Origin of the sequence: Nitrospirillum amazonense, assembly GCF_007828045.1 — a bacterium.
GTDB lineage: Bacteria > Pseudomonadota > Alphaproteobacteria > Azospirillales > Azospirillaceae > Nitrospirillum > Nitrospirillum amazonense_C.
In genome coordinates, this window is the sequence record NZ_VITN01000030.1 from 1 (window position 1) to 57,671 (window position 57,671).

At 68.1% G+C, this 57,671-nt stretch carries 40 protein-coding genes (1 of these 40 running past the window's edge); 16 read left to right on the top strand and 24 right to left on the bottom strand.

Annotation, left to right across the window (positions count from 1 at the left end):
- Positions 1-151 precede the first annotated feature (151 nt).
- Positions 152-1,972 carry a translational GTPase TypA gene (gene typA / locus FBZ89_RS27690; RefSeq protein WP_145754051.1) on the bottom strand — a complete coding sequence of 607 codons (1,821 nt, stop codon included), beginning with the start codon at positions 1,970-1,972 and terminating at the stop codon, positions 152-154.
- 483 nt (positions 1,973-2,455) lie between these two features.
- Here typA and FBZ89_RS27695 point away from each other — a divergent pair, with 483 nt between their 5' ends.
- Positions 2,456-4,537: an autotransporter assembly complex protein TamA gene (locus FBZ89_RS27695; RefSeq protein WP_145754053.1), complete on the top strand. Its 2,082-nt coding sequence runs from the start codon at positions 2,456-2,458 to the stop codon at positions 4,535-4,537.
- A gap of 11 nt (positions 4,538-4,548) precedes the next feature.
- The gene (locus FBZ89_RS31995; protein WP_145754054.1) at positions 4,549-9,171 is read left to right on the top strand and encodes a translocation/assembly module TamB domain-containing protein; all 4,623 of its coding nucleotides are present in this window, start codon (positions 4,549-4,551) and stop codon (positions 9,169-9,171) included.
- A 179-nt stretch (positions 9,172-9,350) separates the two neighbouring features.
- Here FBZ89_RS31995 and FBZ89_RS27705 read toward each other — a convergent pair whose 3' ends face one another.
- From FBZ89_RS27705 to pstS, 7 genes are all read right to left on the bottom strand, one after another.
- The gene (locus FBZ89_RS27705; RefSeq protein WP_145754056.1) at positions 9,351-9,758 is read right to left on the bottom strand and encodes a hemerythrin domain-containing protein; all 408 of its coding nucleotides are present in this window, start codon (positions 9,756-9,758) and stop codon (positions 9,351-9,353) included.
- Between the two features lie 405 nt (positions 9,759-10,163).
- Entirely contained in the window at positions 10,164-10,829 is a 666-nt protein-coding gene (locus tag FBZ89_RS27710; protein WP_145754058.1) for a LysE/ArgO family amino acid transporter, read from the bottom strand.
- 169 nt (positions 10,830-10,998) lie between these two features.
- On the bottom strand, positions 10,999-12,927 hold the full coding sequence (locus tag FBZ89_RS27715) for a chloride channel protein (protein ID WP_145754059.1): 1,929 nt from the start codon (positions 12,925-12,927) through the stop codon (positions 10,999-11,001).
- A 152-nt stretch (positions 12,928-13,079) separates the two neighbouring features.
- Positions 13,080-13,895: a phosphate ABC transporter ATP-binding protein PstB gene (pstB, locus tag FBZ89_RS27720; protein WP_186457620.1), complete on the bottom strand. Its 816-nt coding sequence runs from the start codon at positions 13,893-13,895 to the stop codon at positions 13,080-13,082.
- A 5-nt stretch (positions 13,896-13,900) separates the two neighbouring features.
- Positions 13,901-14,788, bottom strand: coding sequence for a phosphate ABC transporter permease PstA (gene pstA, locus FBZ89_RS27725; protein WP_145754061.1), 888 nt, complete (start codon positions 14,786-14,788; stop codon positions 13,901-13,903).
- 3 nt (positions 14,789-14,791) lie between these two features.
- Positions 14,792-15,763 carry a phosphate ABC transporter permease subunit PstC gene (gene pstC, locus FBZ89_RS27730; protein ID WP_145754102.1) on the bottom strand — a complete coding sequence of 324 codons (972 nt, stop codon included), beginning with the start codon at positions 15,761-15,763 and terminating at the stop codon, positions 14,792-14,794.
- Positions 15,764-15,944: 181 nt separating this feature from the next.
- Positions 15,945-16,997 carry a phosphate ABC transporter substrate-binding protein PstS gene (pstS, locus tag FBZ89_RS27735; RefSeq protein WP_246172762.1) on the bottom strand — a complete coding sequence of 351 codons (1,053 nt, stop codon included), beginning with the start codon at positions 16,995-16,997 and terminating at the stop codon, positions 15,945-15,947.
- A 712-nt stretch (positions 16,998-17,709) separates the two neighbouring features.
- On the opposite strand from pstS, the gene FBZ89_RS27740 reads away from it, so the two are divergent.
- The 3 genes from FBZ89_RS27740 to FBZ89_RS27750 all read left to right on the top strand — a co-directional run bounded on the left by FBZ89_RS27740 (position 17,710) and on the right by FBZ89_RS27750 (position 21,364).
- Positions 17,710-19,323 (top strand): OprO/OprP family phosphate-selective porin, encoded by a 1,614-nt coding sequence (locus FBZ89_RS27740; protein WP_145754063.1) that lies wholly within the window; start codon positions 17,710-17,712, stop codon positions 19,321-19,323.
- 259 nt (positions 19,324-19,582) lie between these two features.
- A complete protein-coding gene (locus FBZ89_RS27745; RefSeq protein WP_246172770.1) occupies positions 19,583-20,497 on the top strand; it encodes a DUF1003 domain-containing protein in 915 nt (304 codons plus the stop codon).
- 168 nt (positions 20,498-20,665) lie between these two features.
- On the top strand, positions 20,666-21,364 hold the full coding sequence (locus FBZ89_RS27750; protein ID WP_145754064.1) for a LuxR C-terminal-related transcriptional regulator: 699 nt from the start codon (positions 20,666-20,668) through the stop codon (positions 21,362-21,364).
- Between the two features lie 190 nt (positions 21,365-21,554).
- On the opposite strand, the gene FBZ89_RS27755 is transcribed toward FBZ89_RS27750, so the two are convergent.
- Positions 21,555-22,865, bottom strand: a complete 1,311-nt coding sequence (locus tag FBZ89_RS27755) for a peptide MFS transporter (protein ID WP_186457621.1) — start codon at positions 22,863-22,865, stop codon at positions 21,555-21,557.
- 522 nt (positions 22,866-23,387) lie between these two features.
- On the opposite strand from FBZ89_RS27755, the gene FBZ89_RS27760 reads away from it, so the two are divergent.
- Together FBZ89_RS27760 and FBZ89_RS27765 are read left to right on the top strand one after the other, a co-directional pair.
- Positions 23,388-24,962, top strand: a complete 1,575-nt coding sequence (locus FBZ89_RS27760) for a hypothetical protein (protein WP_145754068.1) — start codon at positions 23,388-23,390, stop codon at positions 24,960-24,962.
- 65 nt (positions 24,963-25,027) lie between these two features.
- Positions 25,028-25,783, top strand: coding sequence for a sulfite exporter TauE/SafE family protein (locus tag FBZ89_RS27765; RefSeq protein WP_145754069.1), 756 nt, complete (start codon positions 25,028-25,030; stop codon positions 25,781-25,783).
- Between the two features lie 72 nt (positions 25,784-25,855).
- On the opposite strand, the gene FBZ89_RS27770 is transcribed toward FBZ89_RS27765, so the two are convergent.
- From FBZ89_RS27770 to FBZ89_RS27790, 5 genes are all read right to left on the bottom strand, one after another.
- Positions 25,856-26,044 carry a hypothetical protein gene (locus FBZ89_RS27770; RefSeq protein WP_145754071.1) on the bottom strand — a complete coding sequence of 63 codons (189 nt, stop codon included), beginning with the start codon at positions 26,042-26,044 and terminating at the stop codon, positions 25,856-25,858.
- Between the two features lie 450 nt (positions 26,045-26,494).
- Positions 26,495-27,895, bottom strand: a complete 1,401-nt coding sequence (locus tag FBZ89_RS27775; protein WP_145754073.1) for a DNA recombination protein RmuC — start codon at positions 27,893-27,895, stop codon at positions 26,495-26,497.
- Positions 27,896-28,037: 142 nt separating this feature from the next.
- Complete coding sequence (locus FBZ89_RS27780) at positions 28,038-29,864, bottom strand: DUF885 domain-containing protein (protein WP_246172773.1); 1,827 nt, start codon at positions 29,862-29,864, stop codon at positions 28,038-28,040.
- On the bottom strand, positions 29,864-32,311 hold the full coding sequence (locus FBZ89_RS27785) for a glycoside hydrolase family 127 protein (protein WP_186457622.1): 2,448 nt from the start codon (positions 32,309-32,311) through the stop codon (positions 29,864-29,866). The genes FBZ89_RS27780 and FBZ89_RS27785 overlap by 1 nt, the downstream gene beginning before the upstream one ends.
- A gap of 221 nt (positions 32,312-32,532) precedes the next feature.
- Complete coding sequence (locus tag FBZ89_RS27790) at positions 32,533-33,843, bottom strand: NAD(P)/FAD-dependent oxidoreductase (RefSeq protein WP_145754074.1); 1,311 nt, start codon at positions 33,841-33,843, stop codon at positions 32,533-32,535.
- 98 nt (positions 33,844-33,941) lie between these two features.
- On the opposite strand from FBZ89_RS27790, the gene FBZ89_RS27795 reads away from it, so the two are divergent.
- Entirely contained in the window at positions 33,942-34,844 is a 903-nt protein-coding gene (locus FBZ89_RS27795) for a dihydrodipicolinate synthase family protein (protein ID WP_145754075.1), read from the top strand.
- Between the two features lie 204 nt (positions 34,845-35,048).
- Positions 35,049-36,095 (top strand): 4-hydroxyproline epimerase, encoded by a 1,047-nt coding sequence (locus FBZ89_RS27800; protein ID WP_145754077.1) that lies wholly within the window; start codon positions 35,049-35,051, stop codon positions 36,093-36,095.
- Positions 36,096-36,332: 237 nt separating this feature from the next.
- Here FBZ89_RS27800 and FBZ89_RS27805 read toward each other — a convergent pair whose 3' ends face one another.
- Both FBZ89_RS27805 and FBZ89_RS27810 read right to left on the bottom strand, forming a co-directional pair.
- Positions 36,333-37,550 (bottom strand): M24 family metallopeptidase, encoded by a 1,218-nt coding sequence (locus FBZ89_RS27805; RefSeq protein WP_145754079.1) that lies wholly within the window; start codon positions 37,548-37,550, stop codon positions 36,333-36,335.
- A 31-nt stretch (positions 37,551-37,581) separates the two neighbouring features.
- Complete coding sequence (locus tag FBZ89_RS27810; RefSeq protein ID WP_145754080.1) at positions 37,582-39,318, bottom strand: peptide MFS transporter; 1,737 nt, start codon at positions 39,316-39,318, stop codon at positions 37,582-37,584.
- A gap of 338 nt (positions 39,319-39,656) precedes the next feature.
- Here FBZ89_RS27810 and FBZ89_RS27815 point away from each other — a divergent pair, with 338 nt between their 5' ends.
- Together FBZ89_RS27815 and FBZ89_RS31065 are read left to right on the top strand one after the other, a co-directional pair.
- Positions 39,657-40,319, top strand: a complete 663-nt coding sequence (locus FBZ89_RS27815; protein ID WP_186457623.1) for a GntR family transcriptional regulator — start codon at positions 39,657-39,659, stop codon at positions 40,317-40,319.
- A 420-nt stretch (positions 40,320-40,739) separates the two neighbouring features.
- Complete coding sequence (locus FBZ89_RS31065; protein WP_186291171.1) at positions 40,740-40,898, top strand: hypothetical protein; 159 nt, start codon at positions 40,740-40,742, stop codon at positions 40,896-40,898.
- Between the two features lie 16 nt (positions 40,899-40,914).
- Here the strand turns inward: FBZ89_RS31065 and FBZ89_RS27820 are convergent, their stop codons facing one another.
- The gene (locus tag FBZ89_RS27820; RefSeq protein ID WP_145754084.1) at positions 40,915-41,484 is read right to left on the bottom strand and encodes a hydrolase; all 570 of its coding nucleotides are present in this window, start codon (positions 41,482-41,484) and stop codon (positions 40,915-40,917) included.
- A gap of 81 nt (positions 41,485-41,565) precedes the next feature.
- On the opposite strand from FBZ89_RS27820, the gene FBZ89_RS31265 reads away from it, so the two are divergent.
- Entirely contained in the window at positions 41,566-42,240 is a 675-nt protein-coding gene (locus FBZ89_RS31265; RefSeq protein ID WP_211115382.1) for a TetR/AcrR family transcriptional regulator, read from the top strand.
- On the opposite strand, the gene FBZ89_RS27830 is transcribed toward FBZ89_RS31265, so the two are convergent.
- The gene (locus FBZ89_RS27830) at positions 42,237-43,601 is read right to left on the bottom strand and encodes an LLM class flavin-dependent oxidoreductase (protein WP_211115383.1); all 1,365 of its coding nucleotides are present in this window, start codon (positions 43,599-43,601) and stop codon (positions 42,237-42,239) included. The two genes, FBZ89_RS31265 and FBZ89_RS27830, sit on opposite strands and share 4 nt — an antisense overlap.
- 179 nt (positions 43,602-43,780) lie before the next feature.
- Here FBZ89_RS27830 and FBZ89_RS31770 point away from each other — a divergent pair, with 179 nt between their 5' ends.
- Positions 43,781-44,791 (top strand): hypothetical protein, encoded by a 1,011-nt coding sequence (locus FBZ89_RS31770; protein ID WP_246172784.1) that lies wholly within the window; start codon positions 43,781-43,783, stop codon positions 44,789-44,791.
- 13 nt (positions 44,792-44,804) lie between these two features.
- Positions 44,805-45,773 (top strand): prolyl aminopeptidase, encoded by a 969-nt coding sequence (gene pip, locus FBZ89_RS27840; RefSeq protein WP_145754086.1) that lies wholly within the window; start codon positions 44,805-44,807, stop codon positions 45,771-45,773.
- A gap of 19 nt (positions 45,774-45,792) precedes the next feature.
- Here the strand turns inward: pip and FBZ89_RS27845 are convergent, their stop codons facing one another.
- The gene (locus FBZ89_RS27845; protein WP_145754087.1) at positions 45,793-46,872 is read right to left on the bottom strand and encodes an alpha/beta fold hydrolase; all 1,080 of its coding nucleotides are present in this window, start codon (positions 46,870-46,872) and stop codon (positions 45,793-45,795) included.
- Positions 46,873-47,012: 140 nt separating this feature from the next.
- Complete coding sequence (locus FBZ89_RS27850; RefSeq protein WP_145754088.1) at positions 47,013-48,686, bottom strand: methyl-accepting chemotaxis protein; 1,674 nt, start codon at positions 48,684-48,686, stop codon at positions 47,013-47,015.
- Positions 48,687-48,905: 219 nt separating this feature from the next.
- Here FBZ89_RS27850 and FBZ89_RS27855 point away from each other — a divergent pair, with 219 nt between their 5' ends.
- Positions 48,906-50,330, top strand: coding sequence for a class I SAM-dependent methyltransferase (locus tag FBZ89_RS27855; protein ID WP_145754090.1), 1,425 nt, complete (start codon positions 48,906-48,908; stop codon positions 50,328-50,330).
- 69 nt (positions 50,331-50,399) lie between these two features.
- Here the strand turns inward: FBZ89_RS27855 and FBZ89_RS27860 are convergent, their stop codons facing one another.
- The 4 genes from FBZ89_RS27860 to manD all read right to left on the bottom strand — a co-directional run bounded on the left by FBZ89_RS27860 (position 50,400) and on the right by manD (position 57,080).
- Positions 50,400-51,527, bottom strand: a complete 1,128-nt coding sequence (locus FBZ89_RS27860; RefSeq protein ID WP_246172786.1) for a LacI family DNA-binding transcriptional regulator — start codon at positions 51,525-51,527, stop codon at positions 50,400-50,402.
- Positions 51,528-51,538: 11 nt separating this feature from the next.
- Entirely contained in the window at positions 51,539-52,849 is a 1,311-nt protein-coding gene (locus FBZ89_RS27865) for an MFS transporter (protein ID WP_246172788.1), read from the bottom strand.
- Positions 52,846-55,527: a glycoside hydrolase family 2 TIM barrel-domain containing protein gene (locus FBZ89_RS27870; protein WP_145754091.1), complete on the bottom strand. Its 2,682-nt coding sequence runs from the start codon at positions 55,525-55,527 to the stop codon at positions 52,846-52,848. The genes FBZ89_RS27865 and FBZ89_RS27870 overlap by 4 nt, the downstream gene beginning before the upstream one ends.
- A 341-nt stretch (positions 55,528-55,868) precedes the next feature.
- Positions 55,869-57,080: a D-mannonate dehydratase ManD gene (manD, locus tag FBZ89_RS27875; RefSeq protein WP_145754093.1), complete on the bottom strand. Its 1,212-nt coding sequence runs from the start codon at positions 57,078-57,080 to the stop codon at positions 55,869-55,871.
- Positions 57,081-57,270: 190 nt separating this feature from the next.
- On the opposite strand from manD, the gene FBZ89_RS27880 reads away from it, so the two are divergent.
- On the top strand, positions 57,271-57,671 hold the 5' portion of the coding sequence (locus tag FBZ89_RS27880; RefSeq protein ID WP_145754094.1) for a FadR/GntR family transcriptional regulator. 361 nt of this gene lie beyond the right edge of the window; only the first 401 of its 762 coding nucleotides appear in the window; the start codon lies at positions 57,271-57,273; the stop codon falls past the right edge of the window.

Sequence of the window (57,671 nt, forward strand, 5' to 3'; positions counted from 1 at the left end):
GTAGAGGACTTCCACCTCCAAGTCACAAGCCGGTTACCAACCCGGCTCTCGGTGCTTACGCACCTCGCGCCATGCCTGGCGCACCGAAATGAAAACCCCGCCCACCGGATGGTGGACGGGGCTTCATCATTCACACCGATAAAGCGGGCGATCAGCCGGCTTCGGCCTGCTTCTGGGCGCGCTTGCGGTCGGTCGGATCCAGCAGGCGCTTGCGCAGGCGGATGGACTTCGGCGTCACCTCCACCAGCTCCTCGTCCTCGATGTAGGCCAGGGCCTTTTCCAGGGACATGTCCATCGGGGTGGTCAGGCGCACGGCCTCATCCTTGCCGGCGGCGCGGATGTTGGTCAGCTGCTTGCCCTTCAGCACGTTCACTTCCAGGTCGTTGCCGCGGCTGTGTTCGCCGATGATCATGCCCTGATACACCTTGGCGCCCGGCTCGATCATCATGGGCCCGCGGTCTTCCAGGTTCCACAGGGCGTAGGCCACGGCCTCACCCTCACCGTTGGAGATCAGCACGCCGTTGCGGCGGCCCTGGATGGGGCCCTTGTACGGGGCGTAGCCGTGATACAGGCGGTTCATCAGGCCGGTGCCGCGAGTGTCCGTCAGGAACTCGCTCTGGTAGCCGATCAGGCCGCGCGAGGGCACGTGGAACACCAGGCGCACCTTGCCGCCGCCGGACGGACGCATCTCCAGCATGTCGCCCTTGCGCTCGGAAATCTTCTGCACGACGGCGCCGGAGAATTCCTCGTCCACGTCGACCACGACTTCCTCGATCGGTTCCATACGCTGGCCGTTCTCGTCCGTCTTCAGCAGCACGCGGGGACGGGAAATCGACAGCTCATAGCCTTCGCGGCGCATGTTCTCGATCAGGATGCCCAGCTGTAGTTCGCCACGGCCGGCCACCTCGAACGCGTCGGCGTTCTCGGTCTCGCGGACGCGCAGGGCGACGTTGCCCTCCGCCTCGCGCATCAGGCGGTCGCGGATCATACGGCTGGTGACCTTGTCGCCTTCGCGGCCGGCCAGCGGGCTGTCGTTGACGCTGAAGGTCATGGCCAGGGTCGGCGGGTCGATGGGCTGGGCGGCCAGCGGCTCGGTCACCGACGGCTCGCAGATGGTGTCGGCCACGGTGGTCTTGGTCAGCCCGGCGATGGCGACGATGTCACCCGCCTGCGCCTCTTCCACGCCCACGCGCTCCAGCCCACGGAAGGCCAGCAGCTTGGAGATGCGGCCCTGCTCGATCAGCTTGCCGTCGGCGCTCAGCGCCTTGATGGCCATGTTGGCGCGGGCGGTGCCGGTCTGGATGCGGCCGGTCAGCAGGCGCCCCAGGTAGGGGTTGGCTTCCAGCGTGGTGGCCAACATGGTGAAGGGGGCATCGACATCGACCTTGGGCGCCGGCACGTGGCGGCGCACCAGCTCGAACAGCGGGCGCATGTCCTCACGCGGGGCATCCAGGCTTTCCGCCGCCCAGCCGTTGCGGCCCGAAGCGAACAGGGTGGGGAAGTCCAGCTGCTCGTCGCTGGCGTCCAGCGCCGCGAACAGGTCGAACACCTCGCTGTGCACTTCGTCGGGGCGGGCGTCGGAACGGTCGACCTTGTTGATGACGACGATGGGCTTCAGGCCCAGCTTCAGCGACTTGCCCAGCACGAACTTGGTCTGGGGCAGCGGGCCCTCGGCGGCGTCGCACAGCAGGATGACGCCATCGACCATGCTCAGGATACGCTCCACCTCGCCGCCGAAGTCGGCGTGGCCGGGGGTGTCGACGATGTTGATGCGGGTGCCTTCCCAGAGGACGCTGGTGCACTTCGCCAGGATGGTGATGCCGCGCTCACGCTCCAGGTCGTTGCTGTCCATGGCGCGCTCGGCGACCTGCTGGTTGTCGCGGAAAGCGCCCGACTGGCGCAGCAGCACGTCAACCAAAGTGGTCTTGCCATGGTCGACGTGCGCGATGATGGCGATGTTACGCATATCCATTGGACGCTAATCCCGCGAAGCTTGGGGCCCGGTCCAAAAACGCGACGTGCGCCTGGCGATGGCCCAAAAACAAAAGCCCGCCCCCTGGCGCGGCGCGCCGGGACCGGGTTTCACGGAGCGGAATATAGCTATTGGCAGGGTCGGGAGAAAGGCCCGCCGAAGGGGGTTGGACGCAAGAGGGGGTTACGAGTACCGCAAGGCAGACTATAAATTTGCCACGATGTTGTTGGTTAAGGTCATGTCCGCCGGCCTTTTTCCTCAGTCGGGGTACCCGGCCGGCGCCTGAGCCGTCACAAAGACTTAACGCTGCCCGCCGGCGGATGGGTCGAAAAACAGGAGGCAAAATCCCGTCTGGGCGCTCTGGCGCCCCGGCCTTCATCCGCCTGGCCCCAAAGCCCGCCCGACCACCCGCAGCCGTTGGAGCCCGCGTCGCCCTTCGCCGCCCCCCGCCTTCAGCACCGAGCGCCGGTCCGCCCGATCGCCTTGGCGCTGCTTCCCCCCCTGACCCTGGCCCTGCCCCTGGTGTGCTGGTCCGCGCAGGGCTTCGCCCAAGGTGCGCCCGCGGCCCAGCCGGCGCCCACGCCCGCCACGCCGCCGTCCAAGCCGGACGACGCGGCTGGCAAGGACGCGCCCAAGGACGGTGGTCCCCAAGGCACCGCTGCCCGGACCGCAGATACGCCCGCGGAGTCGTCCGACGATGCGGACACACCCGGCGCCGTGCTGGCCCGCAAGGCGGAGCAGGCGCCCGACGCCGCCCCCGCCGGCCAGCCGGACGCGGAACCGCCGCCCGCGACCTACACCGTGGATTTCCACCCGGCCCCGGGCGTTGAGGCCGACGACGGCCTGATGGATGTGCTGCGCAGCGCCTCTTCCCTCATCACCCTGCAGAACGACCCGCCGTCGTCGCTGCTGGGCCTGGAGAAGCGCATCGACAACGATTACGACAAGCTGGCGGCCGCATTGCGCTCCGAAGGCTATTTCGACGGCAGCGTCATGGTGAAGGTGGACGCGGACGCCAAGCCGGTGGCCGTGGTCATCGAGGTGACGCCGCGCCAGCGCTACACCATCTCCAAGATCACCCTGACCCAGACCGACGGGGCGCCTCCCCCCGGCGGCCCGCTGGATCTGGGCAAACTGCACCTGAAGCCGGGCGACCCCGCCCGGGGGCCGGCCATCCGTGACGCGGAGGCGGCCGTGACACCCCTGATGGCGACGCGCGGCTACGCCCGCGCCAAGGTGGGACAGCGCGACTTGGCGGTGGACGTGCAGGCCCACACCATGGCCGTGGCCTTCACCCTGGACCCGGGGCCGCTGGTGCGCTTCGGCCCCACCACCTTCACCGGGCTGGGCCGCCTGGACCCCGAGGTCGCCTATGGCCGCCTGCCGTGGAAGCCGGGCGACGTGTACGACCCGGCCAAGGTGGATACCGCCCGCAACAAGCTGACGGACCTGGGCGTCTTCTCCCAGGTGCGGGTGGTTTTGGACGACGCGCCGGGCACGGTGCAGCCGGATGGGTCGCGCGAGGTTCCCATGCTGGGCCAGATGGAGGAGCGGGACCGCCACTTCATCAACACCGGCCTGACCTACGGCACCACCGATGGGGCGGCCGCCACCGCCACCTGGGGCGACCGCAACTTCTTGGGCGGAGCGGAGGCGCTGACCGTCACCGGGTCCATCGGCGGCATCGCCCGCAAGAAGTTCCGCGATTCCGACGGGCTGGACTACAGCCTGGGCAGCACCCTGAAGAAGCCTGACTTCCTGGAGACGGACACCACCCTGAACCTGTCGGCGCTGGCGGTCTCCGAACATCCCGAGGCCTATTCGCGCGACGCCATCACCCTGGGCGCCATCGTCACCCACCCGCTGATGCCGCACCTGACGGGCAGCGCCGGCGTGACGCTGGAGCAATCCTCCATCCGGCAGGACCTGACGGGCAACGGCGTGCTGACCACCACCGACAACACCCTGGTGGGCGTGCCGGTGACGCTGAACTTCGACAACACCGACAACCTTTTGAACCCCACGCAGGGTTATCGCTGGAACACCGGCTTCATCCCCTATTTCAGCCCCTTCGGCGACAGCGGCACCTTCGCCATCGGCAAGGCCGGCGGCAGCGGCTATTGGGCGCTGGACGACGCCAAGGCCTATGTCTTCGCGGCGCGGGTGAACCTGGGCGCCGTCTTCGGCGGCTCGCTGGCCCTGGTGCCGGCCGACAAGCGCTTCTTCGCCGGCGGCGGCGGCTCGGTTCGCGGCTACGCCTACCAAAAGGTCGGCCCGCTGGACGTCAACAACGACCCCACCGGCGGCCGGTCGCTGATCGAGACCAGCGCCGAGCTGCGCATCCGCCTGACCGACACCATCGGCCTGGTGCCCTTCATCGACGGCGGCAACGTCTTCGAGTCCGCCTACCCGGACCTGAGCCAGGGCATGCGCTGGGGCGCCGGCCTGGGCGTGCGCTATTTCACCTCTTTCGGTCCCCTGCGCCTGGACGTGGGCGTGCCGCTGGATCGCCGCAGCGGCGACAGCATGTGGCAGCTGTACGTCAGCATCGGCCAGTCCTTCTGACGGAACCCGGCATGTCCGACACCCCCTCACCGCCCGGTCCCGCCCCCGCCCCGCCGCCGCGGCCCCCGCACCGTTCCTGGGGACGGCGCCTGCTGTCGGCCGGCCATGTCGCTGCCTTCGCCATCCTGGGCATCGTCGCCGGCCTGGCCGCCGCGGCGGGCATCGGCCTGTGGTGGATGGACACGGGCTCCGGCCGCGCCTTCGCCACCCGCCAGGCGGAGGCCAATGTGCCGGGCCTGAAGGTGGAGGGCCTGTCTGGCCTGCCCTTCCACCCCCGGGTGGCGCGCGCCACCCTGGTGGATTTGATCACGGGCAAGCCCTGGCTGCTGGTGGAGGATGCGGCGCTGGACTGGCGGCTGCTGCCCCTGGCCCACCGTGAACTGGCCGTGGACGCGCTCAGCGTCCGGCGCATCTGGGTGGCCCAGCCGGCCCCCTCGCTGGAGCCGCCGCCGGACGGCACGGTCAAGGACGACGCGAATCCCCTGACCCTGCCCTTCAGCGTCACCGTGGCCCGCCTGGACCTGCCGCGCATCGAGCTGGCGCCCAGCCTGGCCGGCGGCCAGGGGGCGGCGCTGTCCACCAGCGGCACGGTGCGGCTGGGCCCCAACCTGGACGGCGACAGCCGCCTGACCCTGACCCAGCTGGACGGCGGGGCCGCCCATGGCGACCTGACCGCCCGCTTCACCGCCCCCGGCCTGGCCAGCCCCGGCAGCCTGACCCTGGAGCTGCGGGCGCAGGAGGAGGCGGGCGGCCTGGTGGCCCGCCTGGCCGGCCACCCTGAACTGGGGCCGCTGACCCTGGACCTGACGGGCAGCGGCCCGCTGGACCGGTTCCAGGCGCACCTGGACCTGAAGGAGACGCCGCCGGCGACCAAGGCCGCCGATGGCGGCACCGTCACCCCGCGCGCCGTGGCCCTGGTGGCCGACGTGGGCCTGGCCCGGCCCAAGGACAAGGCCAAGCGCCTCACCCTGGACCTGAAGGCCGCCCCCGGCCGCCTGCTGCCCGACAATCTGGCGTGGATGGCGGGCGACGCCGCCACCCTGCAGACGGCCGCCACCCTGGCCGATGACGGCGCCATCACCCTGGAAAGCCTGGATTTGGCCGCCGCCTTCGGTCGCGTGACCGCCAAGGGCAGCCTGAAGGACAAGGGTGGCGACCTGACCCTGCAACTGGTGCCGGCGGCACCGGAGGCCCTGTCTCCCGCCGTGCCCGGCCTGGCGCTGGGCAAGCTGGACGCCGTGCTGCACACCACCGACCCGGCGGCGGGCAAGGCCGGCGCCAAGAAGCAGCGCGTGGTGACCGCCGATCTGACGGTGGAAGAACTGGGCTACAACGACGCCCACGTGCGCCACCTGACCGCCACCACCCGGCTGCAGGAGGATGGCACCCGGCTGCTGCTGGACCTGACGTCCAAGCTGCAGGGCCTGGACGCGCCCGGGTTGCCCCCCGCCCTGACCGACCATGCCGACCTGGCCCTGACCGGCGCGCTGGACCGCGCCAGCGGCAACATCCAGGTGGACAAGCTGGACCTCACGGGCGGTATCGGCCACCTGACCGGCAGCGGCAGCGCCCAGGCCTGGGGCCGCCAGGCCAAGGGCAGCCTGAAGCTGGCCGATGGCGAGCTGGCCACGCTGATGGCCCTGGCCAATGTGGGGGGCGGCGACGGCAAGGAGCCGCCGTCCGGCGCGAAGCCGGCGCCGGAGGACATCATCACCGGCCGCGTGGCGGCGACGGTGGAGGGCACGGTGGCCGACGGCGTGGCCGAGGGCACGCTGTCCGTCCAGGCGACGGACCTGCGCACCGGCCAGCCGACGGAGGACGCGCTGCTGGCCGGCCGGGCTGAGATCAGCGGCAAGGTCCGCGCCACCCTGGACGGCAAGGACGTGGCGGTCACCCCGCTGACCGTGCGCACCGGCGCCATCGACCTGGCGGGCAACGTCACGCTGAAGGACAACACCCTGACGGCCGACCTGAAGGGCAGCGGCCAGGTGGTGGGCAACCCGGCCAGCGTGGCCGCCCATGTGGTCAAGACGGGCCCCCGCCTGACCGTGCGCGACTTGGCGGCGGCATTGGGCCCGAACAAGCTGGAGGGCGGGCTGGACGCCGACCTGGACCGGCGGCTGGCCACCGGCAAGCTGGCCGCCACCTTTCCCGACCTGTCCAGCCTGGGCGCCCTGGCCGGCACGCGCCTGGCGGGCCGCGCCAAGGCCGACATCGTGCTGGGCGCCGCCGCGGCCGCTCCGGCGCCCGCGCGCCCCATCCGGCAACCCAAGACGAAGAAAGACCAGGCAGCCCCGCCGCCGCCCGCGCCCGCCAGGGGTGCCACCCAGGGCGTGGACCTGAAGGTGGTGCTGGACGAGCTGGTGGTGGAGGACCAGCGCATCCACCAGGCCACCTTGACCGGCCATGTCGATGACGTGCTGGGCAGCCCCCGCCCCAACGTCACCCTGGCAGCCGACGGAATCGAGGCCGGCCAGGTGCTGGTCAACAAGGTGACCGCCGCCTGGCGCGGCACGCTGGGCGAGGGCGACATCACTCTGGCCCTGGACGGCACCACCGGCGTGGGCAGCGTGGGCCACCGCCGCGCTTTCCAGGTGGAAAGCGCCGGCCATCTGACCCAGGCGCCGGAGCCTAGGTCACCCAAGGAAGCGCGGGGGCCCACCGTGGCGCGGCTGGACCAGCTGGACGGCCGCCTGGACCAGACCACCCTGAAGCTGGCGGCCCCCGCCACCATCACCGTGGCCAAGGGCAGCGTGGCGGTGAAGGGCCTGGACGTGGCGCTGGGCACCGGCCGCATTCGCGCCGACCTGGCGCTGAACGGCAAGGAGGTGACGGCGCAGGTGGAGGCGACGGCCCTGCCGCTGGCGCTGGCCGCCCTGGCCGACCCGGCGCTGACCCTGGCCGGCACCCTGGACGCCAAGGTCACGGCCAGTGGCACCGCCGCCAACCCCACGGCCGACGCCACCGTCAGCATCCGCGGCCTGTCCATGCAGCAGCTGGCCGTGACCCTGGACAGCGGGGCGGCCGAGGCGCCGGGCACCGCGCCCGAGGCCGCGCCCGACGGCAAGCCGGCCGTCAGCGCGACCGTCGCCAACAACCCGGCCAACGCCACCGGCGCCGACACCGCCCCCACCAAGAAAAAGACGCTGGAGGTCAAGAACAGCGCCGACCGGCGGCTGAACGCCGACGCCACCCTGACCGCCGCCTGGCGCGGCGGGCGGCTGCGCAGCACCCTGGCGGCCCATACCGCCGACGGTGCCGTGGACCTGAACGCCGAGGCCGACACCCCCCTGGCGCTGACCCCGGAAACCATGTCGCCGGTGATCCAGGGGCCGGTCAGCGCCAAGATCAACGGCCGGACGGAGCTGTCGCGCTACAACGACTTCCTGGCGGCCTCGGCCCAGCGCATCGGCGGCAAGGTCTCGGTCGACCTGGCGGTGGCCGGCACGGTGGCGGATCCGAAGGTTACCGGTTCGGTCGACCTGATCGACGCGAAGTATGAGAACGGCGGCAGCGGCACCCAGATCTTCGGCCTGAACGCCCATCTGGTGGGCGACGCGCGCGGCCTGGCGGTTGAGAAGTTCCACGGCGACACGGCCGACGGCGGTGCCGTGGATTTGAGCGGCCGCATCAACCTGGGCGATCCCAACGCGCAGGAAAAGGCGCCCGTGCTGGACCTGCACGTCACCACCACCAACGCCCGCCTGCTGCGCACCGACCCCATCACCGCCTGGGTGGACAGCGACCTGACGCTGAAGGGCCTGATGAACAAGCCGGACCTGGCCGGCACCGTGCGCCTGCGCGAGACCTGGGTGGGCCTGCCGGACAAGCCGCCGGCCGACGTGGCCGACCTGCCCGTGCGCTACGTCAACGGCCGGCCGCGCCAGCCCCAGAGCCAGATGGCGGCCGCCGGTGGCGGCCTGCTGGTCCACCTGAAGGTGGACATCAAGGCGCGCAACCGCATCTACGTCCAGGGCCGGGGCCTGACGGCGGAGTTCGCCGCCGACATGCAGGCGCGCGGCACCAGCGCCGACCCCCAGCTGACTGGCCGGGTCTATCTGGTGAAGGGCGACTTCAGCGCCCAGGGCCAGACCTTCACCCTGACCAAGAGCGACATCACCTTCACCGGGGACAGCGACCCCCTGCTGGACATCTCCGCCTCCGCCACCAAAGCGGACTTCACGGCCATCCTGAACATCACCGGCCGCCTGTCCAAGCCCACCGTGGCCCTGACCTCGGACCCGCCCCGCCCGCAGGACGAGGTGCTGTCCCGCCTGCTGTTCGACCGGCCCATCAGCCAGATCAGCGCGCTGGAGGCCTTGCAGCTGGCGCAGGGCGTGGCCCAGCTATCAGGCGTGCTGGGCAGCGGCCCGGGCATCCTGGACAACGTGAAGCGCAACCTGGGCATCGACCGGCTGGAATTCTCCAGCGCCGCCGTGGGCTCCAGCGCCTTCGGCACGGTCACCGCCGGCCGCTACATCAACAGCCGCACCTATGTCGGCGTCAGCCAGTCGGTGGGTGGCACCGGTACCAACGTCACCCTGGAATACGCCCTGACCTCCCGCCTGCGCCTGAACGGCGCCGTCGGCAGCACGGACGACACCGTGGGCCTGAAATACCAATGGGATTATTGAAGCAGCCGCCAAGTCAACCGCGCCAGGAAGGCTCCGACCGGTTCGGTTGAGGTCAATCAGGGCCGTTTCGCGCGGAGACTGAAAGCGCCCGAGGAGGAGATAAACGCTGAGGCCAGGGGCGGGCCGCTATTGGCCGCTTCGCCTGTTATTGGGTAATAGTATCCACTATTGAGCAGATGTTAGAGATGATCACGCACCAGTGGATAGAAATTCGCTTCCTCAAAATCGATACGCTTTTTCAGCGCTGTGGCGATCAAGGCCGTCTCGGACATAAATTTCTCGAAGTTGTTTTGAATGGAATTTGAGTTCCAGTCGCCGACGTACTTGGTAAAGGCGCCGGCAATTTCCATCATCTCCGTTTGCATTTTTCTGGCGGTCGACTGCAATTCCGGATTTGTCGAGTTCACCGCCTTGGGATAGACAAACTTGTCTTCCATGGAGAGATGGAAGTTCAGTTTTCCCGACAACTCAATCAATATTGTGACGATCTCCTGAACGGACGGCGGCGCCTCCTGGACCTTCTCCTGCAATTTCTGAACGAGATCGAGCGCTTCCTGATGTTGTTTGATATAGGGGGTGATATTCATGGCTGATCTTTCATAAATATAGTTAAGAAAGACTGAGGCATCCAATGTTAGTTTTTATGCCGCAAAGACATGAAGCATCATTCACACGACTACTCCTTCAGAGCAGCCCGCATGAGTTATGGTATCTTTATAAAATCGTTTCCCCGGACATATGATAGTCAATGCCAGGGTGTGGCGCCATCTTCTTTTACGGGTGTGTTTTTCGATCGAATATTGATTGCTTTTTAATAAAATCTAGAGTGGCGCTTCGTCATCCAACATTCACACAGAATGCCGCGCTCGTGACAATGCGATGGAATACAGGCCTCTTCCCGCCTCACCGCGGCGAAATTCCGCGACTTCCCTTGAAAGCCAGCACTTTATCGCGGCCACCCGTGCGGCCCATGAGCCCACCGTCGCCGGAGTTCACTTACTAATAAACGCCCCGACCAGATCCTGCAGGTTCTCCGGCACCAGGGAGAAGAAGCTGAGCAGGGCCATCAGGCCGACGACGCCCAGCACCACGCCCGTGCCCCGGTTGATCCACATCACGGTGCGCGGGGTGAAGTGGTGGCGGATGAGGAAAGTGCCGCCGCACAGGATGGACCACCAGGTCAGCGAGCCCAGGAAGACACCCAGGGTCATGGTGCCGGCCTTGGCGTGGTCCAGCGCGCCGCCGAAGCCCACAACCACCGTGATGATGCCCATGATGGTGATGGGGTTGGTCACCGTCAGGAACAGGCCGGTGCCGACGGAGCCGATTAGATTGCCGGCATCGGGCGGCGCGTTCTTGCGCTCGTGCGGTTCCTTCAGCAAGGAATGGATGGCGGCCCCGAGCAGGAAGATGCCGCCAATCAGGCGCAGTTCCTTCACATGGCCCAACAGTGCTTCCAGGATGGCGTTGACGCCGAAGGCCGCCACGCCGCCGAAGAAACCGTCGGCCAGGGCGGAGCCGAAGCCGGTGGCGAGACCCGCGATGATGCCCCGCTCCACCGTCCGCCGGATGCACAGCAGCCCGATGGGGCCGACCGGCGCCGCGATGGCCAATCCCAGGACGATACCCCGGATCAACACGCCGAAATCATCGAACAATGCGGACTATCCCTGAGAAGTAAGGCAGGCGGCACCCCGGAGGGTTCCGGGCGCGGACGCCGCACTGAACATGGGGCCGCCCCCGTGATGCAACATCGGCGCACCGGGCGCAACGCCTAAGGCGACCTATCCCCCGTCTACCGCGACGGGGCTCAGGAAAAATAGGGTGTCAAACCCCGCCGAACAGGTCGCGCACGCCCAGTTCGTCGCCGCGCCGCCGCTCCAGCTCCTGCGAATAGCGGCGCAGGGCGTAGGCCTCGGTCAGGTAACCGACGACGCGGCGGCTGCTGACCCCCTCCACCACCGGCAGGCTGTCGGCGTCCCAGTCGGCGAAGCGCTGCAAGGCCATGCGCACCGACTGGTCGGGCAGCAGGAAATGCTCACGGTCGCGCGCCAGCTCCGCCGCCCGCTGGTCGGCCGGCAGCTCGTGCTGGGGGTCGTGCACGGCGTTCATGTCCACCCGGCCGGCGAAGGCGCCGTTGGGATCCAGGGCGAACACCGTCTTGGCGCTGCCGGGCGGGTAGTGGCCGCGCAGGGCGCCCAGGGTGATGTCGGCCGGCACCGTCTTGGGGTCGCCGCGCATCAGCCGGCCCACGGTCATGTCCTTGACCCAGCCGATGTCGTGACCGCCCCGGATCTGCACGCCGCGCTGGTGGAAGCGCCAGGTGGCGAAGGAATAGCCGAAGGTCTCGCGCACCAGCAGGGTGGAGGCGATGACGCCCATGAGCACGCCGGCCGAGGCGCGCAGGTCGCCCGTCAGCTCCAGCACCAGCAGCACCATGGTCACGGGCGCGCCCACCACGGCGGCGGCGAAGGACCCCATGCCCACCAGCATGACGGCGGAGCGTTGGGCCACCAGGTCCCAAGGCAGCAGGGTCCCGATGTCGGACACCATGCTGCCGAACAGGCTGCCCAGCAGCAGCGAGGCGCTGAACAGGCCGCCGCGGAAGCCGGCGCCCAGGCACAGGGCGGACGCCACCACCTTGGCCACCAGCATCACGAAGGCCAGGCCCAGGCCGTAGCCGTGGTCGAAGCCGTACTGCAGCGCGCCCTGCCCACCCCCCAGCACCCCCGGGAGCGCCAGGGCCATGGGCCCCAGCAGCAGGCCGCCCAGGATGGGGTGGACGGCACGCGGAATCGGCAGCTGGCGGAACAGTCGTTCCGCATAGGTGACGGCCTGCATGGTGAGGATGGCCAGGGCGCCGGCGGCCAATCCCACCAGCAGGAAGGTCGCGAAATCGCCGCCCCGGATGACCGGTGGCTCGGCCAGGATGAACAGGGCCGGGCGGTTCAGCGCCATCTGCGCCACCTGGTTCGCCACCACGGCGGCGACGCAGACGGGCGCCAACGTCGCCATGGTATAGGTGCCGATGACCAGTTCGAACGCGTAGAAGGCGCCCGCCAGGGGGGCGGTGAAGGCGGCGGAGATGGCCGCCGCCGCCCCGCAGCCCACCAGGGTGCGCAGATCGTTGCGCCGCAGGTTCAGCCGCCGGCCGAAGTTGGACGCCAAGCCGGCGCCGGTCTGGGTGAAAGCCGCCTCCATCCCCACCGAACCGCCGGCGCCATGCGACACGACGATGGACAGGGTCAGGCGCAGGCTGTCGCGCAGGGACATGCGGCCGCCATACAGGGCGTTGGCTTCGATGGGGTCGACGGTGTCGCGGGCGCGGCGGAACAGCAGGCCCAGGCCCGCCAGCAGGGCGCCGCCCACCACGGGTGCCGCCAGCGCCAGGCTGGACGGGATGAACAGCGCGCTGCTGATGTGATCGCCGAACGGCACCTTGAATGCCAGGCTGTGCAGCGCCAGCACCAGGGCGTGCAGCCCCGCCACCGCCAGGCCCACGCCGATGCCCACCGGCACGCTGAGCAAGGCCAGGGACAGTTCGGAGGAGCGCAGGCCCTTGGGCGTCAGGGCATGGGTCAGCGCCCGCCAGACCACCGGCAGGCGGCGGCTGGCGCGCCGGCGGGGGCCACCCTGTTGCGGTCCGTGGGTGGAGCCCAGGGCGCCCGCGGCCGTCCCGTCCGCCTCCGCCTCTGGCGCGGACTCCGGGCCAGGGGGCGCGGCCGGTGTCTGCGGGGAAGGCGGGAAGGTATCCATGGTATCGGGGAAATGGGGCCGCGTCCGATCAGGACAAGGGTGATAGCAGGGGACCGGCCCGATATGGGCGATAAAAGCGGCGCTTCTATGGAAAAGGGCGGCCGTCCCGGAGGACGCCGCCCTTTAGTCCCGCATCGCGGCCAGCGGCCGGATCAGCCGAAGCGGCCGGTGATGTACTGCTCGGTCTTCTCTTCCTTGGGCGCGGTGAAGATGGTGTCGGTGGCGCCATATTCCACCAGTTCGCCCAGGTACATGAAGGCGGTGAAGTCGGAGACGCGGGCCGCCTGCTGCATATTGTGCGTGACGATGGCGATGCAGTAGTCGGGCTTCAGCTCATCCACCAGTTCCTCGATCTTGGAGGTGGAGATGGGGTCCAGCGCCGAGGTCGGCTCGTCCAGCAGCAGCACGGCCGGACGCACGGCCACGGCACGGGCGATGCACAGGCGCTGCTGCTGGCCGCCGGACAGCGACAGGCCGCTCTGGCGCAGCTTGTCCTTGACCTCGGTCCACAGCGCGGTCTTGCGCAGCGCCTCTTCCACGCGCACGTCCATGTCGGCGCGGCTCAGCTTCTCATACAGCCGGATGCCGTAGGCGACGTTGTCGTAGATCGACATGGGGAAGGGCGTCGGCTTCTGGAACACCATGCCGACGCGGGCGCGCAGCAGGTTCAGGTCCTGCTTGGGCGACAGCAGGTTCTCGCCGTCCAGCAGCACCTCGCCCTCGGCCCGCTGGTTGGGGTAGAGGTCGTAGATGCGGTTCAGGATGCGCAGCAGCGTGGACTTGCCGCAGCCGGACGGGCCGATGAAGGCCGTCACCCGCTTGTCGAACAGCGGCAGGTTGATGTGACGCAGGGCGTGGAAGCCGCCGTAATAGAAGTTCAGGTTGCGGACGCTGATCTTCTCGCGCATGTCGCCGTCGGTGGCGAGCGCCGCCTGGGACTGTTCCGCCGTCATGGAAAGCGCGGTCATGGGGATCACTGGCCTTTCTTGGTGCCGATGGAAGCGAGCATGCGGGCGCCGATGTTGAGCGCGAGGATGGCGACCGTGATGAGGAGCGAACCGCCCCACGCCAGGCGCTGCCAGTCCTCATAGGGGCTGAGCGCGAACTGGAAGATGGTGACCGGCAGGTTCGCCATGGGAGCGTTCATGTTGACGCTCCAGAACTGGTTGTTCAGGGCGGTGAACAGCAGGGGCGCCGTCTCGCCGCTGATGCGGGCCACGGCCAGCAGGATGCCGGTCATGATGCCGCTGCGGGCGGCGCGGTAGGTCACCTGCACGATGACCTTCCAGCGCGGGGCGCCCAGGGCGGCGGCGGCCTCGCGCAGGGAACCGGGGACCAGGTTCAGCATGTCCTCGGTCGTGCGCACCACCACGGGGATGACCAGCACGGCCAGCGAGATGGACCCAGCCCAGGCGGAGAAGTGGCCCATGGGGACCACGACGATGGTGTAGATGAACAGGCCGACGATGATGGACGGCGCGGACAGCAGGATGTCGTTGATGAAGCGGGTGACCTCCGCCAGCTTCGTGCCCTTGCCGTATTCCGCCAGGTAGGTGCCGGCCATGATGCCGATGGGCGTACCGATGAGCATGCCCAGCACGGTCATCACCAGGCTGCCGAAGATGGCGTTGAGCAGGCCGCCGGTGCTGCCGGGCGGCGGGGTGTTCTGGGTGAACAGCCCCAGGCTGATGGCGCTGAGGCCGTTGATCAGCAGGACCGCCAGGATCCAGACCAGCCACAGCAGGCCGAAGACGGCGGCGCCCACGGCCAGGCCCATGGTGATGGTGTTGCCAACCTTGCGGCGCTTATAGCGGCCCATCGCGAAGTTGGTGCCGGGGGGGGAGGTGTCAGTGATGGCCATGGATCAGGTCCCCGCCTTGCGGTTCATGCGCACCAGCATCAGCTTGGCCAGCGACAGCACGATGAAGGTGATCACGAAGAGCACCAGGCCCAGCGCGATCAGGGAGGAGGTGTAGGTGTCGCCCACCGCCTCGGTGAACTCGTTGGCGATGGCGGCAGAGATGGTGGTGCCCGGCGCCAGCAGCGAGGAGGCGATGCGGTGCGAGTTGCCGATGACGAAGGTCACCGCCATGGTCTCACCCAGCGCGCGGCCCAGGCCCAGCATGACGCCGCCCACCAGGCCCACGCGGGTGTAGGGGATGGTGATGTCGCGCACCACCTCCCACGTCGTGGCGCCCAGGCCATAGGCGCTTTCGCGCAGCATGGTGGGCATGGTCTCGAACACGTCGCGGGTGATGGAGGTGATGAAGGGCAGGATCATGATGGCCAGGATCAGGCCGGCCGTCAGCACGCCGATGCCGTAGGGCGGGCCCTTGAACCAGACGCCGATGCCCGGGACGTTGCCCAGCGTGTTGATCAGGAAGGGCTGCACGGTCCGCTGCAGGAAGGGCGCGAACACGAACAGGCCCCAGATGCCGTAGATGATGCTGGGGATACCCGCCAGCAACTCGACCGCGATGCCGATGGGCCGCTTGGCCCAAGCGGGGCACAGCTCGGTCAGGAAGATGGCGATGCCGAAACTGACGGGCACGCCCACCAGCATGGCGATGGCCGAGGTGACCAGCGTGCCATAGATGGGCGCCAGGGCGCCGAACTTCTCCGTCACCGGGTTCCAGATCTCGGTCGTGACGAAGCCGAAGCCGAAGGCCTTCAGGGCCGGCAGCGCGCCGTGAATGAGCGAGATGATGACACCGCCCAGGAGCGTCAGCACCAAGAGGGCGAAAAATAGGGTGGCGCCGCGAAACAGAAGGTCGTTGCGGCGCTGCGTGCGCGCCCGCGGACTTTCCGCGCTGATGTCCGATGCCTTTACCGCCATGTCCACCAAAGCACCCCTCCGGCCGTAGGCCCTGCGACAACTCGAAACGCGATGACCTAAAAAACCCGGATGTCTATCAAGGAAGCCGACAAGGAGGGAGAGGAGCCGTAGGCGCCCCCTCTCCCGACCCTTGTCCCCCGAGGCCGAAGCCTCGCGGGCGCTTCCTTTTACCCGAGGACTCTTACTTCGACCAGACGGGCTTGCCGTCGGCGGTCTTCACCGTGGCCCAGGACTTCTGGACTTGGGCGACCACGGCGGCCGGCATCGGGACGTAGTCCAGCTGCTCGGCGGCGGCCTGGCCATTGTTGTAGGCCCAGTCGAAGAACTTCAGGGCCTCGGCGACGGCGGCACCGTCCTGCGGCTGGCTGTAGACCAGGATGAAGCTGGCGCCGGTGATCGGCCAGCTGTCGGCACCGGGCTGGTCGACCAGCACCAGGTAGAAGCCCGGGGCGTTGGCCCAGTCGGCACCGGCGGCGGCGGCCTGGAAGGCCTTGATCTCCGGGCTGACGACCTTGCCGTCATGGTTCTTCAGCTTGGTGAAGGTCAGGCTGTTCTGCTTGGCGTAGGCGTACTCGACATAGCCGATGGCGCCGTCGGTCAGCTTCACCATGTTGGCGACGCCTTCATTGCCCTTGGCGCCCAGGCCGGCGGCCCACTGCACCGACGTGTTGGCGCCGACGCGTTCCGCGAATTCCTTGTCTTCCTTGGACAGGTAGGTGGTCCACAGGAAGTTCGTGCCCGACCCGTCGGAACGGTACACCGGGACGATGGAGGTCTTGGGCAGGTTCAGGCCGGGGTTCTGCGCCTTGATGGCCGGGTCGTCCCACGAGGCGATCTGGCCCAGGTAGATCTTGGCGATGGTCGGGCCGTCCAGCTGGATCTGGCCGGGGGCGATGCCCTTCACGTTCACGACCGGGACGACGCCGCCCATGATCATCGGGAACTGCTGCAGGCCCGCTTCCTTCAGCTCTTCAGCCTTCAGGGGCATGTCGGAGGCGCCGAACGTGACCGTCTTCGCCTTGATCTGCTTGATGCCGCCGCCGGAACCGATGGACTGGTAGTTCAGGCCCACGCCGGTCTTGGCCTTATAGGCCTCGGCCCACTTGGCGTAGATGGGGTACGGGAAGGTGGCGCCGGCGCCGCTGATGTCGGCAGCCTGGGCGGCGCCCACCATCACCACCGCGGCCGCGGCGGCAACCATGCCCTTCAGCAGGTTCTTCGGTTGAAAGTTCACGGGATTCCCCCACGGGTTGGAACGTCTTAGTCGACCATCTCGGGGCCCCGGCCGATCCGCCCAGGGGTAAGCCCCCGCGACCGCTTCCTGATCCCGCCTCGACGGGCGGACCCTAGATTCCGGGTCCTGAACCTTTGGTGACGACTCTGTTACAGTTTTGTGAAACCATGGGCGCTTTGTCGCAGGGCTACCCCCCGTTCACGCCCCGTACCCGCCGGCAGCGCTGACGCGCCGCGGCAACACCAGCCAGAACCCGGTGGTTCCCCTGAGTCAACGCCGATTCTCAATTTCTTTTCAAGTGTCGGCGGATGCGCAACCTCGCCGCCATTTTTTCTGCACCGCAGCGGCATCCTCACGGTCGCCATAAGCAGGCCCCGGGGTGCGCCCTATTCACAACACTATAGATACAGTCGATCCGCCCACCCTCTTTTTTCGGCCCGCCGCACCCGTCCGGACTCTACTGCTGTAGTCCCGGATTTGTTGCCCCGCCTTACTTTAAGCCCCCTAAAACGCCCGACTCGAAACTGTTGCAACGGCGCCACAGCTAGCCCCTTTCATAAATCTGTCAACCTTTAGCAGTCTCGCTGTCATGCTATATTGCTACCGAGCGCTTCGTTAGGGCCGCAGCCCAAACGCTCCAAACGCGTGACGTCGGCCCCGAAACCCGGGATTGGGCGGCATGCCGTAGACCGGATGATGGGAGAATCTAGGAATGAACCTGAAGACCGTGTTGCTCGCTGGCACGGTGCTGGGCGTGGCTTTCGCCGCCGCCGGCGCCTCCGCTGCAGAGACCAAGAAGTCGAACGCCGCCTCCGCCACTGCCGCCGCCGCTGCCACCCCGCTGGCCACCCAGGCGCAGATCGACGCGCTGAACAAGCAGATCCAGGCGCTGCAGGCGCAGTTGCAGGCGATCTCGGCCCAGACCGACGCCGCCAACAAGGCCGCCGCTGAGTCCAAGGCCGCCGCCGAGAAGGCCGCCACCTCGGCCACCGCCGCCACGGCGAACCTGCCCAGCATCACCTTCCCCAACGGCGTGCCGACCTTCACGTCCGCGGACAAGGCGTTCAGCTTCCAGCCCGTCGGCCGTATCCACCTGGATTACGGCTACAACTTCCAGGATGCCAAGAACCCCGACAACCGGGCCAACAAGGACATCACCGACGGCTTCAACTTCCGTCGCGCCTACCTCGGCTTCGCCGGCAAGGCCTTCAACGACTTCACCTACAACGTGACGGCCGACTTCCCCGGCCGCTTCAACCAGTCCGGCCGCCTGCAGACCGCGCAGCTGACCTACACCGGCTACAAGGGCTGGCTGATCGACGTTGGCGCCATGCAGCCAGCCTTCACCTTCGAAGACAGCATCAGCTCCAACGACATCGGCCTGCTGGAGCGTCCAGGCATCAACAACGTCGTCACCGGCCTGATCGCCAGCGAAGGCCGCCTGTCGGCCGGCGTGCGCACCTTCGGCGACAACTACTTCGCCGACGTCTACCTGACCGGTGCCAGCGTCAACACCAGCCCGTTCGGCAGCACCACCGTGCTGACCAGCACCGGTGGCGCGACCGCCTCGGTCACCTCCAGCGCCGTGACCGGCGTGGCCGACGACCAGAAGGCCGCCTTCGCCCGCGCCGCGTTCCGTCCGATTAACGATGAGCACACCATCGTCCACATCGGCGCCGACGTCGGTTACATGTACGCCCCGCCGCAGACCAACGGCGTGAACGCCGCCGGTTCGCACGTGCTGGCCCTGTCCGAGCGTCCGGAAAACCGCTACGGCGGCCTCGGCTCCATCCTGAACACCGGCAACATCAACGCCGACAGCGTCGCCATCTACGGCGGCGAACTGGCCGCCCGCTACGACAGCTTCTGGGCCCAGGGCGAAGGCTACCAGATCGACGTGAAGCGCCGTAAGGACCTGTCAGCGGCCACCAACGACCCGAGCTTCTTCGGCTACTACGCCGAAGCCGGCTGGGTCCTGACCGGCCAGAAGCGCAACTACGTCGCCAACCAGGGCGCCTTCAGCTCCCCGACGGTGGACAAGCCCCTGAACCCCGGTGCCGGCCAGTGGGGCACCTGGGAAGCCGTGGCGCGCTACAGCTTCCTGAACCTGAACTCCGACACCTGGGCCACCAACACCGCCAACCGCGTGCGCGGCGGCCAGCAGGAAGTGTGGACCCTGGGCCTGAACTGGTACATGACCAGCAACGTCCGCTTCATGCTGGACTACCAGTTCATCGACCTGAAGAAGTACTCGTCCGCCACCAACAACACCCAGGTGGGCGACAACTGGCAGTCCCTGGGCGGCCGCGTCCAGTTCACGTTCTAAGGTGGCCTCCCTTCGGGGAAGACATCTGTTCCAGGGAAACCCCGCCGGTCCGCCGGCGGGGTTTTTCTTTGCCTGCGACACTTGCGCACGGGGGGCAGTCAGACGGAACACATCTTCCCCTATGGTGATCGCGGAAAATTGTCATAGTTCGGTTATAGAAACGAATGTCAGTGTTTAGGTTGCGCCCCGGCGGATGCTGGGCCAAAACGGCCTGTGGCGTGATGCCGGATCGAGAGCCGGATCGAGAGGACGAAGTGCGATGCATGAGGGGCGCGGCGGCATGAACCCGCAGGACGACAACGCGGCACAGCCGGCGCGGGACGCGCAGCAGGACGACCCCATCGCCGCCGTGCTGGCGGCCGAGGCGGAAGAGTTGGCCGACATCGACCTGGGTGATGAAGGCGGCGACGATGACGGCCTCGATGGCACGGAGGAAGAGCCCGGACTGGACGGCGGCCCGCCATCGGATGGCACGGCGCCCGCCGGCGGCAAGCGCGTGGCCTGCGGCGTCACGGGCAAGCTGCGCCCCAAGCGCGATCTGATCAGCCTGGACACCCTGCGCCCCAGCCTGGCCGTGCGCATCCGCCGCGACCACCCCGGCCTGCCGCCCGACGCCCTGGTCAGCCGCGGCGTGGTCGCCCGCTATCGCTCCCTGTATGTCGAGGAACTGCTGCAGCAGGAAAAGGGCGAACTGACGGAACTGGATCGCCAGGTCGCGGAAAGCATCGCCACCCACGAGACCCTGGCCGAGAACATCGAGGAAGGCTACGCCGAGGAGCGTACCCTGGGTGAGCGCATGTCGGACCATCTGGCCAGCTTCGGCGGCAGCTGGACCTTCATCCTCACCTTCGGCGGCTTCCTGATCGTCTGGATGATCATCAGCAGCTTCCAAGGGGATAAGTCTTTCGATCCCTACCCCTTCATCCTGCTTAACCTGATCCTGTCCTGCCTGGCCGCCATCCAGGCGCCCATCATCATGATGAGCCAGAAAAGGCAGGAGGCGAAGGATCGCCTGCGGTCAGAGAACGACTACCGCGTCAACCTCAAGGCGGAGCTGGAGATCCGGCACCTGCACGAAAAAATTGATTATCTTATCCAGCGGCAGTGGAAGCGGCTCACCGAGATTCAGCAGCTGCAACTGGAGATTATGCAGGAAAAACGCTATCGTCGCTGATACATCTATCTCTTTTGGGCGGCGTTCCGGCTATTCCTGGCTAGCTAACGCGGGGTGGATACGCGAAAGGGCTAAAGCGACCGGACACAAGTGAGGGTTGTCTAATGGTCCAAAAGAGCCAATATTAAGCACTCCGATCTAGTTGCATCTGCGTCGGAGGTTTGGATCATGGCCACCCATGATGTTCTGGTGATAGACCCGAGTACCCTGTTCCGTCAGGGCTTAAGACAACTGCTGCCGCAGGATTTTCGCGTGGTTTCCGAAGCACGCGATGTCGAAGCGGCCCGGGCGGAGCTGTCCGCCCCCACACCAAATGATATATCCAGTGCCAAGCCGTCCGGCCGTGGCATCGCCCTGGTCCTGTTCGACGTGACGGACGCGGGGGAGTTCCGGGCGGCGGCCAGCCAGCTGCACAGCCTGTTCCCCGAGGCCCGCCTGGTCTACCTGACCAACGGGTTCGATGCACCCCGCCTGCGCATGGCGCTGGAGGCCGGCATTGACGGCTACCTGACCAAGGACCGCTCTTCCAACGCGCTGATCCAGTCGCTGCACCTGGTCATGCTGGGCGAGAAGGTGTTCCCGTCCGACCTGGCCCTATTGCTGACCCAGCAGAACCATGCCGGCAGCGTCGGTGCCGGCAGCCCGCATAAGGGCCTGTCGATGCGGGAAACGCAGATCCTGCGGGCCCTGGTCAAGGGTGAGAGCAACAAGGTGATCGCCAACGGCCTGCACATCACCGAGGCGACGGTGAAGGTCCACCTGAAGAGCCTGCTGCGCAAGATCAACTGCAACAACCGCACCCAGGCCGCCATCTGGGCGCTGAACAACGGCCTGACGGAAGCGACCCCAACAGCGGGCGCGGCCTGAAAGGGACCACCGGACCAGGGGTAACACGCCCGCTGGAATCCGATTCAGACCTTGGAAACTACCGGGGGCGCATCGCCGGCCCCCCTGAAGCCCGCGCGATTTCAAGCGGGCCGCAATCGGCGGGACCAAGAAAAAGGCCGCTGTCCCAGGCAGGGGACGGCGGCCTTTTCTTTCGCGGGTCCTGGATCGGCTACGCCACCGCCAGAACCCGCTGGCGGCGCAGGGCGACGCTGTAGAACACCGCCCCCGCCAGCACCAGCAGCGCCACCTGGCCGCCGAAATAGGCGAAGGGCGACAGACGGTCATAGAGCTGGACGTACAGGCCCCCCACCATGTCGCCGGCGAAAACCGTGAGATAGAACACGGCCGTGATGGACGACTTCAGCCGGGCCGGCGCCTCCATATAGGCCCATTGCAGGCCGATCATGCTGATGCACAGCTCACCGAAACCCAGAACGATGTTGGACATCAACATGAACCAGATGCTGACCGGATGATCCTTGGTGGCCAGCAACCCGGCCAGCGCCATGATGGCGATGGACAGGCCGGTGATGCCGAAGCCCACGAACACCTTGGTGCGCGCCGGGGTCAGCATGCCCCGGCGGCGGTCCACCCACCCCCAGAAGGTGTTGAAGATGGGGGTCAGCAGGATGATCATCAGCGGGTTGACCGCCTGGAGCTGGTCCGGCGTCAGGTCGAAGCCGAAGGGCCACAGGTTCAGGTCGAGGTAGTCACGGGCGAAGAACACCCAGGTCGTGGCCGTCTGGTCATAGGCCATCCAGAACACCAGGATCATGGGGAAGCCCAGCAGCATACGCACCAGGCGCGTGCGTTCCTCCGGCGTCATGCCGGCGGCGGGCTGGCCGGCCTTGGCGCGGGCCGCGGCGCGGTCGGCGGCGTTTTCCTGCGGGTAGAAGCGCTTGCCGGCGGCGAATACCACCAGGGCCACCGTCATCAGGGCCGCCGGCAGCATCAGCGCCACCTGGTAGCCCGCCTTGTCGCGCACCCAGGGCAGCGCGTAGGAGGTGACGAAGCCGCCGATGTTGATGGCCAAGTAGAAGTAGCTGAAGGCCTTGTCCATCAGGGCTTCCTTGCCCTGCTCCTGGTACATGCGGGCCATCATGGGGCTGACGTTGGGTTTGATGGCGCCCGCCCCCATGGCCAGCATCGCCAGGCTGGCGTACAGCATCCACGGGCTGCTGGCGAAGCCCAGGACCACCTGCCCGAAGATGTAGGGGAACGAGAAAAAGATGATGGTGGGATAACGGCCCAGCCAACGGTCGGCGATGACGCCGCCGATGAGGGGCAAGGCGTAGCAGGACGCCATGAAAATCTGGATGACGGTGGCCGCGTCGCTGTCCGAGAAGCCCTGCTGCGAGGTGATGTAGAGCGCCAGCAAGGTCCGCATGCCGTAGTAGCAGGCGCGCTCGGCCAACTCACCCCAGAAGACGAACCAGAAACCCACCGGATGCCGAACGCGTGCCGTGACCTGTGCCTGCATGCCCAAATCCTTGGAAAAATTGGTGCCTATCCCGCGGCCCCCCTGCGGAACGGGCGCGCCCGGACATCCCGAACCGGGATGCGGCGGCCTGCCCATTCACGCCCGCGCTGCCCTCTCGCCGTCGGCCCCACCCCGTCGGGTTCCCCTGGGGCCGTCACGGCGGATATGCCCACCTGTTGTCCATCATGGTCGCCGCACCCCACCGGGGCCGGCGCCGTTGTTAGCCTGCTTCGTTAGGGGAATCGCGCCCGCGACACAAGCCGGGAATCACAAAACGACAACGCATCAAAAAATTTAAGCGGGTGTCGCCCAAGCCGGCGCCACCCCGGCAAGCCCACGCCGCCCTTGCCGTCCAGCAATGGCGGGCGAGACCGCCGTGGTTCCGGAACAGCACGGACTGAGGCAAAGTGTAGCGCCAGCATAAACGGGGGATCCCATATTCCCCTTTCGCTGGCTGTGTGCCTTTTGATTGTCTTGTGCGGTGCGAGAGCGCCCTGTTAATTGGCGGGGATGATGGTTGCCTTGGATGCCGACGCGCGCAGCGATGCCCGCCACCGTAGCTTGGACCTGCCCGTGGCGACGGTGCTGGGCCTTCTCGCCTTGGCGGTGGTCCTGGCCCCGCTGTTCTTCGTGCTGGTCCCGCCGCTGACGGATTACGCCAACCATCGGGCGCGCATGGACATCATTGCGCACCTGGGGCAGGAACCCCTGCTGCAGCGCTTCTACGCCATCGACTGGCAAGTCATTCCCAACCTGGCCATGGACCTGGTGACGCCGCCCATGGTCAAGGTCGTGGGCGTGTTCATCGCCGGCAAGCTGTTCATCGCCGCCATCATCGTCAGCATCGTCACCGGCACCTGGGCCCTGCACCGTGCCTTGCACCGGACGGAGCATGGCCCCGGCGGCGCCAACGCGCTGCTGGCCATGGCGTTCATGTACAACGGCATTTTCCTGCTGGGCTTCACCAACTTCCTGTTCGGCATCGGCCTGGCGCTGTGGGGCACGGCCATTCGGCTGTCGCTGCGCCGCCGGTCGCACCTGCAACGCCTGGCGGCCTCCACCGCCACGGTGCTGGTGCTGTTCGTCTGCCATCTGTTCGCCGTCGGCCTCTACGGCATGGCCATCTTCTGCCTGGAGGCGCCGGGCCTGCTGCGTCGGCCGTGGCGGCAGGCGCTGCGCCACCTGGGCCTGATGGGCCTACCCTTCCTGGTGGTCCTGCCCCTGCTGGCGGCCAGCCCGACGATGGGCCTGGCCGACCAGATGGTATGGAGCTGGGTGGGCAAGGGCGAGGGCTTGCGCTTCCTGGTCACCACCTTCCACGAGAATTGGGAGGTGCCGCTGGGCCTGGCGGGCCTGGGCGTGGTCGCCGCCTTGCTGGCCACCCGGCGCATGCACCTGCACGCCGCCGGCTGGATGCTGCTGGCCACCGGCGCCGTGACCTACATCGCCATGCCCACCATCCTGTTCGGCTCGGCCTATGCCGACGAACGGCTGCCGGTTGCGCTGCTGTTCCTGGGTCTGGGCTTCGTACGATTCGACTTCCGCAGCCGCCTGGGCCGCATGATCGCCCTGGCCGCCATCCTGGCCATCATCGTGGCCCGCAGCGTGGTCATGATCGGCGACTGGCTGCCCCTGAGCCAGGTCTACAAGGACATGCGCGCGTCCATGGCGGCGGTGGAGCCCGGGTCCACCATCCTGGTGGCGGAGGCGACGGTGCCCACGGGCGACGTCAACTTCAACGCCGCCTTCAGCCATGCGCCCTGCCTGGCCATCATTGATCGCCAGAGCCTGGTCAGCACCGCCTTCAGCGTGGCCGGCAAGCAGATCCTGACCGTGAAGCCCGCCTATACCGAGCGCGTGGACCGCGAGGACGGCGACCCGCCCAGCACGGGCGAAATGGTGAAGGCCGTGACCAATCCCCTGCCCCCCGGCACCTATTTCTGGCAGGACTGGCAGCGGGACTATGACTACGTCATCGTCCTGAACACCGAGGCCGGACATCGGGAGTTGACGGGCCTGGCCGACCTGGTTCATGAGGGCAAGGGGTTCCAGCTCTACCGCGTGTTGCACGACGCGATGCCGGCCCCCGCCCCCTGACGAGTCCGCCCGGGAACGGGGCGCCGGTCGCGGGGGCGCCCGCCACCAACCGCACCGGACATCCGATGGATCCCTGGACCTGGGCCTTGCTGATCGGCGCCGCCTTCGCGGCCGGCGTTCTTAACGCCGTCGCCGGCGGCGGCAGTTTCCTAGGCTTCCCCGCCCTGGTCTTCGCCGGCTTGCCCCCGGTGACGGCCAACGCCACCAACACCGTGGCCCTGTTTCCCGGATCATTCGCCAGCGTCTACGCCTACCGGCGGGAGTTCCAGCCCATCCAGGGCGTGGGCATGGTGCCCATGGTGGCCGTCAGCCTGGTGGGCAGCGTGGCCGGCGCCCTGCTGCTGCTGTGGACACCCGAGAGCGTGTTCGTGGCCCTGGTACCCTGGCTGCTGCTGATGGCCACCTTGGTCTTCGCCTTCGGCCGCCGCTTGGCCGGCCTGTTGCAGGACAGCGTGCGCCTGACACCCACGGCCCTGCTGTGCTGCCAGTTCGTCATTGCCATTTATGGCGGCTATTACGGCGGCGGCGTGGGCATCCTGTCCATGGCGGCCATGACCCTGTTCGGCCTGCGCGACATGCACGCCATGAACGCGTGGAAAACCCTGCTGAGCGGCAGCCTGAACGCCATCGCGACGGTGACCTTCGCCCTCAGCGGTCGCGTGGTCTGGGCCCCCGCCCTGGTCATGATGGTCTCCGCCATCGCCGGCGGCTATCTGGGCGCCGCCGTGGCCCGCCGGCTGCCTGGCGACTATGTCCGCCGCTTCGTCATTGTCACCGGCGTGGCGATGACGCTGTATTTCTTCGGGAAGACTTACCTTTAAAGGCCGCCAGGCAAGTAAAGGCCGCCAGGCAAGGGCCCACGGCTTGTAAGGCGGGCCGGTCTTGCGGAACGATCAATGCCCGGCCTGACCCTCGGCCAGCTGGGCGGGGCTGACGGGCGCGGCCTTGGCCTCGTCCGTCGTCGCATCGGGTGCCGCGCGCAGCGCCACCAGGGTCAGGAAGGCGGACACCACCACCAGTACCGCCAAGTCAAGGCCCCGGTCGTTCAGACGACGCGTCAGGCTGATGATGAGGCGGGTCATGGGCGGGATCCCCGGCGACGCCGGAGAAGGTTCCGGCAGTGCTGATACGGGCGGGCTGCCGCAACCTTGCGCTTTAAAAACCGCGCACTGATAAAAAGACAGCCGCGCCGCCCTGGGGTGCCCAGACTGAATCCCCAAGGCCAACGCGGCCGCCCATCGGGGGCTCTGGGAGAACCACCCCCTTCCCTTGGGCCCGGGACCACACCCCCATCATGGCGCCCTGCGCGATCACAGGGGCGCCTGCCACCCTGTCAGCGGCCGGATAAGAGCGTGTGGTGTCGTCCCGATGCCATAGGCGCGATCCCTATCCCTGGTTCTTTTTCGCCGGGGCGGGCGCATCGCCACAACCCCAGGTCGATTGATTGCATAATTACTGATTGAGACAACGCTGTCAAGAGCGGCATAGCAGGCTGCGGATGGCGTCGCGTCACAGCGGCGAGACAGGTTTTGTCAGGTCAGGGAGAGGGCGCCGGCGGCTTCCAGGGCCGCCGCCTTGTCCTCAAGCCCATCCTCGCGCAGGTCGACGGGAATGGCCTTGGAGGTTTTGGCGCCCATGTCCTTCAGCTGTTCCACTTGGCGCACCAGATTGCCGGTGCCGGTGCTCAGCTTGGTCATGGCGCCGCTGTAGCTTTTCTGCACGCGGTCCAGCTGGGTGCCCAGGCTGCGCATGTCCTCCAGGAAGCCGACGAACTTGTCGTACAGCTTGCCGGCGCGGTCGGCGATGGCCTCGGCGTTGCGGTTGCGGCGTTCCACCTGCCAGACGTTGGCCACGGTGCGCAGCGCCACCATCAGGGTGGTGGGGGTGGCGATGGCCACGTTCATGTCGGCGGCGTAGGCCGTCAGGGCCGGATCCTCCTGCACCGCCACCGCCAGGGCCCCCTCGATGGGCACGAACATCAGGACGTAATCCAAGCCGCTGCCCACGGCGCCGGTATAATCCTTGGACCCCAAGGTCTTGATGTGGGTGCGCAGGGAAACGACGTGGCGCGCCAGCGCCGCCATGCGCGCCACCTCATCCTCCGCGTTCACGTGCGCCTCGAACGCGGTCAGCGACACCTTGGCGTCGATCACCACCCGCTGGCCGCCCGGCAGGTTCACCACCACGTCGGGACGCAGGCGGCCGCCATCGGCGTCCGTACGGCTTTCCTGGGTCACATACTCCTCGCCCTCGCGCAGGCCGGAGCGTTCCAGGATGGTGGACAGGATCATTTCACCCCAGGCGCCCTGGGTCTGGGCCTTGCCCTTCAGCGCCTGGGTCAGGTTGTGCGTCTCGCTGGTCATGCGGGCGCTGGTGTCGGTCAACTGACGGATCTGCTGCGCCAGCGCCGCGCGGTCCTTGGCGCTTTCCGTATGGGCCAATTGCAGGCCCTGCTGGAACTCCACCATGCGATCGCGCAAGGGCGCCAGCAGGCCGTCCAGCTGGGTGCGGTTCTGCTTGGCGAAGGTCTCGCCATGCCGGGTCATCACCTCATCGGCCAGGACCTTGAACTCCTTGGCCATGGTCTCGCGCGCCTGGGTCAGCAGGGCCATCTTCTCTTCCGCCTGCCGCAGTTCGCGCGCCAGCGCCTCCTTGGACGCCGCCAGCGCCTGGCTGAGGCGGGCCCCCTCCTCCCGCACCGTGGCCAGGTCGCGCTCCAGCAACGGCACGCGCGAGGCCCGCTCGCCCTCCACCGCCAGGCGGCGGTCGGCCTCGGCCTTGGCCACGCGCAGGTCGGCCAGGTCGGCCTCCAGCATCGCCAGCCGCTCCCCTTGCGCCGCACGGGCGCCCGCCCCCGCCACGCGGGCGGCGACCAGGGCCACGACCAGCGCCGCGACGAAACCAAGGGCCAATGAGGCAAGATCGAGGGACATGGGGACGCGTCCTGCTCAAGAAACGGTGGGTCTTGCGAGATAGAACCACATTTTATAGCAGGAAAGGAACAAAACAGGGACAAAAAGAAGGCGGACATCGCTGCCCGCCCCCTTTGGTCCTCAATGCCGGCTCAGTGATCGCTCACGGCGCCGGATAGGGGCTCTTGCCGCCCTCGGCGATGAAGCGGTCGATGCGGGCCTCCAGCACCGGCAGCGGCACGCCGCCCAGCTTCAGCACCGTGTCGTGGAAGTTGCGCAGGTCGAACTTCTGGCCCAGCGCCTTCTCCGCCTTGGCCCGGGCCTTCAGGATGGCCATCTCGCCCAGGTAATAGGACAGGGCCTGCCCCGGCCAGGCGATGTAGCGGTCAACCTCGGTCTCGATTTCGTGATCGGCCAGGGCGGTGTTGTCGTGCAGGTACTGCTGCGCCTGCTCGCGGGTCCAGCCCTTGGCATGGATGCCGGTATCGACAACCAAGCGAGCGGCGCGCCACATTTGATAGCTCAGCATGCCGAAGCGCTCATAGGGCGTCTCGTACATGCCCATCTCGTCGCCCAGCTTCTCGCAGTACAGGGCCCAACCTTCGCCGAAGGCGGAGATGTAGACCTTCTGCCGGAACTCCGGCTGGTCCTTCTGTTCCGCCGCGATGGGCATCTGGAAGGCGTGGCCCGGCGCCGACTCATGCAGGGTGAGGGCCGGCAGGGCGTACAGGCCGCGCGACGGCAGGTCGTAGGTGTTGACCAGGTACACGCCCGGGCCACCGCGGCCGGAGGTGTAGAAGGGCGCGATATCCGCCGGCACCGGGATGATGGCGAAGCGCGAGCGCGGCAGGTAGCCGAAGTACTGGTCCGCCTTGCCGTCGAACTTCTTGGCGATCCAGGCCGCCCGCATCAGCAGCTCTTCCGGGGTCTTGGCGTAGAACTGGGGATCGGTGCGCAGGAACTTCAGGAAGGCGGGGAAGTCCCCCTGGAAGTTGGCTTGCTTCATCACGTCCAGCATCTGGGCGTGGATCTTCGCCACCTCCTCCAGGCCGATCTTGTGAATCTGGTCCGCCGTCAGATCGACGGTGGCGAACTCCTTGATCTTGGACTGGTAGTAGGCCTTGCCGTCGGGCAGGGACTCCGCCGCCAGCTCGGTGCGGGCGCCGGGGATGTATTCCTCGCGCATGAACTTCAACAGGGCCTGGTGGGCCGGCACCACCGACTTGGCGATGGCGGCCACGGCGGCGGCGCGCAGTTCCGCCTGGGTCGCGGCCGGAATGGTGTCCGGCATCGTCTTGAAGGGCGTGTAGTAGACGTTGTCTTCCGGCGTCTTGGCCTCGACCACGTTCACGATGCCGCTGTCGCGGCCGGTCAGCGTCACCTTGGGCGGCGTGAAGCCACGCTTCAGGCCGGCGCGCATGTTCACGATCTGCTCGCCGAAATAGCGCGGCATATCGTTCAATTGGCCGATGAAGGCCTTGTATTCCGCCACCGTGTGGAAGGGCTTGCGCGCCCCGCCGGCCATGTTGGACCAGAACGAGCTGTCGGCGTTCAGCGGCTTCTCATAGTCCTTGAACTTCTGGCTGTTCAGCAGAACCGTCACCTGATCGCGGTAGATGCTGAAATCCACCTGCGCCTCGGGCGACAGGTCGGCCTGGGGGACGGCCGCCAGTTCCTTCAGGACGCCTTCCCAGACCTTCTGCCGCTTTTCCTGGGTGGCGGCGTCCACCTTGGGCAGATGGCCGGCGACGGTGTCCGTGCTGTCCTCGTCATCCTCGCCCTTGAACTCCTCCTGACGCCATTTCCATTCCTTGGTGTAGATCGCCTTGAACTGGGCGTCGGCCTTGCCGGCCGTGGCGGCCGCCGCCGCGTGGGCCGCGCCGATGACAGGGGCGGTCGCGGTGACCTGGCCAACAGTCAGGACACCGGCGAACAGGGCGGTGCCGACCAGCAGGCGGGCGGCCAAACGTCTTGAAGGCAAGCGGTACATCAGATAGGCGCTCCCTGAGAGGCTGACGCTGCGACGACGCGGCACCCGAAGACGGGTCCCGCGGAATAGCCGGTTTCCGGCTCGAAGCGGACGACGACGGTGGACTTGCCCGCCGTCAGGTTGGCGGGGATGGGGTATTCCACATCAAAGAACTCACCCGGCCGCTCCGCGTCCAGCTTTTGCGTGGCGATACGGGTGCCGTCGACCAGGATGTGGAACAGGCGCTTGCGCTCATCGCCCCAGTACGTGGCCTGCAACACCATGGCGCCGGCACGAACCTTGGCCTTGAACTCGAAGAAGCCGCCGGTGCGGGCGTCGCGGCCGTTCCGGCCCCGGTAGGTCACGGGGTAGGAGATCTTGGCCTCCAGCCCATGGTCGCGTTCCGGCTGCATCTCACCCAGGTGCATGACATCAACGGAGCGCGCCTGGATGTCGCGCTGATGTGCCGCCTCCTGCGCCAGAGCCGCCTCCGCCGTCTTCCACTGCGCCTCAGTATAGCGCTTGAAGTAGACGGCCGTGCGCCGGGTGTACTGCTGGTAGAAGGGTTTGAACTCCATGTCGCCCGGGCGGCCGATACCGGTGGTGCGCCACACCAGGGCATCGGGCGTCGCCCGCTGGAAGCCGTCCAGGACGGAGGCCGAGACCAAGGCGGGCGCCGGGCCCTGGAAGGCGTCGGAGACAGGCGTGGGCTGGGGCGAGCCGGTGGGCGCCTCGCTCTTGGGCGCGGCGCCCAGGTCGGCGGCCAGCACCAGCGGGCCATGCAGGAAGGCCACGGTGTCGGCATCGTCGTTGGTGGATTCCAGGCGCAGGGCCATGGGCAGGCGCAGGGCGACGGCGTCGCCCGCCTTCCATTCCCGCCGCACGACGGCGTAGCCGTTTTGCAGCGCCAAGTCCTGCGGCTTGCCGTTCACCGCCAGGGTGGCGCCGGTGCACCAGGCCGGGATGCGTAAGCTGACCGCGAAGGTGGCGGGACGCTTCAACGCCTTTAGCGTCAGCAGCACCGTCTCAGCTTCCGGATAGCGGGTGTCGAGGTCGATCACCGCCCCCCGCTCAGGCCACGTGAGGGTGGAGGGGATGTAGAGATTGACCGCCAAATCCTCCACGCCGCGCCGCCAGTAGACGCTTTCGCCATGCTTGGCATGGCTTTCCATGCCGGTGCCGACGCAACACCAGAAATCTTCCGTGGGCGTGGAGAACTCCCGCGCCGAGCCGGACATCAGCGGCGTCATGTAGGTGAACATGCCGGTGGCCGGGTTCTGCTGCGCCAGCACATGGTTCAGGTGCGCGCGCTCATAGAAGTCGAAGTAGTGCGCGTCGGCCTGGCGGGCATACAGCAGGCGGGTCAGCTTCAGCATGTTGTAGCTGTTGCAGCCCTCGCAGGTCTGTTCGGTGATGTGGCGGGAAATGCTGCGCGGTTCCTGGAAATACTCCCGGTCCGCGTTGCCGCCGATGACATAGGAATGGTTGGTGGTGACCGTCTGCCAGAAGAAGGCGGAGGCCTTGGCGTGCCGCTCCGACCCCGTCAGCTCCGCCAGGCGGGCCAGGCCGATCAGCTTGGGAATCTGGGTGTTGGCGTGGATGTTGGCCAGCTCATCCCGGCCTTCCGACAGGGGCACCAGCACCTTGGCATGGTAGAGGCGCTCGGCCAGCAGCAGCCAGCGCCGGTCGCCGGTGCGGGCGTACAGCTCGGCGAAGCTCTCGTTGATGCCGCCATGCTCGCAGTCCAGCACCTTCTGGACCTGCTCGTCATTCAGGTGGCTGAACACCTCGTCGATGTAGCCGCCCAGCTTGACGCCCACATCCAGGGCCTGGGTGTTGCCGCACGGGGTCTGGGCGTCGAAAAGGCCGGTGTAAAGCTTGTGCCAGTTGTACAGCGGCACCCAGCAGCCGTTGAGGTCGAAGCCGGCGGAGCGGATCTCGCCGCGCCGCAGCTCATCGAACACGACCTTGCCGTCCTCGACGATGTCGCCGCGCTTGCGGGTGAAGCCGGCGACATAGCCGTCGCCCTGGGCCTTCTGGCAGTCCGCCAGCTCGGCCACGATATAGTCCACCCGCCGCTTGCACTCGGCATCGCCGGTCTGGGCATGCATCAGGGACAGCGCGCTCAAGTAGTGACCCAGGGTGTGGCCGGCGATGGTATCGCCCTCCCAACCGCCGTAGGCTTCGCCCTTGGGCTGCAGGCCGGCGCCGCTGCGGAAGTTGTGCAGCAGGCGATCGGCCTCGAGGCTGTGCAGATAGGCCAGGTTGGCGTCCACCGCCGCCTTGAAGGGCGATGGCTTCAGCCGCACCGCCGACAGGGGGAAAGGTTGGGCGGTGCCGGTGTTGAGCGCCGGCACCAGGGGGGTGGCCACCGCCGGCACGGCCATCAGGGCCGCGGCCGAGGCGGCACCGCGCAGGATGGTGCGCCGGGACACCGTTTGCCCGGACGGGGCGCTGCAGGTTGCCATGGGGCTGTCTCCCAGATCGCGCGCCATACGTTAAGCCCCCGTGTTCTTGATTTTTATACCTTGGGTCAGCGCGCAAACGCGCCGGATCGCTGGCGAGGACGCCAGCGGAGCAAAGGGACCCAACTGCCAAGCTATTTTGGGATATTGTATACGATGATGCATCTGAGAGAACTAAGCCTCCAGTCATAGGACGGAAGTAGGGCCCATTGCGTGGAGGGCCTTCAGGAAAAGCGGTCCAGCGCCATGGCCGGATCAGGCAGCGCCCGGCCGGCGAAGATGTCGGCCATGCGCCGTGCACTCACGGCCGCCAGGGTCAGGCCCAGATGCTGGTGGCCGCAGGCGGCGTAGAGGCCGGGATGGCGGCGGCTGGCGTCCAGCATGGGCAGGTAGTCGGGCAGGCTGGGGCGGCAGCCGGTCCACTCCGAACTCTCCGCCCCCGGCGCCATCAGGCCGACCTCGCGCAGGTGGTGGCGCAGCAGGGCCGGACGGCGAGGATCGGGCGAATCATGCGGCCCGCTGAAATCGGTGAAGCTGGTGGCGCGCAGGCCCATAGACATGGGCGTCACGATGACGGTGCGGTTCTCGAACACCACCGGGCGGTCCAAGATGGGCGTGTTGGGCCCCGAGTCGCCCGGCACCACGACATGGTATCCGCGCTCCGCGATCATGGGCACGCGATAGCCCAGCGGTTCCAGCAGCGATCCGGACTCCACGCCCAGCGCGATCAGCACGGCATCGGCGCCGATGACACCGCCGGCATGGCGCAGGCGCCAGCCGGCATCATCCCCCCCCTGGCCGCCCTCCAGCCCCTGGATGTCGGCCTTTTCGATGCGCCCGCCGCGCGCGACGAAAGCGGCGGCCAAATCCTGGGTCAGGCCGAAGGGGTCGTTGACATGGCCGGTGCCGGTATAGGTCATGCCCCCTGTAACACGCTGCCGCAGGGCATGGGGCAGATCGGGCCAATCGCCCGGGCTGGGACCCCAGGGGGTGACGGGCACGCCCAGGCCCCGGGCAGCGGCGACGGACGCGGCGATGGCGGCGTCGGGCGCCGCGCTTTCCCAGACACTGTGATGGCCGCGCGTCTGCAGGCGCGTTTCCGCGCCGGTGCCCACCAGCAGGGTGCGCCAATCCTGGATGACGGTTTCGATCAGGCCGGACAACACGGCCGTGCCGTGGGCATGGGCCCGGGGCAGGCAGGCGCCCAGGAAATCCCTGGCCCAGCCACGTGCCAGGATGGGCAGGGCCCCCTTTCGGATGCCCAGGGGGCCCCCAGACTTCAGCAACAGGCCCGGCACGCGCCGCAAGGTGGCGAAGGAGGCCAGGGGCAACAACTGTTCCGTAGCGATGTGGCCGGCGTTACCATAGGAACATCCACGCCCTGGTTCATCCCGGTCGATCAGGATGACATCATGCCCATCACGCACCAGGGCCAGTGCCGTGGCGGTGCCCACCACGCCGGCGCCCACCACCGCGATGGTGCCGGATCCTGGCCGGAACGGCATGGGTGGGTTGCTGGCATTGGCGACAGGCATGTGCAGAGTCCCTTGATTGGATACAATATCCCATTATACTATCTGTCACGGCGCTTCCCGACAAGCGCGTATGGCGGAAACGTGAAAGGTTTTAAGAGATGTCCCTGCCCAACTGGCGCGGTGTGTTCCCCGCGGTGACCACGCAGTTCAACGAAGACCTCAGCATCAACCTGGCGGAAACCCAGCGGGTGATCGACGGCCTGATCCGCGACGGCGTGCACGGTCTGATCATCATGGGCACCGTGGGCGAAAACAACTCTCTGGAACCGGAAGAGAAGCGCCAGGTGCTGGCCGCCGCCAAGGAAGTGACCGCCGGCCGCGTGCCCGTAATCACCGGCGTGTCGGAACTGACCACGCCGCGCGCCGCCGCCTACGCCAAGGATGCGGAGAAGATCGGCGCCGACGGCCTGATGCTGCTGCCGGCCATGGTCTACGTGCCGACCGAGGAAGAGCTGTTCCGCCACTTCGCCACCGTCGCCGGCGCCTCGGCCCTGCCCATCATGCTGTACAACAACCCGCCGGCCTACCGCGTGGACATCAGCGTGCCGCTGCTGCAGCGCCTGGCGGAGATCCCGACCATCGTGGCGCTGAAGGAATCGGCCCCCGACACCCGCCGCTTCACCGACCTGGCCAACGCCATCGACGAGTCGAAGATGATGCTGATGGCCGGTCTGGACGACGTCGCCCTGGAAGGCCTACTGCTGGGCGCCAAGGGCTGGATCTCCGGCCTGACCAACGCCTTCCCCAAGGAATCGGTGGCGCTGTACGATGCCGTCGTCGCCGGCGACCTGGCCAAGGCCCGCGCCATCTACCGCTGGTTCCTGCCGCTGCTGCACCTGGACGCCCGCCACGACCTGGTGCAGAGCATCAAGTTGGCCGAGCAGGTCATGGGCCGCGGTTCCGAGCGCGTGCGCCCGCCGCGCTACGTCCTGGAAGGCCAGGTCCGCGCCGACGTGATCGCCATGGTCGAAAAGGCCGCCGCGACGCGGCCCGCACTCTAACGCATCCTCAGGCGCCGGGCGCGGCCATCCGGCCGCTTGGCTTATCCTCGCTGCGCCCTTCGGGGCTCGGCATCCGGCGCCTGCGGTCGCAGGCTAGCGAGGCTGGAACTGGGGAACCAGTTCCAGCCTCGCGAGTCCCCTTAAGCGCCTAAGTCCTAGTACGTGTAGTCCTTAGTTCCACCGTCTGCCTCAAGGCCTGATCCCATGACCACCGCCCCCAGTGCCCCGACCGGCGATCCCGTGCTGCCCACCAGCCGCCAGACCTTTGCCTGCATCGACGGGCATACCTGCGGCAACCCGGTGCGGCTGGTCATGGGCGGCCACCCGCCCCTGGTGGGTGCCACCATGAGCGAGAAGCGCCAGGACTTCCTGTCGCGTTTCGACTGGATCCGCACGGCGCTGTGTTTCGAACCGCGCGGCCACGACATGATGTCGGGCGGCTTCGTCTATCCGCCCTGCAGCCCGGAGGCCGACGCCTCCATCCTGTTCATCGAGACCTCGGGCTGCCTGCCCATGTGCGGCCACGGCACCATCGGCATGGTGACCTTTGCCCTGGAACACGGCCTGATCCGCCCGCGCACCCCCGGCAAGCTGGTGCTGGACGTGCCCGCCGGCCAGATCGGCGTCGAGTATGAGATGGTGGCCGGCAAGGTGACCTGGGTGCGGCTGTTCAACATCGACAGCTTCCTCCACAGCCGCGGCGTCACCATCGAGGTGCCCGAGCTGGGCCCCATCACCCTGGACATCAGCTACGGCGGCAACTTCTACGGCATCATCGAGCCGCAGGGCGCCTATAAGGGCATTGATGATCTGGGCAGCCAGAAGATCATCCATTTCAGCGGCCTGGTGCGCCAGCTGGTGCGGGAGAAGGTCACCCCCGTCCATCCGCTGGACAGCACCATCCGGGGCCTGAGCCACGTGATGTGGGTGGACAAGCCCAAGCACAAGGACGCCCATGGCCGCAACGCCGTGTTCTACGGCGACCGCGCCATCGACCGGTCCCCCTGCGGCACCGGCACGTCGGCCCGCATGGCGCACTTGGCCGCCCAGGGCAAGCTGGCCGTCGGCCAGAGCTTCGTGCATGAGAGCATCATCGGCAGCCTGTTCGAAGGCCGCGTGGAAAGCGCCGGCACCCTGGGCGACTACGCCAGCATCCGCCCGTCCATCAAGGGCTGGGCGGTGCAGACCGGCCTCAACACCATTTACGTCGACCCCACCCAGGACCCGTTCTGGCGTGGCTTCCAGGTCTAGGTCCCGAGCCTGACTTAGCCCTGGCGTTTCCTCCCAAGGCACATCCTTGAAAGGGCCGGTCCGCAAGGACCGGCCCCTTTTTTGTCCTCAAGCGCCGCCTTGTCTCAGATACCCCAGCGGCATGGGCCCAAGCTCATGCCGTAGGCTGCGACCGCAGCCGCCGGAAGTTTTGGGCTTAAGCCCTGAACTGAGCGACAAGCCAAGGGGCGGATGCCCCGCCGGCGCCTGAGGCGACCGTCAGCCATGCAGCCCGAAGGGATTATCCACGTCTGTCGGCGGAATGGTGAACCAGCGGGGGCCGTCCTCGGTCATGTAGACATGGTCCTCGAAGCGGACGCCGAACTTGCCGTAGAGGCACAGCATGGGCTCGACGCTGAAGCACAGGCCGGGCTCCAGCGGCTGCTTGTTGCCGCCGACGATGTAGGCGGGCTCATGCAGGTCCAGGCCCACGCCATGGCCGGTGCGGTGGGGGCAGCCGGGCACCTGGTAGCCGGGGCCGTAGCCGCGGGACTCCAGGAAATTGCGGGCGGCGATGTCCACCGCCTCGCACGGAACGCCGATCTGGGCGGCGTTGAAGGCCGCCATCTGGGCGTCGCGCTCATCCTCCCACACCCGGCGGTATTCGGGGGTGGCGTGACCGAAGGTGTAGCAGCGGGTGATGTCGGACTTGTAGCCCTCGATGGCGCAGCCGGTGTCGATCAGGACCGGGTCGCCCTCCTTCAGGAACCACTCGCCGGGGGCGCCATGGGGATAGGCCGTGGCCTCGCCGAACTGCACGGCGCAGAAGGTGTTGCCGCCGTCGGCCCCCAGCGCGCGATGGGCCTGGCCGATGAAGGACACCACCTCGTCCGGGGTGATGCCGGGGCGCAGGATGCCGGCGGCCAGACGGTGAACCTCCAACGTCAGGGCCTTGGCGTGGGACAGCAGCGCGATCTCATGCGCCGACTTCACCCGGCGGCAGGCCTCCGTCAAAGGGCGGGCGTCCACCAGGGTGGCCTGGGGCAGGCTTGCGGCCAGGTCGAAGAACACGCCGGCATAGCCCAGGGCGTCCACCGCCACCGTGGCGGAGGCGCCTGACTGCGCCCGTACCAGGTCCGCCACCAGGGCGTAGGCGCTTTCATCCTCCTGCCAGGTGCGCACCTGATCACCCACGGTGATATGGCCGCGCAGCTTGGGCTCCTCGAATGCCGGGCAGACGTAGACGGGGTCGCCGTCCTTCAGGATCACCGCCGCCGTCAGCCGCTCGCTGGGGTGCCAGTCCAGGCCGGTGAAGTAGAGGAGGTTGCTGGACGCCGGCAGCAGCAGGGCATCCACCTTGCGCGCCGCCATATGGGCCCGCACCGCCTCAATGCGGGCGCGGTATTCTTCCGCCGTGATGGGCTGCACCGCCGCCCGCCGGGACTTCAAGGTCGACAGCACCGCCGGGGCCGACAGCCCCCCAATACCCTTGGTCATGGTTTCAAACCCGCTTCTCTGGGATCACACATCAATCATTCAGGCGGCGCAGCGGCACCACCAGCAACAGCAGCAGCACGGCCGCGGCGCAGGACCACAAGCCGGCCTTCAGGTACACCGCCTGGTAGGAGGCCAGTTGCACCGCCGCCGGCAAGCTGCCGTCCACCACCGTGGCCTGGGCCACCAGCGCGCTCAGGCGCTGGCCATAGGCCGTGGACAGGAACCACAGGCCCACCAGCAGGCTGGTGATGGCCGGGGGTGACAGGCGGGTGATGGAGGACAGGCCGATGGGCGACAGGCACAGCTCCCCCACCTCTTGCAGCAGATAGAGCGACAGCAGCCAGGCCACGCCCACGCGCAGGCCGGCCGGCGTCACCTCGATGCCGAAGGCCAGGGCCAGGAAGCCCAGGCCGACGAACAGCACGCCCAAGCCGAACTTGGTCACCGGGCCGGGGTCGCGGCGATGGCCATCCAGCCAGCGCCACAGGGCCGCCAGCGGCAGGGCCAGCAGGATGACGAAGGCCTTGTCCGGAAACTGCAGCACCGGGGCCGGCACCAGCACCGGGCCGATATGGCGGTCCGTCCATTCGGCGGCGAACACGTTCAGGGACGCCGGCCCCTGGTAGAACAGGGTCCAGTATAGCACCGACACCAGCATGAGCAGCAGCAGCAGCGCCAGGTGGCGGCGCTGGCGCGCGTCACAGCGGCGGGCGAACCAGAAGACGGCGGCCAGGCCGGCCACGGCGGCGATGTCCAGCACATGGCCCACCACGATCGGGTGGTCGACGATCAGCCAGGCGCCCAGCGCCACCGCCAGGCCGCCGGCCAGGGCCAGCAGGCCGCCTGGCCCGCTACCGGCGGCACGGGGACCACCCTCGGCAGCGGGGAGTTCGGGCGGCAGCAGGCGGCGGCCCAGGCTGAAGGTAGCCAGCGCCACCGCCATGCCGATGCCGGCGGCACCGAAGCCCCATTCCCAGCCCAGCGCGGCGCCCAGCCAGCCGCAGACGATGCTGCCCATCAGGCCGCCGGCGTTGATGCCCAGGTAGAAGATCAGGAAGCCGCGGTCGCGCGCCGCGTGGCGCTGGCCGTAGAGGCGGCCGACCAGGGCGGAGATGTTGGGCTTCAGCATGCCGACGCCGGCGGCGATGAGGGCCAGCGACAGGTAGAACAACTTCAGCCCGCCCGCGTCCGGCGTCTTTTCCAGGCGCCCCCGCAGGACGACGGCGGCGCCATCGGGGCCGACATAGGCGAGGGTGCGGGCGTCCGGGTCGCCGCCCTGCACGCTGGCCAGGCTGGTGATCACCTGGGCGGTGCCGTTCACCACCACCTGGCGGGCGCCGTCCTCCCCCTCCGCGGGATAAAGGATGGGGCGCTTCAGGTCGTAGGTGGCGTCCGGCGTCACCAGCCGCTCCACCGTCTGCGCCGGCTGCCAGGCCATGAGGCCGTGGCCCAGCATCAGCAGGACGGCGCCGGCCCGCACCGCGTGGCGGGCACCCACCCAGCGGTCAGCCATGAAGCCGCCGACCACCGGGCACATATAGACCAGGACGCCGAAGGCCCCCAGCTCGGCATAGGCCGACACCTTGTCCATCGACAGGTGCCACAGCAGGAAGAAAATCAGGATGGATTGCAGGCCGTAATAGGAGAACCGCTCCCAGAACTCGACCGCGAACAGCAGGTAGAGGCCGGGGGGATGGCCGCCGCCGTGGTCTTCGCTCCCCTCCGCCGGGCCGTTCTCCGCGCCGTCCGCGCCCACCATCACCGCCATGCCCCGCCCGTCCCCGTTATCGTCCAATGGATGTACCAGAGTATCATGCCGCCGGGCCGTCCTGGTGGGGCGATAGCGTATCGGATACGATATCCAAACTGTCAAGCATAGCGCCACCGGCACCCATTCTGGCATCCGGACGGACGGCGGGGAATGCTATCGCTTGAGGCTGAACGGGAACTAGACCGGGCCATGCACCAACAGCCCATGGCGCGGCATCCCCGAACCGTCTAGCGTATTTTAGAAAATCAATTGCTTTTACATCCGATATCAGGATGTTCAGAGGCAAATCACAGGGCCGCCTTTTTCCAATCCGCCCCCCGTCAAGAAGCCACCAAATGATCGCACGCGCCAAGATCGAACGGAAATCCCTGTCGGCCCAGGTGGTTGACGCCTTGCGGCAGATGATCCTGTCCGGGGAATACGCGCTGGGTGCCCAGCTGCGGCAGGATGAGATCGCGCAGAAGCTGGGGGTCAGCCGCATCCCCGTGCGCGAAGCGCTGCAGCAGCTGGAGGCGGAAGGCCTGGTGGCCACCATTCCCTACAAGGGCTCGGTCGTGGCCCAGCTGTCGCCCGCCCAGGTGCGGGAATATTTCGAGGTGCGGCTGCTGCTGGAAATCGACCTGCTGCGCCGCGCCATCCCACAGCTGACCGCCAAGCAGATCAAGAGGGCGGAAGGCGTGATCAAGGAGTTGCATACCGCCGAGGCCGGCCGCTGGGGCGCCCTGAACTGGCAGCTGCACGAGTCGCTGTATGAGCCGGCCCAGCGCCCGGTGATGCTGGACATGGTGAAGCGCATCCACGACAGCCTGGACCGCTATGTCCGGCTGCACCTGTCCATGACCCCCGCCATCCACGACCGCTCCATGGCCGAGCATGAGCAGCTGGTGGCCCTGTGCCGCGACGGCAAGGGGGATGAGGCGGTGGAGGTGTTGCGCGGCCACCTGACCCATGCGCTGGAAGAACTGGTGGTGTTCCTGGAAGGGCAAGAGGCGGCTTGACGCCGCCCCCTCAAGCGCCGGGTGCCGGCATCCGCCGGCTTGGCTCTCCTCATTTTCCAGTCCGCTGACGCTCCCCGGAAAATTCCGGCGGCGGCGGTCGCAGCCTATTCGTCAGGAACCTCGGGCGCCAGACTTGGCGGTCGCTGTGCTTCATAGGCCGGGCGTATCCGCCGCCTGGCGCGGCCTAGGGCTTAGGCGCAAGGGGCGGCGCCCTTTGGCGGAATGGTAAAGACTCCGGCGGATTCGTAAAAGCAGCCCGCGCAACCGCTGGCCTGCGGCAGCGCAAAGCCCCTTCGTGCCAGGGTGGTCCCGCCCCTCCCGCGTATGCCGGAGGGGTGGCGCGAAAAGCCTATTTGCGAATCGTTCTTAATATCATTACTGTGCCCATACAGTTTCCACCGAGACGGAAGGGGACCCACCATGCCGATGCCGGAGATCGAGGAAGCGACGCTGGACGAATTGCTGGCCGAACCCATCGTGCGCCTGATGATGGCGCGGGATCGCGTGACGGAGGGAGAGATCCGGACCCTGGTCCATGAAACCTGCCCCCTCCTCTTCACCTTTCTCTTCGCCGCCTGACGGGCGCGCCCGTGATTCAGCCCAGCGTGATGGCGTCGCTGGTGGTCCGGCGGCCCAGGCGTGGGAAGATGGTGTTCAGCGCGAAGTCCTGCATCTCGGCATTGAAGGTGCTCATGGCGTCGGTGGGGAACACCAGGGCGTAGCCGTGTTCCCAGGCGCCGCGCGCCGTGGATTCCACGCCGATGTTGGTGGCGATGCCCGCCAGCACGATGGTGGTGACGCCCCGACGGCGCAGTTGCAAATCCAAATCCGTGCCGTAGAAGGCGCCCCACTGCCGCTTGGTGACGATGATGTCGCCCGCCTTCACCAAATCCTCATCCAGCGTGGCCCAGTTGGCCGGGAAGCCGCCCGGCGGCACGGTCATGGCCTGGTCCGTGGGCTGGCGCGGCGCATCGCTGAAATCAGGCGCGAACGCCACGCGCACCAGCACCACCGGCGCCTCGGCCGCGCGGAAACGGTCGGCCAGCACCCTGGACCGGGCCAGCACCTCGGCCCCCGTGTGCGGCGCCAGGGGCAGGTTGACGATGCCGTGCTGCAGGTCGATCAGCACCAGGGCGGTGGTCTTGGGATCCAGGGTGAAGCTCATGGCAACCTCCAGAAGCGGGGGATGGACGGCGGGCGCCGGGAATGGGAATATGAGGGCGTCCTCATGAAAAGATTTATGAGAATGCCCTCACAAAAGTCAACAGCCGACATCGCCGCGCCCAACATTGCCGCGCCTATTGCCGCATCCTCGGAAGGCACGCCCCCGGCCGGCCCCAAGAAACCGACCCGCGAACGGGGTCGCGCCCGCGTGGCCGCCCTGCTGGCCGCCGCCAGCGCCGTATTCGCGGAGAAGGGCTATGACGCCGCCACGATGACGGAGATCGCGGCCAAGGCGGGCGCGCCCATCGGATCGCTCTACCAGTTCTTCCCCACCAAGGCCGTGCTGGCCGACGCCCTGCTGGCCCAATACGCGGAGGCGCTGATGGCTCTGCTGGCGACGGTGGAGACGCGCGCCGCCACCCTGTCCCCGGCCGAACTGGCGGCCGACCTGCTGGCCGTGCTGCCCAGCCTGAAGGTGGAACGCGCCGCCGCCTTCGCCCTGATCGACGCCCGGCCCGACATGGTGGCGCAACAGGGCGCCTTGCGCGCCGGCCTGCGCCGGGGCATCGCCGCCATCCTGCGCGCCAAGTCGCCCGCCCTGCCCCCGGAGCGGGCGGCCGCCATGGCCGTCACCCTGCTGCAAATGATGAAGGGTGCCGCCGCCCTGGGCGATGAGCCCGACCTGGCCCATGGGCGTGAGGCCCTGGCCGGGCTGGAGCATGCCGCCAGGTTGTTCCTTACGGACGCGCTCGCCTAGGCCGGCCAGCGCCGGCTTGCGGCGGGGTGGGCGTCCGGCAAGCGGGAACCGTGGCCTGACAGTTTCTGGCGGAGGGTCCCGGGCGAGTATTCCGTCTTGTAGGCGCCGCGCCGCTGCAACTCCGGCACCGCCAGATCGACGAAGTCGCCGAAGCATTCCGGCGTCACCGTCCGCGCCAGGATGAAGCCGTCCACGTCCGCCTCGCGCACCCAGGCCATCAGTTCATCCGCCACCGTGGCCGGGCCGCCGACGATGGGCACCTGCCGGCCGCCCAGCGTCAACCCCTCCACCAGGCCGCGCCGGGTCAGCACCTTGTCCGGCCGGCGGGCGGCCTGGTTCTCGATGTTCGACGTCACGGCCTGGCTCTGCCCGGCGTGGATGGGCTCATCCCACCCCTTGGCGGCGAAGTCGATGCCCAGGGAGGCGGAGGCATGGGCCAAGGCGCCCTCGACACTGGCGTAGCGCTCATAGTCCGCGCGCTTGGCCTGGGCCAGGGCATCGGTCTCATCCACCACGACGGTGGCGCCGACGAACACCTTCAAGTCCGAAGGATCGCGGCCCAGGCTGCGGGCCAGGTTTCGCAGATCGGCAACGAGGCGGGCGACGTGGGGCTTGGGCCCGCCATTGACGAAAACGCATTCGGCGTGGGCTGCGGCGAACTTGCGCCCCCGCTCGGACGCCTCCGCCTGATACAGCACGGGCGTGCGCTGGGGCGACGGCTCGCACAGGTGCGCCCCCTCCATCCGGAAGTGGGGGCCGTGATGGCGCACGGCGCGGACCCGAGCCGGATCGGCGTAGACGCCGCCCGCGCGGTCGCGGCGCACGGCGTCGTCTGCCCAGCTGCCCTCCCACAGGCGGTAGACCACGTCCATGTATTCCTCGGCCACGGCATAGCGGTCGTCATGCGCCGCCTGCCCGTCCAGGCCCAGGGCGCGGGCCGCGCTGTCGAGGTATCCCGTGACGATGTTCCAGCCGACCCGCCCGCCGGTCAGGTGGTCCAGCGTGCTCAGGCGCCGGGCGAAGGTGTAGGGCGGCTCGTAACTCAGGTTGGCGGTGACGCCGAAACCCAGGTGGGTGGTTGCCGCCGCCATGGCCGGGATCAGCAGCAGCGGATCGCCCACCGGCACCTGCACCGCCTCGCGCACCGCCGCGTCGGGTCCACCCTGGTAGACATCGTAGACGCCCAGCACGTCGGCCAGGAACAGCCCGTCGAACAGCCCCCGTTCCAGCGTGCGCGCCAGGCCCATCCAATAGGCCAGGTCGGTGTATTGCGTCGAACGGTCGCGCGGGTGGCGCCACAGGCCCTGGTGGATGTGGCCGACGCAGTTCATATCGAAGGCGTTGAGGCGGATCTGCTTCATGGCGGGGCTGTCCGGTTGGGCCCGGGGGCGGGAGCGGGCGCCATGATGGCAAGTTGACCACATTGCCGCCATGAAATTGCCAAGTGACACCCGGGGGCGGATCTCCTATGACACGGGGCTGTCCATACAGCCTATCCGGGGTAATCCGCGCCCCGGTCGTTTCAGGGAACGGCTCCCCCGTGTCGCGATCCATCCGATTCGGCCTGACGGCCGCTGTCGCCCTTCTCGCCCCCGTCGTCCTGGCGGGCTGCGCGGCCGACTATTCGCCCAACACCTACAACGCCACCGCCGTGCAGCAGGCCAACAAGGCCGAGCCCGGCGTCATCATCGGCTTCCGCCAGGTGTCGATCAGCGCCAGCGGCGCGGTGGGCGCCGTGGCCGGTGGGGCCGCCGGCGGCATCCTGGGCTCGCAGATCGGCCCCAACGGCGCCTTAGGCGCCGTGGGCGGCACCGTGGTGGGCACCATCGTCGGCACCAGCGCGGAACACATGACCGGCGACACCACCGGCTGGGAATACATCGTGCGCAAGCCCAACGGCGACCTGCTGTCGGTGACCCAGCGCGAGCCCACGCCCATCCCGCTGGGGCAGAAGGTGCTGGTCATCACCGGCAACCAGGCGCGCATCGTTCCCGACTATACCGTCAACATCGATCCCGAACCGAAGCCGGATCCCAAGGCCGAGACGAAGCCGGAGAAGCCGGCCAAGCACGCGGCCCCCGCCCCGGTGGTTCCCACACCCGCGCCGGCCCCGGTGGTTCCCGCGACCCCGGCGCCTGTGCCGGAAGCCGCCCCGGCGCCCACCGCGCCCGTGACCCCGACGGAGGCCGCGCCAGCCGCCAAGGAGCCGCAGGCCGAACCCGCGGCTCCAGCCACGCCGCCTCAGGCCCAGCCGCAGAGCACGCCCCCCGCACCAGCGGCGGCGCCCGCCACCGCCCCGCAGGACACGGCCCCGCAGGACACGGCCCCGGCCACCACGCCGCCCCAGGCTCCCACCCAGCCCAAGGCGGACACGCCGGTAGAAACGCCCAAGGCCGATCCGGCGCCGGTGCCCCAGTCCGCGCCGCAGGCGACCACGCCGGACTTAGCCCCCCAGGCTGGCCCCCCAACTGGCCCCAAAACCGGCTGGGTCCCGGCGGAATCCGACTCGGCCCCGGCGGCCACCGCCACCGAAGGCGACACGCCCAAGTAAGGACACGGCCCCCATGCCCACCCCGGCGACCGCGCTGCGCACGCTCTACCCCGCCATCGAGCCCTATGAGACCGGCACGCTGGATGTCGGCGACGGGCACGTGATTTATTACGAGCGGTGCGGCACGCGAGGGGCCAAGCCGGTGGTCTTCCTGCACGGCGGCCCCGGCGGCGGCACCAGCCCCGGCCAGCGCCGCCTGTTCGACCCGGCCCTCTACGACATCCTGCTGTTCGACCAGCGCGGCTGCGGCAAGTCCGCGCCGCACGCCGGCCTGGAGGCTAACACCACCTGGCACCTGGTGGCGGATATCGAACGCCTGCGCACGCTTATGGGTGTGGACAAGTGGCAGGTATTCGGTGGCTCCTGGGGTTCCACCCTGGCGCTGGCCTATGCCGAGGCGCACCCCGACCGGGTGAGCGAGCTGGTGCTGCGCGGCATCTACACCCTGACCAAGGGGGAGCTGCTCTGGTACTACCAGTTCGGCGCGTCGGAACTGTTCCCCGACAAATGGGAACGCTTCCAGGCCCCCATTCCGGAGGCCGAGCGCGGCGACATGATGGCGGCCTATCACCGCCGCCTGACGGGCGAAGATGAGGCCGCCAAGCTGGAGGCGGCCAAGGCCTGGACCATCTGGGAAGGGGAGACGGTCACCCTGCTGCCCAATCCCGAGTATTCCGCCCCCTTCAAGGATGGCCACTTCGCCCTGGCCTTCGCCCGTATCGAGAACCACTATTTCATGCACGGCGCCTGGCTGGACGAGGGCCAACTGGTGCGTGACGTGGGCCGCATCCGCCACATCCCGGCCACCATCGTCCACGGCCGCTACGACATGCCCTGCCCCGCCCGCTACGCCTATGCCCTGCACAAGGCCTGGCCGGAGGCGGACTTCCACCTGATCGAGGGTGCGGGTCATGCCCATGCCGAGCCCGGCATTCTGGACCAGCTGATCCGCGCCACCGACCGCTACGCCGGGAAGGTGTGAGGCGCCGGCCCCGGTCGCCTTACTTCAGCACTTCCTCCAGCGCGCCCTTCCACACCTTGGCCTGGGTCAGGGTCTGGTGGCCGCGCGTCTGGTCCGAGGCGGGGATCAGGACGTAGCGGCCCTGCGGAATGCGCTTCATGGCCGCCTCCATCACGCCCAGTTCGGCCGGGTTCAGCAGGTCGTCGGCGAAGTTCACCGCCACCAGCTTGGCCTTGATCTTCTCCAGGTCCGGGCCGGGGTCGTAGTCGTATGAGGACTCGAACCAGTAGAGATAGTCATTGGCGTCCACGGTCTTGGCGTAGTCCGCCACCCACTGGTCATAGAGGGCGGTGGCCGCCGCCCGGCTGGGGGCTTGCTGCTGCAGGACCGAGGCGTTGTTGACCATGATCTGGAAAATGGGCAGCGCGCGGGCGTAGCCGGTCGGCTGGACCGTGTAGTCCCCACCCTTCCAGTCCGGATCGTTGCGGATGGCCTCGATGATGAGTTGGCGCCACAGCATGTTGCGGCCGGAAATGGCGACGGGCTGCGAGGCGATGGGCATCAGCGCGTCCATCATGTCCGGATGGCGTTCCCCCCAGATCCAAGTCTGCATGCCGCCCATGGAGGTGCCGGCGACCAGCTTCAGGCGCTTGATGCCCAGGCCCTGGGTCACGATGCGGTACTGGCCTTCCACCGCGTCGACATAGCCATAGTGGGGAAAGTGGCCCTTCAGCCCGTCCGACGGCTTGGAGGAAGCGCCGTGGCCGATGCCGTCAGCCAGGATGATGAAGTACTTGGTGGCGTCCAGGGGCTGGCCCGGCCCGAACAGTTCCCCGCCCAGGCTGGCGTTCAGGAAGTTGCGGCCGGTACCGGTGGTGCCGTGCAGCAACAGCACCCCGTTGGTGATGGCGCCCGACGCGTCACGCTGCGGCGTGCCCAGGGTGGTGTAATGGAAGCGGGCGTTGGCCAGATGCTCGCCATTCGTCAGGGCGAAGTCGCGGACCACGACATCACCGTCCATCTGGTTGGGATAGCTGGGCGGCGGGCCGTCGGCGGCGCCGGCGACGCCCGCCAGGGCCAGCGCTGCGGTGAGGGCCAGGGTGGAAAGCCAGGCTTTCATTGATGTTCCTTCTGCCGACAACCCCGCGCCATCCGAAGACGGCACGGGACTTTTATCTATGGGCGCAACCATTCCACCCGAACCGGCCATCCCGCAAGAGACCCTTTTCCGTCAGCCCGCGCCCATCAGGCCGCGCCCCATCAGGCGGCACGCAGGGCCGCCAGGAAGGTGGAGACGCGGGTGCGCAGGCCATCGGCCTGGGATGACAGGTCGTCTGCGGCCATCAGCACCTCCCCCGCCACGGTGCCGGTCTCGCCCGCCACCTGGCGCACGCCGTTCATGCCGGCGCTGACCTCGCTGGTGCCGCGCGCCGCCTCGGCCACGTTGCGGGCGATCTCCTGCGTGGCGGCGCCCTGTTCCTCCACCGCCGCAGCGATGGTGGTGGTGATGTGGTCGATCTCGGCGATGGTCTGGCCGATGGCGGCGATGGCGCCCGCCGCCTCCCCGGTCGCGGATTGCATGGATTCGATCTGCTGGCGGATGTCGTTGGTGGCCCGTTCCGTCTGGTTGGCCAGGGCCTTCACCTCGCTGGCCACGACGGCGAAGCCCTTGCCCGCCTCACCCGCGCGCGCCGCCTCGATGGTGGCGTTCAGCGCCAGCAGGTTGGTCTGCCCCGCGATATCGCTGATCAGCGCCACGACGGCGCCGATCTGCTGGGCGGCCTCCGTCAGGCTGGTCACGGCGACGTTGGTGCGCGTCGCCTCCGCCACCGCCTTGGCGGCGATGGTGGCGGACACGGAAACCTGGCGGCCGATCTCCCCGATGCTGGCGCCCAGCTCCTCCGCCGCCACGGCCACGGTCTGCACGTTGGCGGCCGCCTGTTCCGAGGCGCCGGCCACCGCCACGGCGTCGCGGGCGCCGGTGTCGGCGATGCGGGTCAGGTTCTCCGCCGTCTCATGCAGGCCGCTGGAGGCCTGAGTGACCGATTGCAGGGTGTGGGCGACGTCGGTGTCGAAGGTCTGGACCAGCGCGTCCACCCGGTTGGCCCGCTCGGTCTTGGCCGCCGCCTCCGCCGCCTGGGTGGCGGCCAGCTCATCCACCTGGCGCATGCTGGTGCGGAACACGTCGACGGCGCGCGCCATGTCGCCCACCTCGTCCCGCCGGCCGGTGGCGTCCAGGGTGAAGCCATAGTCCTTCCGCGCCAAGCGGCGCATCACACCGGCCAGGCGCGCCAGGTGTTGCACCACGTCGCGGTCCAGCCACAGCACGGCGCCCACCGACACCAGCACCGCCGCCAGGGCGAAGATGGATATGCTCCACAGCGCGTGGGTATAGGCGGACTGCACCACGTCGTTGGCCTTGGCGGCACCGGCGCGATCATAGGCGCTGAGCCCCTCCAGCGATTCCTGCACCTTGCGGAAGACGGCCACGATCTCGCCGTTCATGGCCTTTTCCGCCTGCTCGTGGTTCTGCTTGGCGGTTTCGAACGCGGCGGCCATGCTGGCCTCGTACGGGCCGCGCAGGGTCTGGTACTTGGCGTACAGGGCCGCCATCTCGCCCGTATGGCCCACGGCCTCGAACCGCGCCACGGCCGCGTTCAGATCGGCCGTCTGCTTGCCATACAGCTTGATGGCCTCGTCCCGCGCCTTGTCGTCGCCCGCCGCCACGACCCTGCCGGCGGAGATGCGCTGGCGCGCGGTGAAGGCCTTCATGTCGCCCACGGCGTCCACCGAGGGCAGCCAGACATCACGGATTTCCGTGGCGGCGCTGTTGATCGCGCCGATCCGCCACAAGGATAGCAGACTGATGGCGATGGTCAGCAGTAACAGGCCACCGAACGCGGCCAACAACTTGGGGCGAAGGGCGAGATTCATAAAATTCACCGTAAATGCTGTCGAGCTCGCAGTAATTCAACCTTGAAGGTCGCAGCTTATAAGCGCTCTGTTACCCTTTGATGTAATGCGTCGAATCCGCCCATCGGCCATGTTTCAACCGCATTCTGAATCACTCCGTCCCTTTTACTCTCGACAGCGGGGCCGCCTGGGGCCAAGGTCTGCGCCAAGGACAAACATAAGTGCGAAGGACCAGGGTCGATGAGCGGCAACAAGGCCATCCCCGGCGGCGGCACGCCCGAAGGCATCGTGCAGGACGACGTTCACCGCTATGTGACGGGCATTGCCTACCTGCGCCGCTATTACCAGGAACTGAACCCGGCCTCGATCGCCTACGCCGCCCTGCAGTGCGGCTATCAGGCGCCGCGTCTGGACCGGCCCTTCCGCTACCTGGATCTGGGCTGCGGCCATGGCTACAGCCCCACGCTGTTCGCCAGCCTGTTCCCCCAGGGTCAGTTCATGGGCGTGGACTTCAACCCCGTGCACATCACCAGCGCCGAGGCCCTGCGCCGCGCCGCCGGCATCACCAACGCCAGCTTCAGCGCCGCCAGTTTCCAGGACCTGGCGACGGAGGAGAATGGGCCCATCGCCGACTGCGACTTCATCGTCATGCACGGCATCATGAGCTGGGTCAGCGAGACGGTGCGGCGGGAGATCGGGGCCGTCATCCGCCGTCGGCTGAAGCCCGGCGGCATCGTCTACGCCAGCTATAACTGCCAGCCGGGCTGGGCCGGCAAGATGCCCATCCGCGCCCTGATGGTGGACGCCTACGCCGTCACCACCGGCACGGTGGAGGAGCGGGTGGGCAAGGTCCGCGCCTTCCTGCGGCAGATGGCCGACACGGGCGCCCTGTACTTCGAATCCAACCCCGCCATTGAACAGCAGCTGCAGGCCATCGAGACGCTGGACACCAGCTATATCGTGCACGAGTACCTGAACGAGTATTGGCGCGTCTTCTATCACAAGGAGATCGCGACCTTCATGGCCAACCACGGCGCGGGCTTCATCGGGTCGGGCACCCCCGCCGACAACGTCCCCCTGCTGGCCGTGCCGGAGAAGCCACGCGCCCTGATGGCCGCCATGCCCAACGCGCTGCTGCGCGAGGGCGTGCGCGACATGGCCCTGAACCGCCAGTTCCGCCGCGACATCTTCGCGTACGACCTGGCGCCCCTGAACATCAACGACCTGATCGCCGCCCACCGCGCCACCCGTTACACCCTGGCCCGCCGGCGGACCGACTGCCCCATGGTGGTGCCCCGGTCCTTCGGCGACGTCGCCCTGCATGAGGGCATCTTCAACCCGCTGCTGGACCGGCTGGCCGCCGGCGCCACCACCTTCGACGATCTGGTGGGCGTGCCGCCGCTGAACGACTGGGCGGCAGCCGACCAGATCCAGGCGCTACAGGTGCTGGTGGGCGCGGAATATATCCGCCCGGTGGTGGATGGCGCCGGGGTGGGCGCCGACAGCGACAGCGTGCGCCGCTTCAACCAGGTGGCCCTGGCCACCGCCCGGGCCGAGGGCCAGCCCGAGGTGGCCCTGGCCGCCCCGTCCCTGTCCGGCGCCCTGCGCGTCACCCTGACCGACACCGCCAACCTGCCGGTGGACCTGCCGGGCGCGGATTTCTAGGCCAGGCCTGGAATTCCAGCACAGTGGCATGAGCGTTTACTCATGTCGTGATCCGGGACTGCGGGCGCCTTAAACAAGCGCTCCCGACGACTCCCTAACCACCAGGCGGGGCGTCACCGTGATGGGCTGGGCCTTTCCCGCGTCGCCGTCGTTGATGCGGCCGATCAGCCGGTCAGCCGCCAGGCGGCCCATGTCGTGGATGGGCAGGCGCACGGTAGATAGCGCCGGGCACATACGTGACGCCAGGGGCGTGTCGTCGAAGCCCACCACGGTCAAGTCGCGCGGGATGCCGATGCCCAGGCGGTAGGCCGCCTTGTAGACGCCGGCCGCCATCTCGTCATTGCTGGCGAAGATGGCGGTGGGACGGTCGGCCTGGGACAGCAGCTCCATGCCCCGCTTCTCCCCCGTCTCGAAGGTGTAAAGCCCCTCCACGATCCAGTGGTCGGGCACGGACACCCCGTGTTCGGCCAGGGCGCCGAGGAAGCCCTCGCGCCGCTCGTGGGTGGAGCGGTAACGCTGCGGCCCGGTGATCAGCGCCACCCGGGTGTGGCCCAACTGGGCCAGGTGGGTGCCCACCTCGGCCGCGCCGGTGCGGTCGGTGTGCAGCACCATGGACGTGGGCTCGTCCAACGGCACCGACATCAGGCGCATGTAGCGGCAACCGATGGCCCGCAGCAGGGCGACCAGGGCCGCGTCCTCCGACAGGGGCGGGACCAGAATCACGCCATCCAGGTTCTGGCGCTGCACGAAGGTCTTCACCTCCGCCAGGAAACCGGGCGCCACCTGGCGGCAGGGATGGACCACCAGCTCGAAGCCCTCGCGATGGCAGGACTCCAGGATGCCGCCCTGGACATTCACGATGTATTGGGCGTTGGGGTTGTCGTAGATCAGGCCCAGCAGGAACGACCGGTTGATGGCCAGGCCCCGCGCCTGGGGGCTGGGTACATAACCGATGCGGGCTACCACCGCATCCACCACCGCGCGGGTGGCGTCGTGAACGTAAGGGGACTGGTTGATGACCCGCGACACCGTCTTCTTCGACACCTTGGCCAGGCGCGCCACGTCATTGATGGTGGGGGCGCGGGCCAGGGTCCAGGTGGGGATGGCCAGGGCGTCCGGCGGGGCCGCCAGCCGGCCGTCGCCGGCCAGCGCCTTGCGCCGCCGCACCTTGGGTTTTTCGGTATCGGTATCAGCCACAGTGGAAATCCTCACCGCGTGAGTCGTGCCGGCGCGTAACCCGGCGTCATCCAATGGATCAGCGCCAAGGCCACGAAATAGGCGCTGGCCGCCGCCAGGAAGATGGGGCGGTAGCTGCCGGTGGTCTGCAGGATCCAGCCGGCGGCCTGGGCCATGGCCATGCTGCCGATCCCGCCCGCCGCCCCGCCCAGACCGATGACCGACCCGGCGGCCCAGCGGGGGAAGAGGTCGGACGGCAGGGCGTAAAGATTGACGGAAAAGCCCTGGTGCCCGGCGCAGGCCAGGCCGATCAGCAGGGCCGCGCCCCACAGGCTGCCCGTATCCATGGCCAGCGCCACCGGCGCCACCACCAGCGCGCAGACGAGGAAGGCGGTCTTGCGCGCCCGGTTCAGCCCGACGCCCCGCGCCAGCAGGCGGGACGAACCCCAACCGCCCAGCACGCTGCCCATGTCGGCCAGGATGTAGACCAGCACCAGGGGTGGCCCGAAACCCTTGAGGTCCAGGCCATAGCGCTTGGCAAAGAAGTCGGGCAGCCAGAACAGAAAGGTCCACCAGATTGGATCGATCACGAAACGGCCCAGGATATAGGCCCAGGTCTCGCGCGCACCCAGCACCCGCCGCCACGACAGGCGCACCGGCGGCGGCACGGGGTCGGCCTCGATATAGGCCAGTTCCCCCGGGCTCAGGCGCGCCACCTCGCGCGGGCGGCGGTAGAGGGCCAGCCAGGCTGCCAGCCACACCACGGTGAACAGGCCCGTGACCAGGAAGGCGGCGCGCCAACCCCAGGCCAGGGTGACGGCCGGCACGATGAGGGGCGTCAGGACGGCGCCGACATTGGCCCCGGCGTTGGTAAGGCCGATGGCCAGCGCCCGTTCCCGCTGCGGAAACCATTCCGCCACCGCCGCCAGGCTGGCCGGAAAAGCGCCGGACTCGCCCAGCGCCAGGGGAATGCGGACGATGGCGAAGCTGGCGACGGAACCGGCGGCGGCATGCGCCATGTGGGCGATGGTCCAGATGCCCACCGCCAGGGCGTAGCCGGCGCGGGCACCGATGCGGTCCACCAGCCGGCCGAACACAAGGTAGCCGCTGGCGTAGGCCGCCTGGAACCAGAAGACGATGGTGCCGTAGCCGACCTCCGTCCAGCCGTAGCGGTCCTGCAACAGGGGCTTCAGCACGCCCAGCACCTGCCGGTCGACGTAGCTGAGCGCCACGGCGGAGAACAGCAGGAAGCAGACCAGCCAGCGATAGCGGCCCCGGGGCCGGGGGACCACCGCCGGGATCACCCCCGGGGCCGCAGCCGCGTCCGTCACGGCCACGCTCACCGCGCCGCCACCACGTCGATGGCCGACACCACCGCCGGGCCGGTGATGGGGCGGAAGTCCAGCAGCAGGCCATCCTTGCCCTTCACCTCGACGGTCACCGTGCGCTCCAGCGCCTTCAGGGCGCCGCCCGCCTCCGCCGCCACGTCCAGGTGCTTGACCACCACCTGGTCGTTGGCGGCCACGTCGAAGACGCGGGCGCCGGCCGCCAGCGCCGGCTCGGCGAAGCGCAGGGTGACCTGATAGCGACCGGCCGGCACCGGCACGCGGTAGCTGAAGGCGCCCTCGCGGTAGGTCTCATACAGCTTGGGATCGGGCGTGCCGGTGGCCCCGGCGATAACCTTATCCGGCTTGCCGGTCTCCGGCCCGGGGTTGCGGTCGTGCGGCTCACCTCCGGTGACGAAGGCGTCGGAGCCGTAGCGGGCGCCGGCGGCGCTGGTCAGGCCGGCCGAGGCGCCGGCGCGGATGCGGATCTCGTCCGCCTTGCCGCCGAAGCGCCAGGTGATGCTGTCGCTCACGGGCTGGCCCTTGACCTCGGCCGTGGCGGCCAGGACGTTGTCGCCGGCATCCAGGCGCACCGCCGGCCAGCGGCAGATATGGTCGGGGCAAGGTGCGGTGCCCAGGTCGCGGCCGTTCAGGCTCAGCCGCACGCTGGCGGCATTGCTGTAGGCCTGGATGTCGGTCACGGGATAGGCGCGGTCGACATAGCGGCGGCCGTTCAGGTGCAGCACCGGCTGGTCGCTCCAATCCGCCTTGTAGAAGAAGAACACGTCCTTCTTCACCGTGCGGTCATAGGACACCAGGCCCTTGTCGTTGGTGTCGACCATGTCGCCCTCCCGCCGGCTGTCGCTGGCGAAATCGAACATGTTCCAGACGAAGGTGCCCCACAGGTAAGGCCGCGCCTTCAGCTGCGCCCACCAGATCTCATGCAGGCGGCTTTCCAGCTCCTCCGGATGGAAATGGCCCTTGGGGTAGACCACGCCGGTCTGCACCTCATCGGTGTGCTGGGTCAGGCCGCCGCCGCCGCCATACTCGCTGACCGACAGGGGCAGGCGCGGATGCAGCGTGTGCAGCCGGTCCAGCACGGGCCCCAGGTCCTCCGGCTTGTCATAGTACCAGCCCTGGTAGCGGTTGTAGCCCAGCAGGTCGGTGATCTCCGCCACCACGTCCACACCGGGCTTGGGTGCGTCCGGCCAGGGCTCGCAGCAGTCGGCCATGGTGGTGGGGCGGGTGTGGTCCAGCTCATACGCCGCCTTGTTCAGCTGGGTCAGCAGCGGCCGGGCGTTGCTGACGCCATGCCCCACGGCCGCCATCAGGTTCACCTCGTTGCCGATGGACCAGGTGACGACGCTGGGATGGTTATAGTTCTGCTTGATCAGCTCATGCAGCTGGCTGTCGGCGCTGGCGGCGAAGGCCGGGGTGGTGATGCCCTTGTCCCCGTCCGGCGTTTCCGGCGCGGTGCGGTTCACCAGGGGAATTTCCGCCCATACGACCACGCCGTCCCTGTCCGCCAGGTCGTAGATGGCCTGGTCGTGCTGGTAATGGGCCAGGCGCAGGGTGTTGATGCCCAGGTCCAGCATGATGTCCATGTCCTGGGCCTGGTCGGCCGGGCTGATGGCCCAGCCCTTGCCCGGCCGGTCCTGATGGCGGGACACGCCGTGCAGGGCGACATGCTTGCCATTCAGGAAGAAGCCCTGGTCCGGGTCGAAGCGGAAGGTGCGGATGCCCAGCGGCTGGGTCACCTGGTCCAGCAACTGGCCGTCCGCCGTCTCGACGCGCGTCACCACGCGGTAGAGGTAGGGGTCGGCCTTGCCGTCCCACAGGTGCGGGTTCGGCACGCTCAAGGTCTGGGCCGGTTCCTCCAGCGCGCCGGGCGCGACGGTCAGGGGATGGCTGTCGCTGGCCACCGTGGCGCCGGTGGCGTCGACGATGGTGGTCTTCACCACCACCGGCTGGGCCTTGGCGCCGTCGTTCTTAATCCGGCTGTTGACCTCGATGGACGCGGCGCCGTCCAGGGCGGCGGTGTGGGCATAGACGCCGGGCCCACCCCAATCCAGCACGTCGATGTGCACCGGGTCGGTGGCGACCAGCGACACCTGGCGGTAGAGGCCGCCGAACAGGAAGAAGTCGCCCGACATGGGAATGACCTCCGCCGTGGGCGACCCCGCCACCGCCGGGCTGGAATTGTCGGTGCGGACCGCCAGCACGTTGGCCTTGCCCTGCTTCAGGGCGGCGGTGGCATCGAAGCGGAAGCGGCCGAAGGCCCCCTTGTGCACACCCAGCTTCACGCCATTCAGCCAGACCTCGGTATTGATGCTGGCGCCGTCGAACTGCAGCCACACCTTCCGCCCGGCGTAGTCGGCCGGCGGGGTGAAGCGCAGGCGGTACCAGCCGGCGCCGCGCGTGGCGTCGTAGTCCGGCCCCCGCTCCGCCGTGCCGCCCATGTGGTTCCAGGTGTGGGGCAGGGAAACGGTGGTCCAGTCCCTGTCGTTGAAGCCGATGGCGTCGGGGCCCCCACCCTTTCCGGGCGTCACGTCGCCCTGGTGGAATTGCCAGCCCGCGCTGAGCGGCAGGTCGCGCCGCTCGGCGGCATGCGCCCCACCCGCCGCCAAGGCGATGGCGGTCACCGCCAGCGTGGAACCAAGGGGCTTGCGCTTCAAGCGAGGGGCGCGAGACGGCATGGGAGTCCTTCCTTCTAGCATCTTTCTTGGAAAAGGCCGGCGGGGCTGCCACCCGCACCCGGCCCGAACGGCCCCCAAGCTACCGGCATCCGACCGTTTTCGCCGCCAAATCATGGCGATCCGCCACGTGACAAATGTAAAGACACAGGTCTTGGGGTCAGGCGGACCTTCACGAGGCCATTTGACGCTTCATGAGGCCCCCCTTCCTGGGTCAGCCGGTTTTGCCCGGCGTTCCTAATTGGCAAGACGATATTGGTCATACCAAATTGGATCCGCCAACGCCTTCGGAAAGGAGCGCGACCGAGTGGCCGTGCCTTTTGAACGGCAGGGATCAACCGCCCTTACCAATTGTACATGGTGCCGTCTTCCAGGCGGTTCACCGGCAGAAAGGCGCGGCTGTAGGGGTATTTGGCGGCCAGGCCCTCATCCAGGTCCACGCCCAGGCCGGGCGCGTCGCCCGGGTGCAGATAGCCGTCCTTGAAGCTGTAGGCGTGGGGGAAGACGGCGTCCGTCTCCGCCGTGTGGCGCATGTATTCCTGGACGCCGAAGTTGGAGATGGACAGGTCGAAGTGCAGGGCCGCCGCCATGGTTACGGGCGACAGGTCGGTGGCGCCATGGCAGCCGGTGCGGACTTGGTAAAGGTCCGCGAGGTTGGCGATGCGGCGCAGGTGGGTGATGCCGCCGGCGTGCACCACCGTGGCGCGGATGTAGTCGATCAACTGGTTCTGGATCAGGTCCTTGCAGTCCCAGATGGTGTTGAACACCTCCCCCACCGCCAGGGGGGTGGTGGTGTGCTGGCGGATCAGGCGAAAGGCCTCCTGATTCTCCGCCGGCGTCGCGTCCTCCAGCCAGAAGGGTCGGTAGGGCTCCAGGCTCTTGCCCAGGTGCCCGGCCTCGATGGGGGTCAGGCGGTGGTGCACGTCGTGCAGCAGGTGCACGTCGTCGCCCAGGGCCAGGCGGGCCGCCTCGAACAGCCTGGGCACCGTGCGCATGTACTTGGCCGTGGACCAGACGTTCTCCGTCGGCAGGGCGCCGTCCGCCGGCTCATAGAACATCTTGTCGCCGGAAACGCCGTAGGTGGAGGGCAGGCCCGGCACGCCGGATTGCAGGCGGATGGCCTTGTAGCCCAGGGCCTGGTACTTGCGCGCCTCGTCTATCGTCTCCTCGACGGTCTGGCCGTTGGCATGACCATAGACCATGACGCCGGTGCGGCAAGCGCCGCCCAGCAGCTGGTACAGGGGCATGTTGGCCGCCTTGGCCTTGATGTCCCAGAGGGCCATGTCCACGGCCGCGATGGCCGACATGGTGACGGGGCCGCGGCGCCAGTAGGCGCCCCGGTACAGATATTGCCAGATGTCCTCGATCTGGTGGGCGTCCCGGCCGATGAGGCAGGGGATGACGTGGTCGGCCAAATAGCTGACCACCGCCAGCTCACGGCCATTCAAGGTGGCATCGCCCAGGCCGTACAGGCCGTCCGCCGTCTCGATGCGCAACGTCACGAAATTGCGGCCGGGACAGGTGACCACCACCCGGGCGTCCTTGATCTTCAACATCGGTCGAACCTTTATCCCTGGAGCGGACGGCCCCAGCGATATGGCTTGGGGAATGTCCGTAAATTGGCCTTACCACTTATGTCTTCCATAGGCCGAGAGGCCTGTCAAGAAGACGAATTGGACTGGCGGACGGGGGTGCCTCTGCCCTATCCTGGGCACCGTCCTCCTGCCACCTGGTCAGAGCACTCGCATGCTGCCCATACCCGCCAACGGCCAGCGCCTGTACCGCCAGGTGGCCGACGCCATCGCCGCCGACATCCGCCGGGGCGTCTACGCCGCCGGCCAGCGCCTGCCCTCCGAACGGGATTTGGCGGAAACGTTCGACGTCAGCCGCCCCACGGTGCGCGAGGCCATGATCACCCTGGAAATCCTGGGGCTGGTGGAGGCGCGCCATGGCTCCGGCATCTATGTGACGGAGCAGTTGCCCCCCAGCGAGGCGGCGGCGGAACTGGACATCGGCGCCTTTGAGCTGACCGAGGCACGCCGCCTGGTGGAGGGCGAGGTGGCCGCCCTGGCCGCCACCACGATCACCGACGAGGAACTGGCGGAACTGAACGCCCTGCTGCGCGAGATCGGGGAGGAGAACGAGCG

What these genes read in the sequence shown, in the direction of transcription:
- typA (WP_145754051.1), bottom strand. Translation starts at nt 1,972, where the DNA reads ATGGATATGCGTAACATCGCCATCATCGCGCACGTCGACCATGGCAAG.
- FBZ89_RS31995 (WP_145754054.1), top strand. Translation starts at nt 4,549, where the DNA reads ATGTCCGACACCCCCTCACCGCCCGGTCCCGCCCCCGCCCCGCCGCCG.
- FBZ89_RS27705 (WP_145754056.1), bottom strand. Translation starts at nt 9,758, where the DNA reads ATGAATATCACCCCCTATATCAAACAACATCAGGAAGCGCTCGATCTC.
- FBZ89_RS27715 (WP_145754059.1), bottom strand. Translation starts at nt 12,927, where the DNA reads ATGGATACCTTCCCGCCTTCCCCGCAGACACCGGCCGCGCCCCCTGGC.
- pstB (WP_186457620.1), bottom strand. Translation starts at nt 13,895, where the DNA reads ATGACCGCGCTTTCCATGACGGCGGAACAGTCCCAGGCGGCGCTCGCC.
- pstA (WP_145754061.1), bottom strand. Translation starts at nt 14,788, where the DNA reads ATGGCCATCACTGACACCTCCCCCCCCGGCACCAACTTCGCGATGGGC.
- pstC (WP_145754102.1), bottom strand. Translation starts at nt 15,763, where the DNA reads ATGGCGGTAAAGGCATCGGACATCAGCGCGGAAAGTCCGCGGGCGCGC.
- FBZ89_RS27740 (WP_145754063.1), top strand. Translation starts at nt 17,710, where the DNA reads ATGAACCTGAAGACCGTGTTGCTCGCTGGCACGGTGCTGGGCGTGGCT.
- FBZ89_RS27745 (WP_246172770.1), top strand. Translation starts at nt 19,583, where the DNA reads ATGCATGAGGGGCGCGGCGGCATGAACCCGCAGGACGACAACGCGGCA.
- FBZ89_RS27750 (WP_145754064.1), top strand. Translation starts at nt 20,666, where the DNA reads ATGGCCACCCATGATGTTCTGGTGATAGACCCGAGTACCCTGTTCCGT.
- FBZ89_RS27755 (WP_186457621.1), bottom strand. Translation starts at nt 22,865, where the DNA reads ATGCAGGCACAGGTCACGGCACGCGTTCGGCATCCGGTGGGTTTCTGG.
- FBZ89_RS27765 (WP_145754069.1), top strand. Translation starts at nt 25,028, where the DNA reads ATGGATCCCTGGACCTGGGCCTTGCTGATCGGCGCCGCCTTCGCGGCC.
- FBZ89_RS27770 (WP_145754071.1), bottom strand. Translation starts at nt 26,044, where the DNA reads ATGACCCGCCTCATCATCAGCCTGACGCGTCGTCTGAACGACCGGGGC.
- FBZ89_RS27775 (WP_145754073.1), bottom strand. Translation starts at nt 27,895, where the DNA reads ATGTCCCTCGATCTTGCCTCATTGGCCCTTGGTTTCGTCGCGGCGCTG.
- FBZ89_RS27780 (WP_246172773.1), bottom strand. Translation starts at nt 29,864, where the DNA reads ATGTACCGCTTGCCTTCAAGACGTTTGGCCGCCCGCCTGCTGGTCGGC.
- FBZ89_RS27785 (WP_186457622.1), bottom strand. Translation starts at nt 32,311, where the DNA reads ATGGCAACCTGCAGCGCCCCGTCCGGGCAAACGGTGTCCCGGCGCACC.
- FBZ89_RS27790 (WP_145754074.1), bottom strand. Translation starts at nt 33,843, where the DNA reads ATGCCTGTCGCCAATGCCAGCAACCCACCCATGCCGTTCCGGCCAGGA.
- FBZ89_RS27795 (WP_145754075.1), top strand. Translation starts at nt 33,942, where the DNA reads ATGTCCCTGCCCAACTGGCGCGGTGTGTTCCCCGCGGTGACCACGCAG.
- FBZ89_RS27800 (WP_145754077.1), top strand. Translation starts at nt 35,049, where the DNA reads ATGACCACCGCCCCCAGTGCCCCGACCGGCGATCCCGTGCTGCCCACC.
- FBZ89_RS27805 (WP_145754079.1), bottom strand. Translation starts at nt 37,550, where the DNA reads ATGACCAAGGGTATTGGGGGGCTGTCGGCCCCGGCGGTGCTGTCGACC.
- FBZ89_RS27810 (WP_145754080.1), bottom strand. Translation starts at nt 39,318, where the DNA reads ATGGCGGTGATGGTGGGCGCGGACGGCGCGGAGAACGGCCCGGCGGAG.
- FBZ89_RS27815 (WP_186457623.1), top strand. Translation starts at nt 39,657, where the DNA reads ATGATCGCACGCGCCAAGATCGAACGGAAATCCCTGTCGGCCCAGGTG.
- FBZ89_RS31065 (WP_186291171.1), top strand. Translation starts at nt 40,740, where the DNA reads ATGCCGATGCCGGAGATCGAGGAAGCGACGCTGGACGAATTGCTGGCC.
- FBZ89_RS27820 (WP_145754084.1), bottom strand. Translation starts at nt 41,484, where the DNA reads ATGAGCTTCACCCTGGATCCCAAGACCACCGCCCTGGTGCTGATCGAC.
- FBZ89_RS31265 (WP_211115382.1), top strand. Translation starts at nt 41,566, where the DNA reads ATGCCCTCACAAAAGTCAACAGCCGACATCGCCGCGCCCAACATTGCC.
- FBZ89_RS27830 (WP_211115383.1), bottom strand. Translation starts at nt 43,601, where the DNA reads ATGAAGCAGATCCGCCTCAACGCCTTCGATATGAACTGCGTCGGCCAC.
- pip (WP_145754086.1), top strand. Translation starts at nt 44,805, where the DNA reads ATGCCCACCCCGGCGACCGCGCTGCGCACGCTCTACCCCGCCATCGAG.
- FBZ89_RS27845 (WP_145754087.1), bottom strand. Translation starts at nt 46,872, where the DNA reads ATGAAAGCCTGGCTTTCCACCCTGGCCCTCACCGCAGCGCTGGCCCTG.
- FBZ89_RS27850 (WP_145754088.1), bottom strand. Translation starts at nt 48,686, where the DNA reads ATGAATCTCGCCCTTCGCCCCAAGTTGTTGGCCGCGTTCGGTGGCCTG.
- FBZ89_RS27855 (WP_145754090.1), top strand. Translation starts at nt 48,906, where the DNA reads ATGAGCGGCAACAAGGCCATCCCCGGCGGCGGCACGCCCGAAGGCATC.
- FBZ89_RS27870 (WP_145754091.1), bottom strand. Translation starts at nt 55,527, where the DNA reads ATGCCGTCTCGCGCCCCTCGCTTGAAGCGCAAGCCCCTTGGTTCCACG.
- manD (WP_145754093.1), bottom strand. Translation starts at nt 57,080, where the DNA reads ATGTTGAAGATCAAGGACGCCCGGGTGGTGGTCACCTGTCCCGGCCGC.